The organism is Kribbella sp. NPDC050124 (assembly GCF_044460355.1).
GTDB lineage: Bacteria > Actinomycetota > Actinomycetes > Propionibacteriales > Kribbellaceae > Kribbella.
In genome coordinates this window covers 1-52,104 of sequence record NZ_JBITJU010000041.1, presented here as the reverse complement: position 1 = coordinate 52,104, position 52,104 = coordinate 1, and the positions used below count along the sequence as shown (strand labels likewise).

Annotated in this window: 50 protein-coding genes and 1 tRNA gene; 26 read left to right on the top strand and 25 right to left on the bottom strand. The window is 69.4% G+C overall.

Features of this window, described 5'->3' with window-relative positions; all coding sequences use genetic code 11:
- The first annotated feature begins 1,022 nt into the window (after window positions 1-1,022).
- The 5 genes from ACIBL3_RS45055 to ACIBL3_RS45035 are packed head-to-tail and all read left to right on the top strand — an operon-like array spanning window position 1,023 to window position 7,652.
- Window positions 1,023-1,766, top strand: a complete 744-nt coding sequence (locus ACIBL3_RS45055) for an ABC transporter ATP-binding protein (RefSeq protein ID WP_396360185.1) — start codon at window positions 1,023-1,025, stop codon at window positions 1,764-1,766.
- A complete protein-coding gene (locus ACIBL3_RS45050) occupies window positions 1,766-4,285 on the top strand; it encodes an ABC transporter permease (protein ID WP_396360184.1) in 2,520 nt (839 codons plus the stop codon). The genes ACIBL3_RS45055 and ACIBL3_RS45050 overlap by 1 nt, the downstream gene beginning before the upstream one ends.
- 34 nt (window positions 4,286-4,319) lie before the next feature.
- The gene (locus ACIBL3_RS45045) at window positions 4,320-5,078 is read left to right on the top strand and encodes an IclR family transcriptional regulator (RefSeq protein WP_396360183.1); all 759 of its coding nucleotides are present in this window, start codon (window positions 4,320-4,322) and stop codon (window positions 5,076-5,078) included.
- Window positions 5,079-5,099: 21 nt separating this feature from the next.
- Window positions 5,100-6,620 carry a glycerol kinase GlpK gene (glpK, locus tag ACIBL3_RS45040; RefSeq protein WP_396360182.1) on the top strand — a complete coding sequence of 507 codons (1,521 nt, stop codon included), beginning with the start codon at window positions 5,100-5,102 and terminating at the stop codon, window positions 6,618-6,620.
- Between the two features lie 9 nt (window positions 6,621-6,629).
- Window positions 6,630-7,652 carry a LacI family DNA-binding transcriptional regulator gene (locus ACIBL3_RS45035; RefSeq protein ID WP_396360181.1) on the top strand — a complete coding sequence of 341 codons (1,023 nt, stop codon included), beginning with the start codon at window positions 6,630-6,632 and terminating at the stop codon, window positions 7,650-7,652.
- Here the strand turns inward: ACIBL3_RS45035 and ACIBL3_RS45030 are convergent.
- Window positions 7,649-8,101: a nuclear transport factor 2 family protein gene (locus ACIBL3_RS45030; protein ID WP_396360180.1), complete on the bottom strand. Its 453-nt coding sequence runs from the start codon at window positions 8,099-8,101 to the stop codon at window positions 7,649-7,651. The genes ACIBL3_RS45035 and ACIBL3_RS45030 overlap by 4 nt on opposite strands.
- A 53-nt stretch (window positions 8,102-8,154) precedes the next feature.
- Between ACIBL3_RS45030 and ACIBL3_RS45025 the strand changes: the two genes are divergently transcribed.
- On the top strand, window positions 8,155-8,658 hold the full coding sequence (locus ACIBL3_RS45025; protein ID WP_396360179.1) for a winged helix-turn-helix transcriptional regulator: 504 nt from the start codon (window positions 8,155-8,157) through the stop codon (window positions 8,656-8,658).
- On the opposite strand, the gene ACIBL3_RS45020 is transcribed toward ACIBL3_RS45025, so the two are convergent.
- The 4 genes from ACIBL3_RS45020 to ACIBL3_RS45005 all read right to left on the bottom strand — a co-directional run bounded on the left by ACIBL3_RS45020 (window position 8,576) and on the right by ACIBL3_RS45005 (window position 13,480).
- Entirely contained in the window at window positions 8,576-9,277 is a 702-nt protein-coding gene (locus ACIBL3_RS45020) for a hypothetical protein (protein WP_396360178.1), read from the bottom strand. The genes ACIBL3_RS45025 and ACIBL3_RS45020 overlap by 83 nt on opposite strands.
- Before the next feature lie 62 nt (window positions 9,278-9,339).
- Window positions 9,340-11,052, bottom strand: a complete 1,713-nt coding sequence (locus tag ACIBL3_RS45015) for a glycerol-3-phosphate dehydrogenase/oxidase (RefSeq protein WP_396360177.1) — start codon at window positions 11,050-11,052, stop codon at window positions 9,340-9,342.
- Between the two features lie 34 nt (window positions 11,053-11,086).
- Complete coding sequence (glpK, locus tag ACIBL3_RS45010) at window positions 11,087-12,604, bottom strand: glycerol kinase GlpK (RefSeq protein ID WP_396360176.1); 1,518 nt, start codon at window positions 12,602-12,604, stop codon at window positions 11,087-11,089.
- A 39-nt stretch (window positions 12,605-12,643) separates the two neighbouring features.
- Complete coding sequence (locus tag ACIBL3_RS45005) at window positions 12,644-13,480, bottom strand: MIP/aquaporin family protein (RefSeq protein WP_396360175.1); 837 nt, start codon at window positions 13,478-13,480, stop codon at window positions 12,644-12,646.
- Between the two features lie 216 nt (window positions 13,481-13,696).
- Between ACIBL3_RS45005 and ACIBL3_RS45000 the strand changes: the two genes are divergently transcribed.
- The 7 genes from ACIBL3_RS45000 (at window position 13,697) to ACIBL3_RS44970 (ending at window position 21,112) form a co-directional block, all read left to right on the top strand.
- Complete coding sequence (locus ACIBL3_RS45000; RefSeq protein WP_396360174.1) at window positions 13,697-14,419, top strand: ABC transporter ATP-binding protein; 723 nt, start codon at window positions 13,697-13,699, stop codon at window positions 14,417-14,419.
- Window positions 14,416-15,144: a hypothetical protein gene (locus ACIBL3_RS44995; protein WP_396360173.1), complete on the top strand. Its 729-nt coding sequence runs from the start codon at window positions 14,416-14,418 to the stop codon at window positions 15,142-15,144. Before ACIBL3_RS45000 ends, ACIBL3_RS44995 begins: the two co-directional genes overlap by 4 nt.
- Window positions 15,145-15,160: 16 nt before the next feature.
- Window positions 15,161-16,288: a sensor histidine kinase gene (locus ACIBL3_RS44990; protein ID WP_396360172.1), complete on the top strand. Its 1,128-nt coding sequence runs from the start codon at window positions 15,161-15,163 to the stop codon at window positions 16,286-16,288.
- Window positions 16,285-16,941, top strand: a complete 657-nt coding sequence (locus ACIBL3_RS44985; RefSeq protein ID WP_396360171.1) for a response regulator — start codon at window positions 16,285-16,287, stop codon at window positions 16,939-16,941. The genes ACIBL3_RS44990 and ACIBL3_RS44985 overlap by 4 nt, the downstream gene beginning before the upstream one ends.
- 73 nt (window positions 16,942-17,014) lie before the next feature.
- Window positions 17,015-17,539 (top strand): SigE family RNA polymerase sigma factor, encoded by a 525-nt coding sequence (locus tag ACIBL3_RS44980; RefSeq protein WP_396360170.1) that lies wholly within the window; start codon window positions 17,015-17,017, stop codon window positions 17,537-17,539.
- Window positions 17,536-18,708, top strand: coding sequence for a hypothetical protein (locus ACIBL3_RS44975; RefSeq protein ID WP_396360169.1), 1,173 nt, complete (start codon window positions 17,536-17,538; stop codon window positions 18,706-18,708). Before ACIBL3_RS44980 ends, ACIBL3_RS44975 begins: the two co-directional genes overlap by 4 nt.
- 19 nt (window positions 18,709-18,727) lie before the next feature.
- Entirely contained in the window at window positions 18,728-21,112 is a 2,385-nt protein-coding gene (locus ACIBL3_RS44970; RefSeq protein WP_396360168.1) for a tetratricopeptide repeat protein, read from the top strand.
- A gap of 24 nt (window positions 21,113-21,136) precedes the next feature.
- Here the strand turns inward: ACIBL3_RS44970 and ACIBL3_RS44965 are convergent, their stop codons facing one another.
- From ACIBL3_RS44965 to metH, 8 genes are all read right to left on the bottom strand, one after another.
- Window positions 21,137-22,168: an ABC transporter ATP-binding protein gene (locus tag ACIBL3_RS44965; RefSeq protein ID WP_396360186.1), complete on the bottom strand. Its 1,032-nt coding sequence runs from the start codon at window positions 22,166-22,168 to the stop codon at window positions 21,137-21,139.
- A 104-nt stretch (window positions 22,169-22,272) separates the two neighbouring features.
- On the bottom strand, window positions 22,273-23,289 hold the full coding sequence (locus ACIBL3_RS44960; protein WP_396360167.1) for an ABC transporter ATP-binding protein: 1,017 nt from the start codon (window positions 23,287-23,289) through the stop codon (window positions 22,273-22,275).
- Window positions 23,290-23,365: 76 nt separating this feature from the next.
- Window positions 23,366-24,379 carry an ABC transporter permease gene (locus tag ACIBL3_RS44955; RefSeq protein WP_396360166.1) on the bottom strand — a complete coding sequence of 338 codons (1,014 nt, stop codon included), beginning with the start codon at window positions 24,377-24,379 and terminating at the stop codon, window positions 23,366-23,368.
- A 150-nt stretch (window positions 24,380-24,529) separates the two neighbouring features.
- Window positions 24,530-26,287: an ABC transporter substrate-binding protein gene (locus ACIBL3_RS44950; RefSeq protein WP_396360165.1), complete on the bottom strand. Its 1,758-nt coding sequence runs from the start codon at window positions 26,285-26,287 to the stop codon at window positions 24,530-24,532.
- A gap of 51 nt (window positions 26,288-26,338) precedes the next feature.
- Entirely contained in the window at window positions 26,339-27,334 is a 996-nt protein-coding gene (locus tag ACIBL3_RS44945; RefSeq protein WP_396360164.1) for an ABC transporter permease, read from the bottom strand.
- A gap of 229 nt (window positions 27,335-27,563) precedes the next feature.
- Complete coding sequence (locus tag ACIBL3_RS44940; RefSeq protein WP_396360163.1) at window positions 27,564-29,126, bottom strand: ABC transporter substrate-binding protein; 1,563 nt, start codon at window positions 29,124-29,126, stop codon at window positions 27,564-27,566.
- 64 nt (window positions 29,127-29,190) lie between these two features.
- Window positions 29,191-29,841 carry an HAD family hydrolase gene (locus ACIBL3_RS44935; protein WP_396360162.1) on the bottom strand — a complete coding sequence of 217 codons (651 nt, stop codon included), beginning with the start codon at window positions 29,839-29,841 and terminating at the stop codon, window positions 29,191-29,193.
- Window positions 29,842-29,914: 73 nt separating this feature from the next.
- Complete coding sequence (gene metH, locus ACIBL3_RS44930; protein WP_396360161.1) at window positions 29,915-33,388, bottom strand: methionine synthase; 3,474 nt, start codon at window positions 33,386-33,388, stop codon at window positions 29,915-29,917.
- A gap of 167 nt (window positions 33,389-33,555) precedes the next feature.
- Between metH and ACIBL3_RS44925 the strand changes: the two genes are divergently transcribed.
- Entirely contained in the window at window positions 33,556-34,401 is an 846-nt protein-coding gene (locus ACIBL3_RS44925) for a PAC2 family protein (protein WP_396360160.1), read from the top strand.
- 97 nt (window positions 34,402-34,498) lie between these two features.
- Here the strand turns inward: ACIBL3_RS44925 and ACIBL3_RS44920 are convergent, their stop codons facing one another.
- Window positions 34,499-34,861 carry a MerR family transcriptional regulator gene (locus tag ACIBL3_RS44920; protein WP_396360159.1) on the bottom strand — a complete coding sequence of 121 codons (363 nt, stop codon included), beginning with the start codon at window positions 34,859-34,861 and terminating at the stop codon, window positions 34,499-34,501.
- A 55-nt stretch (window positions 34,862-34,916) separates the two neighbouring features.
- Between ACIBL3_RS44920 and ACIBL3_RS44915 the strand changes: the two genes are divergently transcribed.
- A complete protein-coding gene (locus ACIBL3_RS44915) occupies window positions 34,917-35,774 on the top strand; it encodes a polysaccharide deacetylase family protein (protein ID WP_396360158.1) in 858 nt (285 codons plus the stop codon).
- Here ACIBL3_RS44915 and mshC read toward each other — a convergent pair.
- Both mshC and ACIBL3_RS44905 read right to left on the bottom strand, forming a co-directional pair.
- Window positions 35,732-36,958 carry a cysteine--1-D-myo-inosityl 2-amino-2-deoxy-alpha-D-glucopyranoside ligase gene (gene mshC, locus ACIBL3_RS44910; protein WP_396360157.1) on the bottom strand — a complete coding sequence of 409 codons (1,227 nt, stop codon included), beginning with the start codon at window positions 36,956-36,958 and terminating at the stop codon, window positions 35,732-35,734. The two genes, ACIBL3_RS44915 and mshC, sit on opposite strands and share 43 nt — an antisense overlap.
- Before the next feature lie 85 nt (window positions 36,959-37,043).
- Complete coding sequence (locus ACIBL3_RS44905; RefSeq protein ID WP_396360156.1) at window positions 37,044-37,850, bottom strand: NAD(P)H-binding protein; 807 nt, start codon at window positions 37,848-37,850, stop codon at window positions 37,044-37,046.
- An 85-nt stretch (window positions 37,851-37,935) separates the two neighbouring features.
- On the opposite strand from ACIBL3_RS44905, the gene ACIBL3_RS44900 reads away from it, so the two are divergent.
- Both ACIBL3_RS44900 and ACIBL3_RS44895 read left to right on the top strand, forming a co-directional pair.
- Window positions 37,936-38,553: a cupin domain-containing protein gene (locus ACIBL3_RS44900; RefSeq protein WP_396360155.1), complete on the top strand. Its 618-nt coding sequence runs from the start codon at window positions 37,936-37,938 to the stop codon at window positions 38,551-38,553.
- A gap of 21 nt (window positions 38,554-38,574) precedes the next feature.
- A complete protein-coding gene (locus tag ACIBL3_RS44895; protein ID WP_396360154.1) occupies window positions 38,575-38,850 on the top strand; it encodes a helix-turn-helix transcriptional regulator in 276 nt (91 codons plus the stop codon).
- On the opposite strand, the gene ACIBL3_RS44890 is transcribed toward ACIBL3_RS44895, so the two are convergent.
- From ACIBL3_RS44890 to ACIBL3_RS44880, 3 genes are read right to left on the bottom strand one after another with little or no spacing between them, the layout of a single operon-like run.
- Window positions 38,805-39,596, bottom strand: a complete 792-nt coding sequence (locus tag ACIBL3_RS44890) for an SCO1664 family protein (RefSeq protein ID WP_396360153.1) — start codon at window positions 39,594-39,596, stop codon at window positions 38,805-38,807. The genes ACIBL3_RS44895 and ACIBL3_RS44890 overlap by 46 nt on opposite strands.
- Window positions 39,593-40,168, bottom strand: coding sequence for a DUF3090 family protein (locus ACIBL3_RS44885; protein WP_396360152.1), 576 nt, complete (start codon window positions 40,166-40,168; stop codon window positions 39,593-39,595). The genes ACIBL3_RS44890 and ACIBL3_RS44885 overlap by 4 nt, the downstream gene beginning before the upstream one ends.
- Window positions 40,169-40,180: 12 nt before the next feature.
- Entirely contained in the window at window positions 40,181-40,879 is a 699-nt protein-coding gene (locus tag ACIBL3_RS44880; protein ID WP_396360151.1) for an MSMEG_4193 family putative phosphomutase, read from the bottom strand.
- A 48-nt stretch (window positions 40,880-40,927) separates the two neighbouring features.
- On the opposite strand from ACIBL3_RS44880, the gene corA reads away from it, so the two are divergent.
- Window positions 40,928-41,899 carry a magnesium/cobalt transporter CorA gene (gene corA, locus ACIBL3_RS44875; protein WP_396360150.1) on the top strand — a complete coding sequence of 324 codons (972 nt, stop codon included), beginning with the start codon at window positions 40,928-40,930 and terminating at the stop codon, window positions 41,897-41,899.
- Between the two features lie 100 nt (window positions 41,900-41,999).
- Here corA and ACIBL3_RS44870 read toward each other — a convergent pair whose 3' ends face one another.
- Together ACIBL3_RS44870 and ACIBL3_RS44865 are read right to left on the bottom strand one after the other, a co-directional pair.
- Window positions 42,000-42,827: an undecaprenyl-diphosphate phosphatase gene (locus ACIBL3_RS44870; RefSeq protein WP_396360149.1), complete on the bottom strand. Its 828-nt coding sequence runs from the start codon at window positions 42,825-42,827 to the stop codon at window positions 42,000-42,002.
- Window positions 42,828-43,880 carry an LLM class F420-dependent oxidoreductase gene (locus tag ACIBL3_RS44865; RefSeq protein ID WP_396360148.1) on the bottom strand — a complete coding sequence of 351 codons (1,053 nt, stop codon included), beginning with the start codon at window positions 43,878-43,880 and terminating at the stop codon, window positions 42,828-42,830.
- Window positions 43,881-43,931: 51 nt separating this feature from the next.
- Between ACIBL3_RS44865 and ACIBL3_RS44860 the strand changes: the two genes are divergently transcribed.
- Together ACIBL3_RS44860 and ACIBL3_RS44855 are read left to right on the top strand one after the other, a co-directional pair.
- On the top strand, window positions 43,932-44,873 hold the full coding sequence (locus ACIBL3_RS44860; RefSeq protein WP_396360147.1) for an aldo/keto reductase: 942 nt from the start codon (window positions 43,932-43,934) through the stop codon (window positions 44,871-44,873).
- A gap of 15 nt (window positions 44,874-44,888) precedes the next feature.
- Window positions 44,889-45,074, top strand: a complete 186-nt coding sequence (locus ACIBL3_RS44855; protein ID WP_130448421.1) for a DUF5703 family protein — start codon at window positions 44,889-44,891, stop codon at window positions 45,072-45,074.
- Between the two features lie 25 nt (window positions 45,075-45,099).
- Here the strand turns inward: ACIBL3_RS44855 and ACIBL3_RS44850 are convergent, their stop codons facing one another.
- Complete coding sequence (locus tag ACIBL3_RS44850) at window positions 45,100-46,317, bottom strand: MFS transporter (protein WP_396360146.1); 1,218 nt, start codon at window positions 46,315-46,317, stop codon at window positions 45,100-45,102.
- A 73-nt stretch (window positions 46,318-46,390) separates the two neighbouring features.
- Here ACIBL3_RS44850 and ACIBL3_RS44845 point away from each other — a divergent pair, with 73 nt between their 5' ends.
- Together ACIBL3_RS44845 and ACIBL3_RS44840 are read left to right on the top strand one after the other, a co-directional pair.
- Window positions 46,391-47,251: a LysR family transcriptional regulator gene (locus ACIBL3_RS44845; RefSeq protein ID WP_396360145.1), complete on the top strand. Its 861-nt coding sequence runs from the start codon at window positions 46,391-46,393 to the stop codon at window positions 47,249-47,251.
- A gap of 41 nt (window positions 47,252-47,292) precedes the next feature.
- A complete protein-coding gene (locus ACIBL3_RS44840; protein WP_396360144.1) occupies window positions 47,293-47,562 on the top strand; it encodes a DUF1876 domain-containing protein in 270 nt (89 codons plus the stop codon).
- A 12-nt stretch (window positions 47,563-47,574) separates the two neighbouring features.
- Here ACIBL3_RS44840 and ACIBL3_RS44835 read toward each other — a convergent pair whose 3' ends face one another.
- Window positions 47,575-48,906: a M20/M25/M40 family metallo-hydrolase gene (locus ACIBL3_RS44835; protein ID WP_396360143.1), complete on the bottom strand. Its 1,332-nt coding sequence runs from the start codon at window positions 48,904-48,906 to the stop codon at window positions 47,575-47,577.
- Between the two features lie 71 nt (window positions 48,907-48,977).
- Here ACIBL3_RS44835 and ACIBL3_RS44830 point away from each other — a divergent pair, with 71 nt between their 5' ends.
- Genes ACIBL3_RS44830 through ACIBL3_RS44820 form a run of 3 tightly spaced genes read left to right on the top strand, consistent with a single transcriptional unit; the run spans window position 48,978 to window position 50,453 of the window.
- Window positions 48,978-49,184 (top strand): hypothetical protein, encoded by a 207-nt coding sequence (locus tag ACIBL3_RS44830; protein ID WP_396360142.1) that lies wholly within the window; start codon window positions 48,978-48,980, stop codon window positions 49,182-49,184.
- Complete coding sequence (locus tag ACIBL3_RS44825; RefSeq protein WP_396360141.1) at window positions 49,181-49,804, top strand: dienelactone hydrolase family protein; 624 nt, start codon at window positions 49,181-49,183, stop codon at window positions 49,802-49,804. Before ACIBL3_RS44830 ends, ACIBL3_RS44825 begins: the two co-directional genes overlap by 4 nt.
- On the top strand, window positions 49,785-50,453 hold the full coding sequence (locus ACIBL3_RS44820; protein WP_396360140.1) for an endonuclease V: 669 nt from the start codon (window positions 49,785-49,787) through the stop codon (window positions 50,451-50,453). Before ACIBL3_RS44825 ends, ACIBL3_RS44820 begins: the two co-directional genes overlap by 20 nt.
- Here the strand turns inward: ACIBL3_RS44820 and ACIBL3_RS44815 are convergent.
- Both ACIBL3_RS44815 and ACIBL3_RS44810 read right to left on the bottom strand, forming a co-directional pair.
- Complete coding sequence (locus ACIBL3_RS44815; RefSeq protein WP_396360139.1) at window positions 50,440-50,928, bottom strand: VOC family protein; 489 nt, start codon at window positions 50,926-50,928, stop codon at window positions 50,440-50,442. The two genes, ACIBL3_RS44820 and ACIBL3_RS44815, sit on opposite strands and share 14 nt — an antisense overlap.
- Before the next feature lie 15 nt (window positions 50,929-50,943).
- Entirely contained in the window at window positions 50,944-51,756 is an 813-nt protein-coding gene (locus ACIBL3_RS44810; RefSeq protein ID WP_396360138.1) for a maleylpyruvate isomerase family mycothiol-dependent enzyme, read from the bottom strand.
- Window positions 51,757-51,899: 143 nt separating this feature from the next.
- On the opposite strand from ACIBL3_RS44810, the gene ACIBL3_RS44805 reads away from it, so the two are divergent.
- A tRNA-Leu gene (locus ACIBL3_RS44805) sits at window positions 51,900-51,988 on the top strand.
- Window positions 51,989-52,104: the final 116 nt, after the last annotated feature.

Sequence of the window (52,104 nt, the reverse complement as noted above, 5' to 3'; positions counted from 1 at the left end):
AGCCCGCGACGTCGACCGCCGCACCCACCCAACCACCATCCACATCGCGATCAGCCCCTTGCCCCACACGCCAGACGGCTAACCGAATGGCGTTGGGGTTATCCGGCTCTTGTGTTGGATGTGTGGGTGATGTGCGCGCGTCGGGTCAGCGTGCAGCTCGACAGGTAGTGCACCGCGTCACGCCGTACACCCCGCCGACGCCCACGCTCAGGTGCACTACCCAGCCCCGGACACCACCTGTCCAACTGTCCCCTTGCCCACTGCCGGCCCCAAGTGGTGCGACCGTCACCGGAGGGTTGGACAGGCGCCGGAGGGTTGGACAGTTGCCGGGAGTTGGGCAGCTGCCGGGGGCTTGGACAAGAAGCCGTGGGCGGGGACCTGCTATTTCCTGTCCCCACCCACCAGACGGTGTCCAAGCTCCCGCCTTCTCCCCCGGACCGGCCAGCATCCGGACCAGCCGGCCGCCCGGCCAGGATTCACGCGGTGCCAATCCAGCTCACACCCCCTCGGCTCGCGGCTCCAGTTGCGGCTGGTGGGTTGGGTGGTCGCTGGCGGGATGCAGAGCCTGTTGCAGAATCACCGACCGATCGAGCTCAGTGGGGACAGTGCGCCGATCGACCCCGAATTCACTGTCTGAGTGGAGCGCGGACGGCCGATCGGCGAGAATAGTCGCGGCGTGTTGGTGTGGACAGAGAGCCCCAAATCCATTTTGCAACAGGCTCTGCAGCAGGGCAGCGGTGGAACAACCCGCCAGTCAGCGGCTCCAGGACTGCTGGGGCGAGCCCACGAACCCCGCGCGGGGACAGGCGGGACTGCTGCGGTGAGCGCACCAACCCGCACGGGGACAGCAGAACTTCTGCGACCCACACATCCAACGCAAGAGCCGGTATTTCCTGTTCACGGCCACGGCACGGTGCGCACAGCCACCACTTCTTCCCCGGGCAGCCCCGGCAGGCCCGGGCTTGGTGGCGCTGCGGTGGGTGTGGATGGCTGAGGAACCCTCGGCCGATACGGTTCGTCGCATGAGCGTGGCTGTGCGGGCGGTGGGGTTGTGGAAGCGGTACGGCGGTGGCCAGACGCAGGTGGACGCGCTGGCCGACGTGAGTGCCGAGTTCGGCCAGGGCCGGTTCACCGCGATCATGGGCCCGTCGGGCTCCGGGAAGTCGACGCTGCTGCACTGCCTGGCCGGGCTGGACAAGCCGAGCGACGGGCAGGTCCTGATCGGCGACCTGGACATCACCCGGCTGCCCGAGAAGCAGCTGACCCACCTGCGCCGGGACCGGATCGGGTTCGTGTTCCAGGCCTTCAACCTGGTCCCGACCCTGACCGCGCTGGAGAACATCACCCTCCCGCTCGACCTGGCCGGCCGCAAACCCGACCGGGAGTGGCTCGACACCGTGATCGAGACGACCGGCCTGAACGACCGCCTCGGCCACAAGCCGTCCGAGCTCTCCGGCGGGCAGCAGCAGCGGGTCGCCTGTGCCCGTGCCCTGGCCTCCCGGCCGGACGTGGTGTTCGCCGACGAGCCGACCGGCAACCTCGACTCCCGGTCGTCGGCCGACGTACTCGACTTCCTGCATCGCTCCGTCCGCGACTTCGGCCAGACCGTGGTGATGGTCACGCATGACCCGACGGCGGCGTCGTACGCGGACCGGGTGCTCTTCCTCGCCGACGGCCGGCTGCGCTCCGAGCTGCTCGACCCGACCGCCGAGACCGTGCTCGACGCCATGAAGCAGCTCGACTCGACCGCCGCAGCGGCCGGCTGATGCTCAAGCTCGGCCTCCGGTCGGTCCTCGCCCACCGGCTGCGGTTCGTGCTGTGCACTGTCGCGGTGCTGCTCGGCATCTCGTTCACCAGCGGCGCGATGGTCTTCACCGACACCCTCGCGGCCGCGTTGAAGAAGAACTTCTCCGGCAGTACGGCGGCCATCACCGTGACCCCCGTCGACCCGGTCGGCATCCGATCCGGCCGGCCCGCGACGTTCACCTCCGACGTGGTCGAGCAGATCGCCGCCGTACCGGGTGTCGCCGGCGCCGACCCCGAGCTGCTCGTGCGCGACGTGCAGATCCTCGCGCCGGACGGGAAACCCACCGAGACACTCGGACTGCCGACGTACGGCGGAGCCTGGCCGCGGGACTCCCGCACGGCGCCGTTCCGGCTCCTCGAAGGCAAGCCGCCGTGGGGTGAGGCGCAGCTCGCGCTCGACCAGACCACGGCATCGCGCGCGGGCTACGTCATCGGCGACCAGGTCCGCGTCATCACCCCGAACAAGGCGATCACCGCCCAGCTCACGGCGATCACCAGTCCCACAGTCAGCGGCCCGGCGGCCGGCGCACCGCTGGTGACCTTCGACCCGGCGACCGCCCAGAAGCTCCTGCTCGGCAGCCCCGGCTGGACCTCGGTCGGAGTCGCCCTCGACGACGGCGCCGACCCGGAGACCGTCCGGCAGGCGATCGCCAAGGCCCTCGGTGACAGCGTCCAGGTCCGCACGGCGGCGCAGGTCGAGGCCGACGGCGAGAACGCCCTCGACGACACGTTCGGCGGCTACAGCACCGTGCTGATGCTGTTCGCCGGGATCGCGCTGTTCGTCGGTGCGTTCCTGATCGTCAACACGTTCGCGATGCTGGTCGCGCAGCGGTCCCGCGAGCTCGCGATGCTGCGCGCGATCGGCGCGTCCCGCGGCCAGGTCACGGCGACGGTCCTGGCCGAGGCGCTCGCGATCGGCGTGATCGGCTCGACGCTCGGCCTGCTGCTCGGCATCGGGGTGGCGGCCGGCATCCGGTTCCTCTACGACTGGGTCGATCTCGCGATCCCCGAGTCCCCGCTGCAGGTCAGCGCCGCCACGATCATCGCGTGCTACCTGATCGGCATCGGAGTCACGGCTGCTGCCGCGTTCCCGGCGGCGCGACGGGCCGGCAAGCTCCCGCCGATGGCCGCCCTGCGCGACGACGTGGCCCTTCCCGAGCGGTCCATGCTGATCCGGCTGATCATCGGCGGATTCATGCTGCTGATGGCAGTGATCCTGTACCTCATCGGCCTCCAGGCCAGTGGGCTCCCGGGCGCGGTCCTGCTCGGGTTCGCGGCCGCGATCACGCTGCTCGGGATGGTGATGACCAGTCCGCTCGTCAGCCGGTACGCCGTACGCGCTCTGCTGCTGCCGTTCGGACGCCGGGCAGCGGTCACGCTGGGGCGCCGCAACGCCGAGCGCAACCCGCGTCGTACGTCGGCCACCGCGTCCGCGCTGATGATCTCGGTCGCCTTGATCAGCGGACTGATCGTGATCGGGGCGTCGGCCAAGGCATCCATCGAGCGGAGCATCTCCGACGCGATCGGTACGTCGGACCTCGTCGTCAGCTCCGACGACCAGGACTCGTTCAGTCCTGAGGTGGCCGACCGGATCACCAAGGTCGCCGGCGTCGAGTCGGTCCACCGGGTCCGCCGCCAGCAGGCCAAGGTCGGCGACACTCCGGTCCAGGTCAGTGGGGTCAGCGACGGCACGCTGGCCGGCCCGGTCACCGTGAAGCTCGACTCCGGTTCACTCGACGGCCTCGGCAAGGGTCAGGCGCTCCTCCCCCGGACGATGGCCAAAACGCTCGAGCTCTCGGCCGGAAAATCCTTCGAGCTGATCACGACGACCGGCAAACACCGGCTCACCGTCGCCGGCATCCTCGCCCCGAACCGGCAGCTCAACGCGATCGTCCTCGCGCTGCCGACGTACGACGCCATCGGCGGCGCCCCGACCGACGAGACGCTGTACGTCGACCTCGCGCAGGGCTCGACCGCCGCGCATGTCGGCCCGGCCGTCCTCGACGGCTTGAAGGACTACCCGACGATCCGGGTCCGGGACCAGCAGGCGTACGTCGACAGCGCGCGCGGGCTGGTGAACGTCCTGCTCGGCGTGATCGGGATGCTGCTCGGGCTGGCGATCCTGATCGCGATCCTCGGCATCGTGAACACGCTGGCCCTCGGGGTGGTCGAGCGGACCCGCGAGATCGGGCTGCTGCGCGCGATCGGGATGGACCGCCCGCAGCTCAGCGGGATGCTGCGGGTGGAATCGATCGCGATCACGCTGCTCGGCGCATTGCTCGGCCTCGTGGTCGGCGTCGTCTTCGCGGTGTCGGTGCAGAAGGTGATGGTCGACGACGGCCTGAGTGCACTGGACATTCCCGTGCTGCAGTTGGCGATCGCAGTCCTTGCCGCCGGCGTGATCGGCGTACTCGCTGCAGTCTGGCCGTCACGCCGGGCAGCCCGCCTGAATGTCCTGCAGGCAATCGCCGCTGACTGAAGCCATAACCCACAATCACAGTTAACCTGCGAGTGTGCCGGGCACTGTGCAGTCCATCGAGCGGGCTGCCGCTGTGCTGCGACTACTCGCGGCTGCGCCCGACGGGCTCGGGGTCGCCGATCTCGGCAACGCACTCGGTCTCGCGAAGACCACGGTGCACGGGATCCTGCGGACCCTGCACCAGGTCGGGTTCGTCGAGCAGGACCACAGCGGGGCGCACTACCACCTGAGCGACGCCTTCGGCCGGCTCGGCGAGACCTACCTGGACCCGAACGAGCTCCGCAGCCGCGCGATCAACTGGGCCGACTCGCTGGCCGCCCGCAGTGGCGAGGTGGTCCGCGTCGGCCGCCTGGTCGAGGGCAAGGTCGTCGTCGTCCACCACGTCTTCCGCCCCGACGACAGCGACCAGGACCTCGACGTCGGTACGACGCTCCCGCCGCACGCCTGCGCCCTCGGCAAGGCCGTGCTCGCGTTCGACACCAGCGGGGCCGCCCGGCCGCGGAAGCTGGAGGCCTACACCACCCGCACGATCGTGGACCCGGTCCGGCTGGCCGAGGAGCTCGCCGCGGTCCGGGCGAAGGGGTGGGCCAGCGAGTCCGAGGAGTACATCGTGGAGATGGCCAGTATCGCGGCGCCGATCCGGGGACTCGGCGGGCTCGTGGTCGGCGCGGTGGGGATGACCGGCCGGATCGAGCGGATCTGCGACAGCCGGCTGCGACCGCGACCGGATCTGGTCAGCATGGTGCGGGCCACCGCCGAAGCCATCGGCCGTGACCTGCGAGAGGACGGCTGATGGTCCAACGGGGGTGGAGACATGGCTGAGCAGTACGTGGCGGCAGTGGACCAGGGGACGAACTCGTCCCGGTGCATCCTGTTCGACCGGCGCGGACGGCTGGTGTCGGTGGCCCAGCGCGAGCACCGGCAGTTGTTTCCGCGGCCGGGCTGGGTCGAGCACGACGCCACCGAGATCTGGCGGAACGTCACCCGGGTGGTTCCGGCCGCGGTCCGGCAGATCGGCGCGGAGCCGTCCCAGATCGTTGCCATCGGCATCACGAATCAGCGGGAGACCAGCCTGCTCTGGGACCGCCGGACCGGCCGGCCGATCGGGCACGCCGTGGTCTGGCAGGACACCCGGACCGACCGGCTGGTGACCGAACTGGCCGGCGACGAGGGCCCGGACCGGTTCGCGGATCTGTGTGGGCTTCCGCTGACGACGTACTTCTCGGCGCCGCGGATCCGCTGGATGCTCGACCACACCCCCGGTCTGCGGGACCGCGCCGAGCGCGGCGAGGTGCTGTTCGGCACGATGGAGACCTGGCTGATCTGGAATTTCACCGGCGGCGTGAACGGCGGGCTGCACGTCACCGACGTGACGAATGCCAGCCGCACGATGCTGATGAACATCGAGACCCTCCAGTGGGACGACGAGCTCTTGCAAGCGTTCGACGTACCGCGGGCGATCCTGCCGGAGATCCGGCCGTCGTCGGGGGTGTTCGCGACCGCGACCGACGTGCTCCCCGGGGTCCGGATCGGGGCCGCGCTCGGCGACCAGCAGGCCGCGTTGTTCGGGCAGACCTGCTTCAGCGCGGGCGAGGCGAAGTGCACGTACGGCACCGGTTCGTTCCTGCTGCTGCACACCGGTCACGAGATCGTCCGGTCGAAGCACGGCATGCTCACCACGGTCGCATACCGGATCGGTGACGAGCCGGCGTCGTACGCGCTCGAAGGCTCGATGGCGGTGACCGGGTCGCTGGTCCAGTGGTTCCGCGACGGCCTCGGGCTGATCCACACCGCGGCCGAGATCGAGACGCTGGCTCGCACCGTCGACGACAACGGCGGCGCGTACATCGTGCCCGCGTTCTCCGGCCTGTTCGCGCCGCACTGGCGCAGTGAGGCACGCGGCGTGATCGCCGGGCTGACCGGCTACATCACCAAGGGCCACCTGGCCCGGGCGGTACTCGAGGCGACCGGGTTCCAGACGCTCGAGGTGGTCGACGCGATGAACGCCGACTCCGGCATCGAGCTGACCGCGCTCAAGGTCGACGGCGGCATGACGGCGAACAACCTGCTGATGCAGTTCCTCGCCGACCTGCTCGACGTCCGCGTCGTCCGCCCGATGGTCACCGAGACCGTCTCGCTGGGCGCTGCCTACGCCGCCGGTCTCGCGGTCGGCTACTGGCCCGACCTCGAAGGCCTGCGCAGCAACTGGCACCGGGCCGGCCAATGGCTCCCGCACATGGATCCGGCCCGGCGCGCCACCGAGTACGAGAACTGGAAGGCCGCCGTCCAGCGCACCTTCAACTGGATCCGCCCGGAGGACGGACCCGCGCCTTAGGGTGTCCGCATGGGACGACGGCCGACCGTGTACGACGTTGCCGCGCGAGCCGGGGTGTCGACGGCCACGGTCTCGTTCGCGTTCAGCCAGCCGGATCGGGTGAAGCAGTCCACCCGCGAACACGTCCTCGCCACGGCCGCCGAGATCGGCTACGTCCCGAGTGCCAGCGCCCGCGGCCTGGCCACCGGCTCGGCCGGGGCGCTCGGCCTGTACTCCTTCGACTACCAGCTGGACGTCACGCCGACCGAGCCTGACCTCCGCCACTTCCCGATGTACGTCGACGAGGTCCAGCGCGGCGTCCAACTCGAGTGCCGCCGGCGTGGATACGCACTCATGCTCGGCGCCGGTCACAAGGAAGGCCAGTTGCCGGCCGTCATCGACATCGCCGGCCGCGTCGACGGCCTGATCGCGTTCGCCGGGTCGGCGCCGGCCGAGGCGATCATTCAGGCCTCGAAGCGGATCCCGGTCGTCGAGCTCGGCAGCAGCATCGCCGGCGAGGACGTGCACACCGGCCCGGTCGACAACCGCACCGGGATGACCGAGCTCACCAACCACCTCCTGCAGACACACGGCTTCCGCCGGTTCGTCTACCTCGGCACCACCTCGCTGCCCGAGTTCACCGCCCGGTACGACGGTTTCGCCGCCGCGCTGACCGCTGCCGGCCTACCGGTTGCCGAACGCGTCACAAGTCGCCCCGGCGACGAGGCCAGAACTGTCAGTTCGGTCCACGAGCAGCTTGACGACCTTCCTGATGTCTTCGTGTGCTCGACCGATCAGGAGGCACTGGTCGCAATCGACACGTTGGTTGCCGCGGGCATCGACGTACCGTCGCAGGTCGCGGTGACCGGCTTCGACGGCACCCTGGCCGGGCAGTTCGCGACGCCGCGCCTCACCACTGTCCGCCAGCCGATGGAGGACATCGGCCGTACCGCGGTACGCATCCTGTTCGGCCTGCTCACCGACTCCCCCATCGACCCGACCGAACCCCTGCCGGCCCCCTTCATCCTTGGCGTCAGCTGCGGCTGCCCCTAGTCGGTGATCGGTGCTGCGTGGGCTTCTTCGAAGCCTGCGGCGGCCAGGCGGTCGAGGGTCTTCTGCAGGACGGCGGTGTCCTCCAGCGTCCGCACCTCGGTGATCTTGCCCCACTTCATCCGCAGGAACTGGTGGACGACGTTGTGGTAGCGCGTGCCGTCCGCGACACCGACGTCGACCGTGACCGCGGTCGCGACCCGGGTGTCCCACGGCCAGCCCGCGACCAGCACGTCCTGGACGTCGAACCGGGTGTCGGGCAGCAGCCGGAAGCACCGCTCCCACCACCGCCGCAACGCGTCATGAGTGTGCCGTTCGCCGGACAACGCGTGGTCGCCGTAGAACCGGTAGGTGAACGACGGCGCCATCCCCGCCACCATCGCCTCCCAGTTCCCCGCGGTGATCTCCGCGAATGCCTTCCGTACCTGCTGAGCCACGAATCTGTGATACATGACGCCAGCCTACGAACAGTGAGTTCAATGCCACAACTGACTAGGATGGTGACATGCGGAACACCAGCTTCGCCTCGATGCACTGCTCACTCGCCCAGTCGCTGGAGATCATCGGCGACTGGTGGACGCCGCTCGTGCTGCGCGACCTCTACCTCGGGCTCGACCGGTTCGACCAGCTCGTGACCGACCTCGGCATCTCCCGCAACCTGCTCACCGACCGGCTCGGCACGTTGATGGACGGCGGGCTGGTCGCGCGTGCGCCGTACCAGGAGAACCCGGTGCGCTACGCCTACGAGCTGACCGAGGCCGGCCGTGAGCTGGTGCCGATCCTGCTGGCGCTGACCGCCTGGGGCGACCGGCACGCGACCCCGCCGGCGGGTCAGCCGATCCGTTTCACCCACGACACCTGCGGAAAGGTGACGACGGCAACCGTCTGCTGTTCGGAGTGCGGCGAAGCGCTCGATGCCGCCGAGGTCACTCCATCCCCCGGCCCAGGCGGTCGAACTGCCCCGGGGACGGCGCTGATCGCCACCGTCCTCGCACCAACTGGACGCTGATCACGATCGTCCAGATCCAGTAGAGCGCGTACGGGATCAGCCAGATCGAGGTGGTCCAGAACGCTCGGCCGGCCAGGAACCCGACCGCCGCGACCACTGCGACCCAGCCGAGCCAGGCCGGCAATGCGCGCGTCGAGACGATGATCCAGCCCGCGGCGAACAGGAAACTCGCCAGCGCGAGCCAGGCGTTGGCGAAGCCGAGGTTGCCGTCGTCGAACGCCAGCCGGGCCAGCTGCGGATCCAAGCCCTCGTCGACCCGGAACCCCGCCAGGTCCCACCCTGGCCGCATCACCAGGATCACGAAGGCGAGCCCCGACGCGAGGGCAGCGACCGACCGCCACGGTGGGGCGCCCTCGGCGGATCTCAGCACCGCCCAGAAGCCGGCGAAGAACCACAGCAGCGCCAAAGTCGCGAGCAGCCCGAGGAAGGAGCCGATCGGGTACAACGTGTCGTTCCGCGTCTCGAAGAAGCTAAGAATCTCCTGACCCGGCGCGTCGAACGCCGGCTCCCCGCCGCCCGCCTGGACCAGCGCCTGGCTGACGGCCACCAGCACGAAGCCGGCCAGACCGGCGATCCCGGTCGTGACGGACATCGTCCGCCATGCCCCGTTGTCCCCCATGTGTCCTCCCCAGGCTCACCCAGTTCCGAGTAAGCCACGGGGAGGACCGCACCGTCCAGAGGTCAGGCCGGAGACACGATGTCCGGGGCTTCCAGGCGGACCTTGTCGGCGGACTCGTCGTCGGGCTGGTCCTGGGAGTCGCGTTCGGACTGCACCCGGCGGAGGTAGACGGACACCTCGCGCTCGATCGTTGCCTCGTCCCAGCCGAGGATCGGGGCCACCAGCCGGGCCGCGGCCTCGGCGCCACCAACGCCCCGGTCCCAGGCCTCGATGGAGATCCGGGTCCGCCGGGCCAGGATGTCGTCGAGATGGCGGGCACCCTCGGCTTTGGCGCCGTACACGATCTCGGCCTTGAGGTAGTCCTGGGTGCCGGGCAGCGGCTCACCGAGCGCCGGGTCCTCCTCGACGAGGTCGAGCACCTCGTCGATCAGGGCGCCGTACCGGTTGAGCAGGTGCTCGATCCGGGCGACGTGCAGGCCGGACCGCTGCGCGATCAGGTGCCGCTGGTTCCACAGCGCGTGGTAGCCGTCGGCTCCGACCAGCGGGATGTTCTTCGTGGTGCACCTCGGTACCCGCCCGTCGAGCGCGTTCGCGACCGCGTCGATCGCGTCCTTGGCCATCACCCGGTACGTCGTGTACTTGCCGCCGGCAACCACAACCAGGCCCGGCGCCGCGTGCGCGACCACATGCTCGCGAGACAGCTTCGACGTACTCTCCGACTCACCGGCCAGCAGCGGCCGCAGTCCGGCGAACACGCCCTCGACGTCCTCACGGGTCAGCGGCGTGGTCAGCACCGCGTTCACGTGGTCGAGCAGGTACTCGATGTCCTTGCTGGTCGCGGCCGGGTGCGCCTTGTCCAGGTTCCAGTCGGTGTCGGTGGTGCCGATCAGCCAGTGCCGGCCCCACGGAATGATGAACAGCACCGACTTCTCGGTCCGCAGGATCATCCCGCTGCTGGACTGGATCCGGTCCTTCGGCACCACCAGGTGGATCCCCTTCGACGCGCGGACGTGGTACTGACCGCGCTCCCCGACCATCGCCTGGGTGTCGTCCATCCACACCCCGGTCGCGTTCACGACCTGCTTGGCCCGGACCTCGAACTCGCGACCGCTCTCCAGGTCCTTCGCCTGGACGCCGGTGACCCGCTCGCCCTGCCGGAGGAACCCGGTGACCTTCACCCGGTTCGCGACCAGGGCGCCGTACGACGCCGCCGTCCGGGCGAGCTCCATGGTGTGCCGGGCATCGTCGACCTGGGCGTCGTAGTACTGGATCGCGCCGACCAGGGCCGACTTCTTCAGGCTCGGCACCAGTCGCATGGCGCCGCGCCGGGTCAGGTGCCGGTGGATCGGCAGTCCGGCGCCGTGGCCGGAGCTGATCGCCATCCCGTCGTACAGGGCGACGCCGGCGCCGGCGTAGAAGCGCTCCCACCAGCGGTGCTGGAGCGGGTAGAGGAACGGCACCGGCTTCACCAGGTGCGGCGCCAGGCGTTGCAGCAGCAGCCCGCGCTCCTGCAACGCCTCGTGCACCAGCCGGAAGTCGAGCATCTCCAGATAGCGCAGGCCGCCGTGCATCAACTTGCTGGACCTGCTGGAGGTGCCGCTCGCGAAGTCGCGCGCCTCCAGCAGTCCGGTGGTCAGGCCCCGGGTCGCGGCGTCGAGGGCCGAGCCGGTGCCGACCACCCCGCCACCGATCACCAGGACGTCCAGTTCCCGTCCGTCGGCCATCGCGTCGATGGCCTCGGTCCTCGCTTGCGGTGACAGAGCCACTACACCCACTGTGATGTTCCTTCCGATTCCGTGTGGTGCCAGGTCAGTCGACGTCGACCCAGTCGAGGGTGCGCTGGACGGCCTTCTGCCAGCCGGCGTACCCCTTCGTGCGCTGTTCGTCCGACCACTGCGGCTCCCACCGCTTGTCCTCGTTCCAGTTCTGGACGAGTTCGTCCTTGTTCTTCCAGAACCCGACGGCCAGGCCGGCCGCGTACGCCGCGCCGAGCGCGGTGGTCTCCGCGACGACCGGCTTGCTCACCGGTACGCCGAGGATGTCCGCCTGCATCTGCATACACAGCTCGTTGGCGGTGATACCACCGTCCACCTTCAACACGTCCAGCGTGACCCCGGAGTCCTTTTCCATGGCGTCGGAGACGTCCTTGCTCTGGTAGCAGATCGCTTCCAGTGTTGCTCGGGCCAGGTGAGCGTTGGTGTTGAATCGCGACAGCCCGACGATCGCGCCGCGGGCGTCGGAGCGCCAGTACGGCGCGAACAGGCCGGAGAACGCGGGCACGAAGTACACTCCGCCGTTGTCCTCGACCTGCCGGGCCAAGGTCTCGGTCTCGGCCGCTCCGGAGATGATGCCGAGCTGGTCCCGCAGCCACTGGACCGCGGAGCCCGTCACCGCGATCGACCCCTCCAGCGCGTACACCGGGGCCTCGTCGCCGAACTTGTAGCACAACGTGGTGAGCAGACCCGCCTTGGAGCGGACCAGCTCGGTGCCGGTGTTCAGCAGCATGAAGTTGCCGGTGCCGTAGGTGTTCTTCGCCTCGCCGGGGTTGAAGCAGACCTGCCCGACGGTCGCCGCCTGCTGGTCGCCCAGGTCTCCGGTCAGCGGGATCACTCCGCCCAGCGGGCCGTTCGCCAGCGTCTCGCCGTACATGTTCGGGTCCGACGACGGGCGGATCTCCGGCAGCATCTGCCGCGGGATGTTGAAGAACGAGATCAGCTCGTCGTCCCAGTCGAGCGTCTCCAGGTTCATCAGCATCGTCCGGCTGGCGTTCGTCACGTCGGTGATGTGGACGCCGCCGTCGGTGCCGCCGGTGAGGTTCCACAGCACCCAGGTGTCGGTGTTGCCGAAGACCGCGTCACCTGCCTCGGCCGCTTCCCGGACGCCGTCGACGTTCTCCAGGATCCACTGGATCTTGCCGCCGGAGAAGTACGTCGCCGGCGGGAGCCCCGCCTTCTGCCGGATCACGTCGCCCTTGCCCTCGCGCTCCAGCGCGGAGGCAATCCGGTCGGTCCGGGTGTCCTGCCAGACGATCGCGTTGTAGTACGGCCGCCCGGTCCTGCGGTTCCAGACCACCGTGGTCTCGCGCTGGTTGGTGATCCCGACCGCCGCCAGGTCGCTGGCCTGCAGCCCCTTCGCGTTCATCGCGGTCCGGATCACCGAACTGGTCCGCTCCCAGATCTCGACCGGGTTGTGCTCGACCCAGCCGGCCTGCGGCAGGATCTGCTCGTGCTCCAGCTGGTGGATGCCCACCTCGTTGCCGGAGTGGTCGAAGATCATGAAGCGGGTGCTCGTGGTGCCCTGGTCGACGGCACCGACGAAGTCAGCCATGGAAAGTCCTCTCCTCACACTGCTCTGTGCTGCGCTGGATCATGCCGTCTTCTCCTCCTCGGGGATCCGGCCCGGTTCCTCGTCCTCCTCGCCGACCGGCAGATGGCGGCCGATGAGCAGGTCGTACAGGAGCGCGCCGACCAAGGCGCCGAGGATCGGTCCGACGATCGGCACCCAGAAGTACGGATCACCGAACTGGTCCTTGAACGCTCCCCCGTAGCCGGTCAGGTAGGAGGCCAGCCGCGGCCCGAAGTCACGCGCCGGGTTGATCGCGTAGCCCGCCAGGGTGCCCCACGCCATCCCGATGCCGACGACCAGCAGGCCGATGATGAACGGGCCGAGGTTCGCCGCGGGGGCGGTGTTGCGCAGGTCGACGATCGCCAGGATGACCATCATCAGAATCGCCGTACCGATGATCTGGTCGAGGAAGCCGCCCCACATCCCGACTCCGAGCTCCACGCTGCCGTTGCCCGGCAGGGTGGAGAACACGCCCTGGCTCTTGATGGTCAGGCCGGGGTCGAACTTGTCCAGCACCTTGTCGTAGTTCCAGCGGACCACCAGAGCCGCCGCGAACGCGCCGAGGAACTGGGCGCCGATGTACGGCAGCACCTTGCGCCAGGGGAACCCACGGAACGTCGCGAGCGCGATCGTCACCGCCGGATTGATGTGGCCGCCGCTCAGCCGGGCTGAGACATACACGCCCATGATCACGCCGATACCCCAGGCCCAGGAGATCGAATCGTGATCCCCGATTCCCCCGGCCACCACTTGGGCGACCACCCCGACACCGAACAGGATCAGGATGAACGTCCCCGCGAACTCCGCGGAGCACTCTCCCAGAAGGGTTCTTGCTTTGACCGTTTCAGTCGTAGCCATGCCGAACCTCCCTTCCACGCCGTGACGACCACGGCTGGCTGGAATCTAGGAGCGATCGTGAGGCGGCACAACGCCCGTCGTTCGACATTGTCGAACGCGGCCGTCCGCGCGCGCAGCTGCGACACCCACAGGTACGACTTTGGGCGTACGGCGGGCTCCAGCGGGGTGTGCTCGGGAGGGACGACCGGGCCCCAGCCGGCTTCTTAGCGTCGGGGCATGATCCAGACAAACGCACTGACCAAGCGGTACGGCGGCCGGACCGTCGTCGACGACCTGGCCCTGACGATCCGGCCCGGCCGGGTGACCGGGTTCCTCGGACCGAACGGGGCCGGCAAGACCACCACGATGAGGATCGTCATCGGCCTGGCCCACCCGACCAGCGGGACGGCCACGATCGACGGGCGCCGGTACGCCGACCTGCCGGATCCGCTCCGCCGCGTCGGCGCCGTGCTGGAGGCGACGCCGGTTCAACGCGGACGTACGGCGTACCGGCATCTGCTCGCACTCGCGCAGACGCACGGCATCGGCGCGGCCCGGGTCGAGGAGGTCTTGGGGCTGGTCGGGCTGAGTACGGCGGCCGGTCGCCGGGCGGCCGACTTCTCCCTCGGGATGCGACAGCGGCTCGGCATCGCGGCCGCGCTGCTCGGCGACCCGGCGACGCTGATCCTGGACGAGCCGACGAACGGGCTCGACCCGGCCGGGGTGCACTGGCTGCGGAATCTGCTGCGCTCCTTCGCGGCCGAGGGACGGACAGTGCTCGTGTCGTCACATCTGATCAGCGAGATGGCGTTGACCGCCGACCAACTGGTGCTGATCGGCCGGGGCCGACTGCTGGCCGACGTACCTGTGGATCAGTTGGCCAGTCCTGGTGAGTCGCTGGAGGACGCTTACCTCCGGTTGACCGGCGAGGCCGTCGAGTACGCCGGGGGTGCGCTGTGAAGGTGTTGCGCTCGGAGTGGACGAAGCTCACGTCGTTGCGGTCGAACTGGCTGGTGCTCGCCGGTGTGCCGGTCGCCTTCACCGGACTGTCTGCCCTGATCGGTGCCAACAGCCGCGGACCGGTCGACCCTACGCTCGCGGTCGGTGGCGGGTTCCTGCTTTATGCGCTGGCCGTCGGCGTACTCGGGGCGCTCATGATGACGGGTGAGCATCAGTCAGGCTTGATCCGGTCGACGCTGGCGGCCGTACCGCGGCGCCTGCCGGTCCTGTGGGCCAAGGCTGCGCTCCTTGTCATCGCGGTGGGTCCGATCCTCGTTGCCGCGTACTTCGGTGCCTTCCTGGCCAACCAGGCCTTCGTCGACGACCCACTCTCGCTGTCCGATCCAGGGATCCTGCGGTCGCTGTTCGGCGCAGCGGGCGCCACGATCGCGGCCGGGCTGATCGGACTCGCGCTCGGCACGATCCTGCGCAGCACGCCGGCGTCGATCGCGGCGTACGTCGTCGGTCTCGTCGTCCTGCCGCCCGTGTTGTTCGGTGCGCTACCGGCGGACGCACAGGACACTGTGCTGCCGTACTTCCCCACTCTGGCGCTGCAGGGCATGTTCCAAGTCGGGGAGCCGGGCGAGGCGATGTTCGGACCGGGTGTCTCCGGGTTGGTGGTCCTCGGGTGGGTCATTCTGATGCTGGCGGGGGCTACCGTCGTACTGGGGCGCCGGGACGTCTGAAGGTCGGGTGATCACGATGCGCCGGTCGGCACTGCTGCAGGACGTCTTCCTAGCGGTCGTCGTCGCGGGGATCGCGCTGCCGTCGACGCTGGGCGGTGCGGACGCGGTCGGTGTGCTCGGCTCCGGGTCCGGAGTGGTCGGGTGGGGATGGCTGCTGTACGTCGCCGTCCACGTGCCGCTGGTGTGGCGTCGCCGTACCCCTGTGGTGGTGTTCTGGGCGGTACTCGCGCTCGTCGGGCTGTGCGTGCCCACGGGGGTGACCGGGGTCTTCCTGATCTTCGCGCCGTTGTTCGCGCTCTACACGTTGGCGCGGCACGCGAACTGGCCGGCCGTCTGGCCCGGGGTGGTGGTCAGCGTGGTTGCGCTAGTCGGTGCAGGGTTGGCCAGCGGCGCGTCGTGGGAGACGTTGACCGGCATCGGCGCCGTCCTCGCGGTCGGGTGTCTGCTCGGTGTCGCCTGGCGGCTGCGGGTCGCCGCGGCGGCCGAACGAGCCCGGCATCTCGACACTCAGGCTCGGATGGCGGTCGCGGCCGAGCGGGGTCAGTTGGCGCGTGAGGTGCATGACGTGGTCGCCCACAATTTGGCCGTCATGGTCGCACTCGCCGACGGGGCGGCGGCGACGGTTGCCAGTGATCCTCGGCAGGCGGGCACGCTGATCGAGCAGACGGCGGCGACCGGGCGGTCGGCGTTGGCGGAGATGCGGCGGTTGGTCGCCGTACTGCGTGCTGAGGACGGCGCGCCGGAGCGGGCCGGGCTCGACTCGGTGCCTGCGCTCGTCGACCAGGTGCGGGAGGCCGGGTTGCAGGTCGAGCTCAGTACGTCGGGGCGCCTCGACGTACCGTCGGACGTCGGTTTCGTTGCCTACCGCATCGTCCAGGAAGCCCTCACGAACACCCTCAAGCATGCCGGGCGTACGGCGTCCGCGGACGTGCAGCTCGTGCACTCCGGCAGCAGCCTCACCATCGCCGTCACCGACACCGGCGGGCGGCCGGCCGGCAACCCGGCCGACGGCGCCACGACTCGAGGGCACGGCCTGGCGGGGCTGACTGAGCGGGTTGCGGCTCAGGGTGGGACGTTCGCGGCCGGCGCGACTGCCGAGGGCTGGCGGGTCGAGGCGGCGCTGCCGTTGGGAGACCGCGCGTGATCCGGGTGCTGCTGGCCGACGACCAATCGCTGCTGCGGTTGGGGTTCCGGGCGTTTCTCGGACAGGAGCCGGACCTCGAGATCGTCGGCGAAGCCGGCACCGGGAAGGAGGCGGTGTCGATGACGAGCGCGCTGCGGCCGGACGTCGTACTGATGGACGTCCGGATGCCCGTCCTCGACGGGATCGAGGCGACCCGGCAGATCATTGCGGGCGGCTCCGAGACACGGGTCCTGGTGCTGACCACGTTCGACCTCGACGAGTACGTGTACGCCGCCCTCCGCGCCGGCGCGTCCGGCTTCCTCCTCAAGGACGCCCTCCCCGCCGACCTGATCGCCGGCATCCGCACGGTTGCCGCCGGCAACGCCGCCGTAGCCCCCACGGTCACCCGCCGCCTGATCGAGCGCTTCACCCCACACCTCCCCCACCCCACCCGCACCGACCCGCTCGCCACCCTCACCACCCGCGAACGCGAAGTCCTCCTCCAGGTAGCCCGCGGCCACTCCAACCACGAGATCGCCACCCACCTGCACCTCACCGAATCCACCGTCAAGGTCCACGTCAGCCGCATCCTCACCAAACTCACCCTCCGCGACCGAGCCCAACTAATAGTCCACGCCTACGAACACGGCATCATCCACCCCGGACAGACCTGACCCGGGATCCAACCGTTTGAGATGGCCGCAGCGTCAGGGTGGGTGACAGGGACCGCCCGGCGAGGGGGAGTTGATGGGCGAGCGAGAGGGCTCGGCGGAGTTTGCCGCGTTTGCCGCTGGCCGGCATGGTGCGCTCTACCGGTTTGCCTATTTGCTCGTCGGGGAGCGGGGACTGGCTGAGGATCTGGTGCAGGAGGCGTTGATCAAGACGTATGTCCGGTGGGCGCGGTTGCGGGACGCGGGGAACGCCGAGGCGTACACGCGGAAGGCGATCACGACGACTGCGATCGGGTGGTGGCGGCGGAAGGCTTGGCGGGCGGAGCAGCCGCGGGACGATGTGCCGGATCGGCCGGTCGAGGGGGACGACGCCACGGCGCGGGTCTGGTTGTGGCACGAGTTGCTGCGGTTGCCGCCGCGGCAGCGGGCGGCGTTGGCGTTGCGGTACTACGAGGATCTGACCGAGGTGCAGACCGCTGAGGTTCTCGGGTGTTCCGTCGGGACGGTGAAGAGCCAGGTGTCCGCCGCGTTGACGAAGTTGCGGGCGCAGCTGGGCGGGGACGCCGTACTCATCATGGAGAAGGCGGGGATGACGGAGTGACCGATCTGCTGCGGGACATGCTGGCCGAGCGGGCGGACGTCGAGCCGCCGGCGCTCGACCTGGAGGGGATCGTCGCGACCGGGGATCGTCGGCTGCGCCGTCGCCGGGTCGCCTCGGTGGCCGGGGCCGCCCTGGTCACGCTGGCCGTCGTCGCGGGCGGCATCACCGGCGTTCGCATGGTCAGCGGGCTGGACGACCCGCCGGTCGCCACGTTCACCGAGCGCCGGGCGACGTACGCGGTCGGCTCCGAGATCCACTACGGCGCCGACGTCATCTCCGTGGCGCCGTACAAGGTCAGCGCCTTCGTCCAGGTCGACTCGGGGTTCGTGTTCACCACCGAGGAGGGCGGTGTCTTCGTCGTGAACAGGGACGGTGTCGACCGGATCGAGCCCGACAACACCACCGACCGGCTGACCGCCGACCACCGCGGCAACCTGGTCGGCTGGGTCGAGCTGCACAACGACGACGCCGACTCGGTCGTGTACGACGTCGCCGCCGGCCGCGAGCTGGTCCGTACGGCGATCGGCAACGACATCCCGCTCGGCGGCTCGATCGCGGTCGGCCCCCGGGTCGTCGCGATCGACGGCGACACCGCGTACTTCGGCACCCTCGACGGCCTCTACCGCTGGGATCTCAGAACCGACAAGGGTGTACGCATAGCCGACGTGCCGCCGAACGCGGTTCGTGCCGTCGTCAACGGCCAGATGGTCTTCCAGCAGCCGTTGATCCAGCCCGGCACGGGCATCGGCCTGAGGATCGGCACCACGCTCGAGGATTCCGGCGGCCCGAGGTTCAGCGGCCAGCAGGCGTTCCTCTCCCCCGCCGCCGAGTCCCTCGTGACCCAACCGGACGACGCCCAAATGAGCATCGAGCCCGGCTGGTCCGGCCTCCAGGCCTACGACGTCGCGACCGGGAAGCAGATGATGCCGCCGTACGCCTACTCCTCCATGGTCTTCGGTCAGTGGCTCGACGACGACACCTTCACCGCGGTCGGCAAGGTCCGCAACTCCCGGACCTACCAGGCGGATCTCCTCAGCTGCTCAGCCCAGATCTCCGCCTGCGAGGTCGTCGCGGCGAACGTCTCCACCTTCACCTTCAGCACGACACCACCCCGCACCACCCCCTTCGCCCTCCCGACCGGCAGCCGGATCATCGACCGCTACAGCTAGGGTTTCTGCGGGAGGTTAGGTGGCGGAGACGTTTGCTGGGGTGTTGCGGCGGGCTCGGGTTCGGCGTGGGTTGACGCAGGAAGGGCTGGCTGAGCTGGCTGGGCTCAGTGCGCAGGCGATCGGGTTGCTGGAGCGCGGGGTACGGCGGTTCCCGCATCTGACGACCCTCGATCGGCTGACCGGGGCGCTCGGCCTGACGGCGGGCGAGCGTGCCGAGTTTCAGCGGCTGGCGTCGCGCGGAGCGGTATCCCAACAGCCCGCCTCCACCCACCCCAGCGGCGCGGCCTGGGTCGTTGCCCATCAGTTGCCTGCCGCAACCACGTTCGTCGGTCGGCGTAGGCCGCTGGACCAACTCGCCGAGCTGCTCGCCAGGCCTGCGGCGGGGCCGGGCGCCCCGGCGATCGCCACCATCCGCGGCATGCCGGGCGTCGGAAAGACCGCCCTCGCCATCGCGGCGGGACACGCCAGCGCCGGACACTATCCGGACGGCGTGCTGATCGTTAACGCCCGCGGATTCGGATCCGGTACGCCGCTCAGCGCGCTGCAGGCACTCGGTCAGTTGCTCCGCGCAACCGGTGTGCCCGCGGACGCAGTGCCCGACAGCCTGCCCGAGGCTGCCGCGACCTTCCGGACCCGCTTGGCGAACCGGCGCGTCCTCATCCTCCTCGACAACGTCCGCGATGTCGGCCAGGTCGCAGAGCTGATCCCGGCCGCCGGCGGCAGCGCCGTACTCATCACCAGTCGCAACACACTGACCGAGCTGCCCGCGGCCCTGCATCTGCAGCTCGAGCCGATGACCGCCGAGGAATCCCTCGGCCTGCTTGACTCACTGGCCGGCGCCGGTCGAATCGGGGCAGCGGCACGCGTCGCCGAGCTGTGTGGGCACCTGCCGCTGGCGCTTTCCGTGGCCGGCGCATGGCTGATCCGGCATCCGCACAACTCGGCCGACGAGCTGGCCGAGCGGCTCGCCGACGAATCGCGCCGGCTGGACCTGCTCGGCGTCGACGACCTCGACGTACGGGCCAGCCTGTCGCTGTCGATCGACCAGCTCATCTCCAGCCCGCGCAACGACGATCCCGCAGCCGCTGACGCGTTGGCGCTGCTCAGCCTGAGCGATGCCGTCGACTTCACCGAGCAAACCGCGGCGGCGATGCTCGACACCGATCCTCCGCGGGCCGGCCGGATGCTCGACCGGCTGGCCGACCTGCACCTGCTCGAGTCGCGCAAGCCTGGGCGCTACCACTTCCACGACCTCGTGCGGACCTTCGGCCGGGAACTGGCAGCACAACACCCCGAGGACGAGCGCCGCGCCGCGCTCGACCGCACCGTCAGGTTCTATCTCGCCGTCGCCTGGCGAGCCGCCGAGCTCGCGGACCCGGGATCCGCGCGGATGGCGTGGCCCGGCCGCCCATCGGCTCCCCCGGTCCCCGCCCTCGACGGATCCCAGCAAGCGCTGAGCTGGATCGACGCCGAGCTGCCGAACTTCCTCGCGCTGATCGACCAACTCCGCGCCCTCGGCCACGACGACGAGCTCGCCGGCGGCCTGGTGATCGGCCTGTTCGACTACTTCGTGAAGCGCGGCAACCTGGCCGAATGGCTGCCCGCGATCGACCGGGTGACGAGCGGCCGCCTCGATCGCTGGACCCTCGGTCAGCTGCACGCCGACGCCGCGATCGCGCTCGCCGAGCTGGCCCGGTACGACGACTCCCTGAGCCGCTTCCGCCTCGCCCGCGACACCTTCGAGTCGATCGGGAACCTGCGCGGCGTCTCACTCGCGTCCAACAACACGGCCCGGCTGCTGATCCGGATGCGCCGGTACGACGAGGCACGCCCGCTCGCCGAACAGGCCTTGGCCGCGAACGAAGAGCTCGCTGACGACCGGGCCGTCGGATCGTCCTTGCTGACCCTCGCGGAGATTCACCTGGCGCTCGGCGAGCACGCGCGGTCCGAGGAATGTGCCGAGGCCGCCCTCGGCCACCTCATCCGCGCCGGCGACCCCGGCGGCGCCGCCAACGCCCGCGTCGAGGTGGGGTGGGCCCGGGTCGGCGCCGGCCGTCCCGGGACAGCGATCGAGCCGATCCGCACCGCCATCGGCGAACTGGACGCGCTCGGCCACCAGAAGAACGTCAGCGACGCGCGCTACGCGCTCGCCCTCACCTACCGGCAGCTCGACGATCGGGAAGCGGCGATCGAAGAACTCGAGCAGGTCGTCGAGATCGCCGCCGACGTCCGGGACCGGCGTCGGGAGGCGCGGGCGCGGCTCGAGCTCGGTGAGTTGCTCGACGAGCTCGGCGAGCACGAGGACGCCGTACCGAATCTGGAGTTCGCGCTCGCTTTCTACCGGGAGCACGACCCGGTGCCGGCGCGGCGGGCGGCGAAGTTGCTCGGAGCGGACAGCGCCTGACGGCTGGCGTCAGGCGCTGTGCACTCAGCTGTCCTGGGTGTCCGGGCTCGGCGCCGGCGCGACCGGCTTGTCGGACGGCTGGTTCTCCGGGAAGTGGCATGCGACCTGGTGGCCGGGCGCCAGCTGGAGCAGCGGCGGCTCGGTGGTCTTGCAGATCTCCTGCGCCTTCCAGCAGCGGGTGTGGAAGCGGCACGCCGACGGCGGGTTGATCGGGCTCGGCACGTCGCCGACCAACCGGATCCGCTCCTGCTTGCCCTTCCGCTTGGTGTCCGGCACCGGCACCGCGGACAGCAGCGCGACCGTGTACGGGTGCATCGGCTTCTCGTACAGGCTGACCCGATCGGCGAGCTCGACGATCTTGCCCAGGTACATCACCGCGACCCGGTCCGAGACGTGCCGTACGACGGACAGGTCGTGAGCGATCATCACGTACGTGAGGTCGAACTCTTCCTGCAGGTCCTCGAGCAGGTTCACCACCTGCGCCTGGATCGACACGTCCAGCGCGGACACCGGCTCGTCGGCGACGATCAGCTTCGGCCGCAGCGCGAGCGTCCGGGCGATCCCGATCCGCTGCCGCTGACCGCCGGAGAACTCGTGCGGGTAGCGGTTGTAGTGCTCCGGGCTCAGGCCGACCAGCTCGAGCAGTTCCTGCACGGCCTTCTTCACGCCGTGCTCGGTCTTCACGTTCTGCAGCTTGAACGGCGCGCCGACGATCTTGCCGACCGTGTGCCGCGGGTTCAGCGAGCCGTACGGGTCCTGGAAGATCATCTGCACGTCGCGGCGCAGCGGCCGCATCCTGCCCTCGGACAGGTGGCTGATGTCCCGTCCCTCGAAGATGATCTGGCCGGCGGTCGGTTCCAGCAGGCGGGTCAGCAACCGGCCGGTGGTGGTCTTGCCACAGCCGGACTCGCCGACCAGCGAGAGGGTCTCGCCCCGGCTGACGTCGAAGGTCAGGCCGTCGACCGCCTGCACCGCGCCGGTCTGGCGCTGCATCACGCCCTTGCGGATCGGGAAGTGCTTGACCAGGCCGTTGACCGACAACAACTGCTCGCCCATCTTGGGCGCCTCGACCCCCGGGATGGCGGTCGGGTCGGTGTCAGCAGTCGTCACTGCATCGGTCCCTGCATCGGTCCCTGCATCGGTCACTCTCGTCGTCCCGTTCACAGCTGCGGTTTGATGTCGGTCTCCCACGCCTTCTGGCGTTCCTGCGGGGAGAGGTGGCAGGCGACCTTGTGGCCGGACCCGATGTCGAGCAGCTCCGGCCGGTCGGTCTCACTGGCGCCACCGTTCAGGTGCGCGTAGTTGCAGCGCGGGTTGAACGGGCAGCCCGGCGGAACATTGATCAGGCTCGGCGGCGCGCCCTTGATCGGGACCAGCCGCTCCGAACGCTCCCGGTCGATCCGCGGCATCGAGCTCAGCAGACCCCAGGTGTAAGGGTGCTGCGGCCGGTCGAAGATGTCCTCCGCGGTGCCGTACTCGACCGCGCGGCCGGCGTACATCACCTGGATGTCGTCGGCCAGCTCTGCGACCACGCCGAGGTCGTGAGTGATGATGATGACAGCGGAGTTGAACTCGCGCTGCAGGTCCCGGATCAGGTCCAGGATCTGCGCCTGCACGGTCACGTCGAGCGCGGTGGTCGGCTCGTCGGCGATCAGCAGGTCCGGGTCGCAGGACAGCGCCATCGCGATCATCGCGCGCTGCCGCATACCGCCGGAGAACTGGTGCGGATAGGCGTCCACCCGCTTGTCCGGCTGCGGGATGCCGACCCGGTCGAGCATCTCGACCGCGTGCTTGCGCGCGACCCCCTTGCTCACGTCGTTGTGCACCCGGTACGCCTCGATGATCTGGTGCCCGACGGTGTAGAAGGGGTGCATCGCCGACAGCGGGTCCTGGAAGATCATCGCCATTTGCTTGCCGCGCAGCCGGCGGACCTCCTCCCGGCTGGACGAGATCAGGTCCTGCCCGTCGAGGATCACCTCGCCGGTGATGGTGGCGACGCCCGGCTTGTGCAGGCCCATGATCGACAGGCTGGTCACGCTCTTGCCGGAACCGGACTCCCCCACGATGCCGAGGGTCTTGCCGCGTTCGAGGCTGAACGACAGTCCGTCGACCGACTTCACCAGGCCGTCGTCGGTCGGGAAGTGGACCTTCAGGTCGCGTACGTCGAGGAAGCTCATCGGCGTCCTCCCTTCGGTCCGGGCGCCGATGAGGCACGAATCACGCTGTGCTTGATGGTGAGCTCGCTCCGCTCCCTCACTTGGCCCTCACCCTCGGGTCGACCACGGCGTACAGGAGATCGACGACCAGGTTCGCGATGATGATGAACGTCGACGCGACCAGGACCACCCCCAAGATCTTCGGCAGGTCGTTCTGCACGATGCCGTCCACCGCGTACTTGCCCAGGCCGTTCAGCGAGAAGGTCTTCTCGGTGAGCACGGCGCCGCCCATCAGCAGGCCGACATCGAGGCCGAAGATGGTCAGGATCGGGGTGAGCGCGGCGCGCAGCCCGTGCTGGACCACCACGTTCCCCTCGGCCAGGCCTTTCGCCCGCGCGGTTCTGATGTAGTCCTCGTTCATCGTCTCCAGCATGCCCGCGCGGGTCAGGCGCGCGTACTGCGCGGAGAACAGGAACGCCAAGGTGATCCAGGGCAGGATGAGCGCCTGCGCCCATTTGAAGGGATTCTCCGTGAACGGGACATAGGTGCCCCCTGGAACCGTCCATCCCAGCTGATAACTGAAGATGCTGAGACAGACCAGCCCGGTGAAGAAGATCGGTAGTGAGACGCCGGCCAGCGCTGTGCCCATGGCCGCCCGGTCGAAGACCGATCCACGTTTCAGCGCCGACAGGACCCCTGTCGCGACCCCGAAGATGACCCAGATCGTCGCGGCGCCGATCGCGAGCGACAATGTCACGGGGATGGCCTCGAGGAGGTCCGGCCACACCGGGCGCTTCTTGAGGAACGAGTAGCCGAGGCAGGGCGCCGGGCACTTCTCCACACCCGCGCCGTAGTTGTACTCGGCGCCGACCACGACCCCTTTGGCCCAGTTGTAGTACTGCACCGGGACGGGCTCGTAGAAGCCGAGGTTCTGCGCCGTCGTCCTCACGGTCTCCTCGGTCGCCGCGCGGCCGACGTACCGGGTGGCGAGCGTCTCGGGCGTGGCGCCGGCCATCCGCGGCACCAGGTAGAAGATCGAGAACGTGATGACGCTGACGATGAACAGCAGGCCGATGGCGGCGATCAGGCGCCGGACGATGTAACTGAGCACTGTTGTGCGGCGCCGGGGGGGGGGGGGGGGGCGCGGCGGGGGGGGGGGGGGGGGGCCGGCGCGCCCCCCCCCCCCCCCCCCCCCCCCCCCCCCCCCCCCCCCCCCTGCTGCCTTCACCTGCCTATCAGGGGGTGGGTTGATGCCGGACTATTACTTGACGCCCATGGAGAGGTAGTCGTACATGCCGTAGGCGTCACTGAAGTAGACGTTGCTCAGCCGGTCGCTGCGGATCATCAGGATCTTCGCCCAGAGCGCCGGGTAGATGACCGCCTCCTCCATCACGCGCTTGTCGATGTCGCCGTACATCTGGTCGCGCTTGGCCTTGTCGGGCTCGACCGACGCGGCGTCCAGCGCCTTGTCGACGTCCGGGATCCGCACGCTGATGTTGGACGAGCCACCGGTCTCCCGGATCACCCGGCTGTCGACGATCTGCGACAGGAACCCGAAGCCGTCGTTCCAGTCCGCGCCCCAGCTGTTGGTGGCCAGGCCCAGCCCGTTCTTCCGGGCGTACGGCGGGTTGCCCGCGTACGTCGAGAAGTAGTCGCCGGTCGGGAAGCCCTTCAGCACGACGTTGATGCCGACCCGCTTCAGGGACTGCTGGACCGACTCGGCCGCCGCCTTCTCCTTCGGCCGGTCGCTGCGGAAGGCCATGTTGACCGTGAAGCCGTTCGGCTGCCCGCAAGCCGTCAGGCTCTCCTTGGCCTTGTTCACGTCACCCTTGTGGTCGTCGCCGTTCGGGTACGTGTTCATCTCCTTGAACCCGTCGATCGACGGCGGCATCAGGCCGGTGGCGAGCTGCCCACCGGCGAACTCACCGCCGTACGCGGTCTGGTAGCCGACCTGGTCGACGCCGTACATGATCGCCTTGCGGCACTCGATGTTGTCGAGCGGCTTCACCTGCGGGTTGACCGACATGTACTGCAGCCGCGCGATCGTCGGGTTGTCGGCGCGCTTCTTCAGCTCCGGGTCGCTCAGGATCTTGCCCTGCGCGGCGGCCTGTACGCCGGTGCCCGCGATGTCGACGTCCAGGTCACCGGAGAGCAACCGGTTGTCGAGGTCGTTCGCCTCGGTCTTCAGGGTGATCTCGTAACCGTCAGGCAGTGCCTTGCGGATCGGGTCGGTGGCCTGGTCCCACTGCGGGTTGCGCTTCAGCGTGTAGGACTTGCCGGTCTCGACCTTGTCGAACATGTACGGACCGGTCGAGATCACGTGCTCGCGGTACTTGGCGCCGGTGTCCTTGGCCGCCGGGACCGGCGCGGTCTGGGACAGCGCGGCCAGGTTGTCGAACCCGGCGAACGGCTGCTTCAGGTGGAACACGACCGTGTAGTCGTCCGGAGTCGTGATCGCCGAGTCGGTGTTCACGCCCTTCGACTTGTACGGGCCCTTGTAGCCGGCCGGCAGGTTCAGCATCCCCTCGAAGTACGCCGGACCGTTCGGGAAGGTCTCCTTGTCGGTCGAGCGCAGCACGGCGTACTTGACGTCGGCCGCCTTGACCTCGGTGCCGTCCTCGTACTTGACACCCTTGCGGAGCTTGTACGTCCAGGTCTTCCCGCCGTCGCTCGACTGGCCGAGGCTCTCGGCGAGGTCGGGGACGATCTCGTTGCTCGCCTTACCGGGCGCCGGCTTGTACATCACCAGCGGACGGGCATAGGTCCGCAGGAAGTCCCAGGACATGCCGTAGTAGGTCTCACCAGGGTCGGGGGTGTCCCAGTCGTCGGAGTGCGCCATCTTGATGATGCCGCCCTTCTTGTCCGACTCGTTGAACACCTTGTCAAGGGCGGCGTTGAACTCGGCCGTCGAACCACCCGACGTGTCGGTGGTGGTGTCACCGCCACCACCGCAAGCGGACAGCCCCAGCGTGAGTGCGGCCGCGCTCGCGACCGCGAACCTCCATCGCTTCGTTCTCATCTCCCGGTACACCCTCCTCATTACGCGAACCGGCGCCGTCGCGGGTTCGGTCTATCGGGCACGGGGGTCGAGTGCGTCGCGCAGCCCGTCCCCGAACAGGTTGAAAGCCAGCACCGTGACGAAGATCGCCAGCCCAGGCCAGAGCATGAAGTGCGGCATCGTGTAGAAGGCCACCGCGTCGGACAGCATGCCGCCCCAGGTCGCGGTGGGTGGCCGGATACCCACGCCGAGGAACGACAACGCGGCCTCGAACAGGATGTTGGTCGGGATCAGCAGCGTCGCGTAGACCAGGATCGGCGCGACCAGGTTGGGCAGCAGCTCGGTCCTCAGGATGTACGCCCGGCGCGCGCCCAGGCTGCGGGCCGCGTCGACGAACTCGCGCTCGCGCAGCGACAGCGTCTGACCACGGATGATCCGGCCGATGTAGGGCCAGTTGAAGAACCCGATGATGAAGATCAGCAGCATGATCCGCAGCGAGTCGCCCTGCAGCCCGAACGCGTCGTCCGGGATGACACCGGCCAGCGCGATCGCGAACACCAGCAGCGGGAAGGCCAGGAAGATGTCCATCAGCCGGCTGATCACCGCGTCCACCCAGCCGCCGAAGTAGCCGGCGATGATGCCCATCGTGGTGCCGATGACCACCGACAGCAGGGTCGCGAAGAACGCGATCAGCAGCGAGATCCGGGACCCGTAGACGACCCGGCTGAAGATGTCCCGCCCGTTCACCGGCTCGACGCCGAACAGGTGGTCCCAGCTCATCGCCCCGAACCGGCCGATCGGCGCCAGCGTGCCGCCCTTGGTGTCGATCAGGTCCTGGTGGAAGTCGTTCGGCGGATGACCGAGCGCTTTCACGATCAGCGGCGCGAAGATCGCGACCAGAATGAGCAGCACGATGACGATGCCCCCGGCGATCGCGACCTTGTCACGCTTGAGCCTGCTCCAGGCGATCTGGGAGAGGGACCGGCCCTCGATCCGCCGCGCACCGGCCAGGACGGCTTCGGGATCCGCCGCCGACGAGCCGGGCTCGACCTCGAGTGGTGTCGTCACGCGTTACATGCCCCCTCATGGTTGTGGTCGGCGTGTCATGCCGCCGCCTTAACCTGCCGCCATTACACGCCGGAGTCAAACGCGGAAAGTGCTGCGTTGCCCGATCGTGATCGTCAGGAAATCGTCCCGTATCGTGGACATTCGGCAGTAAACCACGGTGTCGCACCCAGGGTCGCCAGAGCCTGGCGAATCGTTACTGCCATGGCATTTTTGTGTCACACCGGATTGATCACCGGCGGAGGCCGGACAGATACAGGAACGACAGCGGGTTGAGGGCACCCTCGACGTTCTCGAGGTTCTTTCCGGCGACCACTGCGAGCCGCCCCTGCCAGCTCGGGATCACCGGCGCCTCCTTGGCGAGCACTCCCTGTAGCTGACCCAGCACCTTGTCGCGCTCGAGCCCGTTCTGCTCGGTCGTCTCCTGCTCGAGCAAGGCCGCCGCGGCCGCCGAGCGGTAGCCGCTGTTGAACTCCCCGGTCGCCGCGACGAAGGGCGCGAGGTAGTCGTCGGCGTCCGGGTACTCCGGGATCCAGCCGCCTTGGTAGAGGTCGTACGCGCCGGCTCGGGTGGCCTGCTGGTACTGCGGCCATTCCGCGCTCCGCAGTGTCACCCGGAAGAGTCCGGACGCTTCAAGCTGCCGCTTGAGCTCGAGCACCTCGTTCTTGGCGCCGGAGCCGTACTGCGTAGGCGTCCAGCCGACCGTCAGCGGCACCGGCACGGCGATGCCGGCCTGCTTGAGGATCGCGGCCGCGGCTGCCTTGCTCGGCTCGTTGTACTCGGTCCGGAACGCGTCGGCCTGTCCACCGAACCCGGGTGGTACGACGGAGTACAGCGGCGTCACGTGGTCGCCGTACGCCTTCTTCACGATCGCCGGGCGGTCGATCAGCTGCGCGACGGCCCGTCGTACGGCGGGTCTGCGCGCGGTCAGCGACTTCATCTGGAAGGCGAAGAACCGGATCGCGGCGTAGTCGGACTCGACCACCTGCACCTGGTCGGACTTGCGCAGCCGGTCCAGCAGGCTCGGGCCGAAGCCGTGGAACGCCAGGTCGGCCTTGCCGGTGGTGATCGCCTCGTAGAGCGCGGTCGAGTCCTTCAGCAGGGTGAGCTCGACGCCGTCGTTCCGCGCGCCCCGCGGGCCCTTGTACCCGGCGAACTTCTCCAGCGTGACCGACTGCCCCGGGCGGTACGCCGCCAGCTGGTACGGCCCGCTGCCCATCGCCTTGGTGTCGAGCAGCTTGTTCGGCGGGTAGTACTCCTGGTCCACGATCGACCCGGCCGTCGTGGTCAGCAGGTACGGCAGCCGGGCGTCCGGGCGCTTCAGGTTGAACACCGCGGTCAGGTCGTCCGGCGTGCTCACCGAGGTCACCGAGGAGAACAGCGCGGCCGGGCCGTCCGGGGTCTTCAGCCGCACCATCCGCTCGAAGCTGAACTTCACGTCGGCGGACGTCAGCTCGTGCCCGTTCGGGAAGGTCAGGCCTTCCTTCAGGCTGCAGGTGTACGTCGTCGGCGAATCGAACTGGCAGTCCGCGGCGTCCGGCACCGGGGTCGGCTTGCCGGGCATGATCGTCAGCAGCGTCTGGTACAGGTTCGCCTGGACGGTCCGGGAGCCGACGTCGTACGGCCCGGCCGGGTCCAGCGAGCCGATCGTGTCGGTGGTGGCGACCCGCACCAGCATCGCCTTCGGGGTCTCGCTGCCCTGGTGCGGCGCGTTGTCGTCCGGCTCCCCACACGCCGCCAGCCCCAGCACGAGCGCGGCCGACACCGCGACCCGGCACCACGACACGATCACCATCTCACCCTTCCCCAGCCCACAACCCGTAACAACGCCCCCGAGGGCCACAAGTGACGGTACTGCGTCAGCGGAGCAACGTGCTCAGTGTCTCGGGGGTGATCGGTTCGAGCGAGTCGAGCACGAGGCGGCGTGGTGCCTCCGGGATCGTCACCCACTGCGGTACGGCGACGACGTAGGCGCCGGCCGCCGTACCGGCCTCGGTGCCGGTGTTGGAGTCCTCGATCACCACACACTGGGCCGGGTCCACGCCCAGCTTCGCGGCCGCGGTGAGGTACGGCTCCGGGTGCGGCTTGCCGTTCACCACCTCGTCACCGGCGACGATCACGTCGAACGGGTCCGGCGGCAGGTGCGTGAGCACCGCGTCGATCATCACCCGGTACGACGCCGACACCAGAGCGCACGGCACTTCCGCCTTACGCAGCGCCTGCAGCAACTCGAACGCGCCGGGCCGGAACTCGACCTCGACCCGCAGCGCGTCGACCACCGCGCCGAACATCCGCTCCGCGAGCTCGTCGGCCGTGATCACCCCGTCCGGGATCCGCGCCATCCAGACCTTCACCGCGTCCCGCAGGTCACTGCCCACCAGCGTCATGCAGTCCTCGACCGTCCAGACCGCCCCCAGCGAGGCGAGCAGCTCGATCTGCACCTCCGCCCAGACCTTCTCGGAGTCGACCAACGTCCCATCCATGTCCCACAACACTGCCTGAAGTGTCATGCACGTCCTCGCTTCGCTCCGGGCGCGCATGACCCGAGGGTGCTCTGCTGAACCATGAGCTCGCTTCGCTCACTCATGAGGCGTTGAAGTACTTCGCTTCGGGGTGGTGCACCACCAGGGCGTCGGTGGATTGTTCGGGGTGCAACTGCAACTCCTCCGATAGGTGAACGCCGATCCGGTCCGGCTCGAGCAACCGCACCAGTTTCTCGCGGTCCTCCAAGTCCGGACATGCCGGGTACCCGAACGAGTACCGCGACCCCCGGTACGCCTGGTCCCGGAGCATCCCGTCCAGCTCCCCGTCCTCGCCGCCGAACCCGAGCTCGGCGCGGACCCGGGCGTGCCAGTACTCGGCCAGCGCCTCGGTCAGCTGCACCGACAGCCCGTGCAGCTCCAGGTACTCGCGGTAGGCGTTCCGCCCGAACAGCTCGCCGGTCACCTCGGCCACCTTCGGCCCCATCGTGACCAGGTGGAACGCGACCACGTCCAACTCGCCGGACTCCTTCGGCCGGAAGAAGTCCGCCAGGCACAGGAACCGGTCCCGCCGCTGCCGCGGGAACTCGAACCGGTGCAGCTCGGCGTGGTCCGCCGGATCGAGCACGACGAGCGCGTTGCCTTCTGAGTAGCACGGCCAGTACCCGTACACGACGGCCGCCTCCATGATCGCGTCGGTGCGGATCCGGTCCGTCCACATCCGCAGCCGCGGCCGTCCCTCGGTCTCGACGAGCTCGTCGTACGACGGCCCCTCGGCGCCACGCGTACCCCGCAGACCCCACTGACCCAGGAACGTGGCCCGCTCGTCCAGGTAGCTGGCGTAGTCCGCGAGCGGGATCCCCTTCACGATCCGCGAGCCCCAGAACGGCGGCTCCGGTACGACGTTGTCCACGGCAACATCCGATCGGGCCGGCACCTCGTCGAGCGGCCGGTCGAGCACGTGAGTCGTGGATCGCACCCGGCGCTCGCGGCGCTCGGGCAGCGCAGCCCCCGGGACACCGCGTTTCACCGCCATGGCGGCGTCCATCAACCGCAGTCCCTCGAAGGCGTCCCGTGCGTACCGGACCTCGCCCTCGAACAGGTTGCCGAGGTCCTGCTCGACGTACGCGCGGGTGAGGGCTGCGCCGCCGAGGAGGACCGGCCAGCGCTTGGCGAGACCGCGCTGGTTCAGTTCCTCGAGGTTCTCCTTCATCACCACGGTCGACTTCACCAGGAGGCCGGACATCCCGATCACGTCGGCCTTGTGCTCCTCGGCCGCCTCCAGGATCGCGTTCACGGGCTGCTTGATGCCGAGGTTGACGACGCTGTAGCCGTTGTTGGTCAAGATGATGTCGACCAGGTTCTTGCCGATGTCGTGCACGTCGCCCTTGACCGTCGCGAGCACGATCGTGCCCTTGCCCTCGTCGTCGGTCTTCTCGATGTGCGGCTCCAGGTGGGCCACGCACGTCTTCATCACCTCGGCCGACTGCAGCACGAACGGCAGCTGCATCTGCCCGGACCCGAACAGCTCGCCGACCACCTTCATCCCGGCGAGCAGGTCGTCGTTGATGATGTCGAGCGCGGACTTGGCCGTCAGCGCCTCGTCCAGGTCGGCCTCGACGCCGTTGCGCTCACCGTCGATGATCCGCTGCCGCAGCCGCTCGGCCAACGGCAGCGCGGCCAGCTCCTCCAGCTTGCTCGCCTTGAGGTCCGACGCCTTCACGTCGGCGAACAACTCCAGCAGCCGCTGCAACGGGTCGTACCCGTCCCGCCGGCGGTCGTAGATCAGGTCCAGCGCGGCGTCGCGTTGCTCGTCCGGGATGTTCGCCACCGGCATGATCCGGCTCGCGTGCACGATCGCCGAGTCCAGGCCCGCCTGGACGCACTCGTGCAGGAACACCGAGTTCAGCACGTGCCGCGCCGCCGGGTTGAGGCCGAACGAGATGTTCGACAGCCCGAGCACGGTCTGCACCTCGGGCCGCCGCCGCTTCAACTCGCGGATCGCCTCGATCGTCTCGACGCCGTCCCGCCGCGACTCCTCCTGCCCGGTCGCCAACGTGAACGTCAGGCAGTCGATCAGTACGTCGTGCCCGGCGATCCCGTACTCGCGCTCCAGCGTGTCCAGGAGCCGCTCCGCGATCGCCACCTTGGTCTCCGCGGTCCGCGCCTGCCCCTCTTCGTCGATGGTCAGCGCGACGACGGCGGCGCCGTACTCCCGCGCCAGTCCCGCGATCCGCGCGAATCGGGACCCTTCCGCTTCACCGTCCTCGAAGTTCACCGAGTTCAGCGCGCAGCGACCGCCGAGCATGTCCAGGCCGGCCTGCAGTACGGCGGGTTCGGTCGAGTCGAGCATGATCGGCAGCGTCGACGCGGTCGCCAGCCGTCCGGCGACCTCCTTCATGTCGGCGACCCCGTCCCGGCCGACGTAGTCGACGCACAGGTCGAGCAGGTGGGCGCCGTCCCGGATCTGCGCCCGGGCGATCTCGACGCAGCCCTCCCAGTCCGCGGCCAGCATCGCCTCGCGGAACGCCTTCGACCCGTTCGCGTTCGTCCGCTCCCCGATCGACAGGTACGACGTGTCCTGCCGGAACGGCACGTGTTGGTACAGGCTCGAGACACCCGCCTCCGGCTGCGGCTCCCGCTCCCGGACCGGCCGGCCGCCGACCCGCTCGACCACGTGCCGCAGGTGCTCGGGCGTCGTACCGCAGCAGCCGCCGACCAGGGACAGTCCGTAGCTGTTGACGAAGGTCTCGTGGGCGTCGGCCAGCTCTTCCGGGGTCAGCGGGTAGAAGGCGCCGTCGGCGGTCAGTTGTGGGAGGCCTGCGTTCGGCATGCAGGTCAGTGGGATGGTCGAGTGCTTGGAGAGGTAGCGCAGGTGCTCGCTCATCTCCTTCGGGCCGGTCGCGCAGTTCAGCCCGATGAGGTCGATGCCGAGCGGCTCGAGCGCGGTCAGCGCCGCGCCGATCTCGGAGCCGAGCAGCATCGTCCCGGTGGTCTCGACTGTCACCGAGACGATCACCGGGATCGTCGAGCCGGCCGCGTCGAGGGCCTGCCGGGCGCCGATCACGCTGGCCTTGGTCTGCAGCAGGTCCTGCGTGGTCTCGACGAGGATCGCGTCCGCTCCGCCGTCGATCAGTCCGCGCGCGGTGTCGGCGTACGCGTCCCGCAGGGTTGTGAACGTGGTGTGACCGAGCGTCGGCAGCTTGGTGCCCGGCCCGACGCTGCCGAGGACGAACCGCGGGTGGTCCGGCGTCGATGCCGCGTCCGCCGCCTCCCGGGCCAGCCGGGCGCCGGCCTCGCTCAGCTCGTAGATCCGGTCGGCGATGCCGTACTCCCCCAGGTTGGCGAAGTTCGCGCCGAAGGTGTTCGTCTCGACGCAGTCGACGCCGACGCCGAAGTACGCCGCGTGGATCTCGCGGACCACGTCCGGACGGGTCAGGTTGAGGATCTCGTTGCAGCCCTCGTGACCCTCGAACTCGTCCAGCGACAGATCGTAGGACTGCAGCATCGTGCCCATCGCCCCGTCGGCCACCACCACCCGCTCGGCCAGCACCTGCCGCAGGTCGGGTCTCGACACGAGTCCTCCAAAGTTCGGTTTGGACGCGGATCTCACATCGTAGTCGGGGCCGCGACACTTTCCGCTGGGCGTGAAACGAGGCGCACTCCAGCGTCCGACCCCGTAGGCTGGCTATCCGGTTTCCGGCGACCCCGCCGGATGGCACTGAGACGACAGGGGGCCTGCGAGTGGTTGACCTCGCGAACCTGAGGGACCCGGTCGTGATTGCCGCGTTCGAGGGCTGGAACGACGCGGCGGAGGCGGCCACCGGAGCGGTCGACCACCTGATCGACGAGTGGGACGCAGAGCTCGTCACCGCGATCGACCCCGAGGACTACTACGACTTCCAGGTGAACCGGCCGCAGGTCGGCTTCGACGACGACGGCGTCCGGCGGATCACCTGGCCGACCACGCGCGTGTACCTGGCCCGGCCCGACGACACCGGCCGGGACGTGCTGCTGATCCGGGGGATCGAGCCAAACATGCGCTGGCGCGGGTTCTGCCAGGAGCTGCTCGAGGTCGTCGACGAGTCGAACTCGCAGCTCGTGGTCGTGCTCGGCGCGCTGCTCGCCGACTCCCCGCACACCCGGCCGATTCCGGTCTCGGCGACGTCCAGCGACCCGGACCTGGCCGCGTCCTGGAGCCTGGAGCCGTCGACGTACGAGGGCCCGACCGGCATCACCGGGGTGTTCGCCGACCTCTGCGGCAGCCTCGGCGTACCGGCGGTGTCGATCTGGTCGGCGATCCCGCACTACATCGCCGGCAGCCCGTGCCCGAAGGCGTCGCTGGCGCTGCTGAGCAAGGTCGAGGCGCTGCTGGACCTGCAGATCCCGGAGGGCGAGCTGCCCGAGCTGGCCCGGGCCTGGCAGCGCGGCGCCGACGAGCTCAGCGAGGAGGACCCCGAGGTCGCGGAGTACGTGCACTCCCTGGAGGAGCAGCGCGACACCGCCGACCTGCCGGAGGCCTCCGGCGAGGCGATCGCCGCCGAGTTCGAGCGCTACCTCAAGCGGCGGAACAAGAACCACCCCGAGTAATCCGGCAGCTCACCCGCAACCTCGTCCACCTTCTGGGGACCTCGTACATCCGACCAGATGTCCGAGGTCCCCAGGAGGTGTCACCGGCTGACTGCGGTCACAGCTCCCGGGCGGCGGTCGTGATCACGTCGTCCAGGACCGCCCGGGATCTGGACAGGTCGGCGATCATCCGGTCGATCCGGTCCCGCTCGGCGGTCAACTCGGTGACGAGCTCCGGGGTGGCGCGCTCGTTCGGGCCGCCGTCGGGGTCGCGCATGCACGGGAGCAGCTCGCCGATCTTCTTGCTGTGCAGGCCGGCCGCGTACAGCTCCTGGATCAGGATCACCCGGTCGACGGCGCGCTCGGCGTACTCCCGCTGGCCTCCCGGCGTCCGCTCCGACACGAGTAGCCCCTGCTGCTCGTAGTACCGCAGCGACCGCTCGCTCACCCCGGTGCGCCGGGCCAGCTCGCCGATCCGCACGATCGATCCTCCAGGGCTTGAACCTGACATTGATGTCAGATTTTACCGTGCCGGTATGACGCTCTTCGACTACAGCCCGATCACCGACCGCCCGTCGCTCACCTGGCCCGGCGGCAAGCGGGTCGCCTTCTACGTCGGCCTCAACATCGAGCACTTCGTGCCCGACCGGCCGTCGACCAGCATCTGGCCGCTCGAGCTCACTCCGGATCCGCTGAACCACGGCTGGCGCGACTACGGCGCCCGGGTCGGGATCTGGCGGACCATGGACATCCTCGACCGGTACGGCGTCCGCGCCAGCGTGCTCCTCAACTCCGACGTCGCCGAGCACAACCCGCAGATCATCCAGGCAGGCGTCGACCGCGACTGGGCCTGGCTCGCGCACGGCAAGACCAACTCGACCCTGCACACCGGCCTGGAGCCGGACGAGGAACGCAAGGTCCTCGCCGAGATCGTCGGCGCCATCGAAACCGCGACCGGCCGCCGTCCGCAGGGCTGGATGGGCCCTGGCCTGACCGAGACGCACAACACCCCGGAGCTGCTCGCCGAGCTCGGCCTGAGCTACGTCCTCGACTGGACGAACGACGACCAGCCGTACCAGCTCAACGTCCCCGGCATGCTCAGCGTCCCGTACACGGTCGAGCTCAACGATCTGCTCATCTTCCCGCGCGGCATCACCGGCCCCGAGTTCGTCCAGATGATCAAGGACCAGTACGACGTACTCCGGGCCGAGGGTGGACGCGTCTTCCCGCTCGCTTTGCACCCGTTCGTCATCGGGCAGGCGTTCCGGGCCAAGTACCTCGACCAGGCGCTCGAGTTCCTCGCCTCACAGCCGGACGTCTGGCTGACCACGAGCGACGAGATCGCCGCCCACTACACCGCCAGCTTGACCCCGAGCAGCGCGTCGACGGCCTGAGCGACCAGCGCCGGCGCCTCCACGTCGTCGCCGTTCGTCTCGGCCCACGTGTCGATCGCGGACAGCGCGGCGACGGTGTCGAGGTCGTTGGTGAGCGCAGCCCGTACGGCGTCGACCGCAGCGGCACCGTCCGGACCCGAGGCGCGGGTGACGGCGCCACGCCAGACGTCCAGGCGCTCCTGGGCGTCGAGCAGCTCCGACGACGTCCAGAACCAGTCCGTGCGGTAGTGGTGCGCGAGGAGCGCCAGCCGGATCGCCATCGGGTCGGATCCGGCCAGGCGTTCCTTCGACACCAGCACCAGGTTGCCCTTGGACTTCGACATCTTCTCGCCGTCCAGGCCGACCATCGCCTGGTGGACGTACGCCCGGGCGAACGGGTACTTCCCGGTCGCCACCTGCGCGCCGCTGGCCGACATCTCGTGGTGCGGGAAGATCAGGTCCGACCCGCCGCCCTGGACGTCGAACGTCATCCCGAGGTGCTCCAGCGCGATCGCCGAACACTCCACGTGCCAGCCCGGACGACCGCGGCCGAGAGCCGAGTCCCAGGCCGGTTCGCCGGGCCGCTCGTGCCGCCACAGCAGGCTGTCGAGCGGGTCCTGCTTGCCCTCGCGGTCCGGGTCCCCGCCGCGCTCGGCGAACAGGGCGCGCATGGTCTCGCGGTCGTACCCGGACACGCTCCCGAAGGCCGGATCCGCCTTGACCGCGAAGTACAGGTCGCCGTCCACCGAGTAGACCGCCCCGGCCCGCTGCAGGTCCTCGACCGCGTTCGCGACCAGGTCGATCGACTCGACCACGCCGACATAGTTCTGCGGCGGGATCACCCGCAGCGCGGTCATGTCGTCGCGGAACAGCTGGATCTCCTGCGCGGCCAGGTCGGTCCAGTCGACCCCGGTCGCCGCCGCCCGCTCGAGCAGCGGGTCGTCGACGTCGGTGATGTTCTGCGTGTAGTGGACGTCGTACCCGGCGTCCCGCCAGAGCCGGTTGATCAGGTCGAACGTCACGTACGTCGCCGCGTGGCCCATGTGGGTGGCGTCGTACGGCGTGATCCCGCACACGTACATCCGCGCCGGGCCGCCGTCGGCCGGTGGCACCTCGACGGGTCCGCCGGACGCGGTGTCGTAGAGGCGCAGCCGCCGTGCCGGGCCCGGCACGACCGGGATATCTGGTTTCGTCCACGCCTGCATGCCCTGGAGCTTATGTCAGCCCGGATTTCCCCGGCGCGACACGGTTCCAATCTCCGGTACCGGTATTCTCGCGCTGGGTCGTCGGCTACCCTGCCCAGACCCTTTCGGCGTACGCCGTGAAGCTCGCCGGCGGCCGGCCGAGCAGCCGCTGGACATCGCCGGTCGGGATCGTCAGATGGCCTTCTCGCATGATCTCGAACAGGGCGTTCAGCTCGTCCGCGACCTCGCCCGGCAGGCCCGCGGCGAGCAACTCCTCGCGGTACCCCGCAGGGGTCAGGGCGACGTACTCCATCGGCCGTCCGGAGACCTTCGCGATCGTCTCCACCGCCTCGGCGAAGGTGATCGCCTCCGGCCCGGACAGTTCGTAAGCCTGGCCGTCGTGATCGGCCGACGTCAGTACCGTCGCGGCCACCTCGGCCACGTCCTCGACGTCCACGAACGGCTCCCGCAATTGGCCGGCCGGGAGCGCCAGCCGGCCCGCCAACAGCGGCTCGTACCAGAGGTCCTCGTCGAAGTTCTGGGCGAAGTTGTTCGACCCCAGGATCGTCCACCCCACGCCGGAGGCCCGGACCGCGCGCTCCGCCTCGGCCATCCCGGCGCCGAACCGGCCCATGACCTTGTCCATGCCCCGGCCCGACAGCGCGACGAAGCGCCGTACCCCGGCCGCCACCGCCTGCGCGACGAACGGCTCGATCGGCGCCGGATCCTCTGGTGCGACCAAGTACACCGCTTCGATCCCGCGTACGGCGGCCGCCCACGTGCTCTGGTCCGCCCAGTCGAAGCGGGTCTCGCTCGACCGCGACGCGGCCCGTACGTCGACGCCCTGCTCCCGCAACCGCGCGACTACCTGGCGGCCGGTCTTACCTGTTGCCCCTAGCACCAAAATCGTCATTCCCCGAGTCAATCCGGACATGCCCGCCGAACCCATGGGCGACCGGACCGCGGGCATGTCCGTGCGGCCCACCTATCGTGGCTGCGTGGATCCTCTCGACGACCTACTGCGCGGCCTGCGCGCCGAGGGCGCTGTCCTCGGTACGTCGGTCCTCGCCCCGCCGTACGCGCTCCGCTTCGTCGACGGCGCGGCCCTGACCCTGTGCGCACCGCTGCTCGGCGACGGCTGGCTCGTCGTCGACGGCGCCGAACCACGCCGGATCCGGCCGGGCGAGATCGCGGTCGTGCGTGGGCCGGCTTCGTTCCTCTTCACTGACGATCCGACCCGATCGGGGCCGGCGCTGGACGTGTACTGCGACGGACGGGTCGACTCACCCGGCCCGGTCGACGCCGGCACCGTGCTGCTCGCCGGCGCGTACCACGTCCGCCAGGAACTCCCCCGCCGGCTGCTCGAGGAGCTCCCGCCGCTGGTCGTCATCACCGAGGACCACGACTGCGCACCGCTGCGCGACTACCTGCAGGAGCGCATCGCCGCCGGCGCCCTCGGCCGGCACGTCGTACTCGACCGACTCATCGACTGGCTGATGGTCTGCACCCTGCGCGACTGGTTCGAGGGTAACCGGCCGCCCTGGTACGACGCCCTCGGCGACGACGTGGTCGGTCCGGTCCTGCACGCGATGCACGGCTCCCCCGCGGCCGGGTAGACGCTCGCAGGGCTGGCCGAGGTGGCGACCGTGTCCCGGACCACCTTGGTACGACGCTTCACCGAGCTGACCGGTCAGGCGCCGCTCGCCTACCTGACCGAGCTGCGGATGACCCTCGCGGCCGATCTCCTGACCGAGCCTGGTGCGACCGTCGCCACGGTCGCTCGCCGGGTCGGGTACGCCGATGCCTTCAGCTTCAGCGCCGCCTTCAAACGCGAACGTGGCGCGAGCCCCAGCACCTTTCTGCGCGGTCAGAAAGCCGGCCAGGGAATGGCCGGCCAGTCGTCGCTCGGGTAGGGGTAGACGCCGGTCTTCAGCAGCGTCGCGCAGCGCTCACGGGTCGCGGTCAGCTCGACCGCGGTGATCAGCTCGCACAACTGCTGCCCGAGCCCGCCGGCGAGTTGGTCGGCCAGCTTGCGTACGTCGTCCAGCAGCGCGGCCGGGATCGGTTCGCCGGCCCAGCCCCACAGGACCGTCCGCAGCTTGTCGTCGGCGTTGAAGGTGACACCGTGGTCGACGCCGAACACCCGGCCGTCACCCGGGTTCAGCACGTGGCCGCCCTTGCGGTCGGCATTGTTGACCACGGCATCGAACACGGCCATCTTCCGCAGCGCGTCGGTGTCGGCGTGCACCAGCGTCACCGGGTTGTGCCGGCCGTCGAGCGCGTCGAGCACACCGAGCCAGCCGGCCGGCACGCGTCCCTGCGGCACGATGTCGACCAGCTCGGTCTCCCCCGGTCCGAGCTCGGCCTCGTCGATCCACAGCTGGACCATGCCCTCGCCGAGCGGTCCGTCCCGCAGCAACGTCGGCGGCACGACCGACCAGCCCAGGGCTTCGGACACGACGTACGACGCGTACTCGCGCTGCGCCAGCGTGCCGTCGGGAAAGTCCCACAGCGGCCGCTCACCCTGGACCGGTTTGTAGACCACCGTCGCGGACTGCTCGCCCAGGCTGACCGAGCCCTGGAACGTCCCGTTCGACGCTGCCACCAGCCGGCCGTGCAAAGACAGCTCCCCAGTGGCGAGCAGGTCCAGGTCGGTCATTCCGGCAGGTGCCTGCGGTAGCCGTTGGCGCGCGGGCAGATGTGCCCGTCGGGATCGATCGGCCGCCCGCAGAACGGGCAGCTCGGGCGCCCGGACGCGACCAGCGCGACGGCCCGCCGGGCGAACGCCCGGGCCTGCTCCTCGCTGATCCGGACGACGAACACCTCGGCGTCCTCGGAGTCCATCGCGGCCTGCACCGGGTCGGTCTCCTCGAGCTCGACCTGCTCGCCGGTGACCACCGAGAACACCTCGATCACGACCCGCTCGGCGTCGGCCTCCCAAGCCAGCGTCATGGTGCCGGCCCGGAACTCCTCCTCGATCGGCTGCTCGAGCGGATCGGTGTCGTCGATCCCCACCGGGGTCACCGGGTCCCGGTCGAACCGCCGGGCCACCTCGTCCAGCATCACGTCCAGCCGCTCCGCGAGCGCCATCACCTGTTCCTTCTCACAGGCCACCGAGGTCAGCCGGGTCCCGGCCCGGGCCTGCAGGAAGAACGTCCTCGCACCGGGTTCGCCCACGGTGCCCGCGACGAACCGGTCCGGGTCGTCGTAGGAATGCACAACTCGCGCCATAGCTAGACCCTATTACCGTCCGCCGACCACTGCGTCCGAGGTCTGCTTCTTCGCCCGGCGCGACTTCGGCTGCGGCTTCGGGACCAGGCTCGCGAGCTCACTGCCGGAGTCGTTCAGGCGGACCAGGAACGGGCGTGTCTTGGTGTAGGTGATGATCGTGGTCGTCGCGGTGTCCACCACGATCCGCTGGAACGTGTCCAGGTGCTGAGCGAGCGCGTCCGCGACGATCGCCTTGATCACGTCGCCGTGCGACACCGCGACCCACAGCGCGCCGTCCCCGTGGCTGTTCGCCAGCGCCGCGTCATGCGCCCGTACGGCGTCCACCGCACGCTGCTGCATTGCCCGCATCGACTCGCCGTTCGGGAAGGTCACAGCTGACGGGTGCTGCTGCACGACGGGCCACAACGGGTCCTTCATCAGCGTGGACAGCTGCTGACCGGTCCAGTCGCCGTACCCGCACTCGGTCAGCCGGCGATCCGTTGCCGGACGCAACTCCGGATGGTGTTTCGCGATCGCCGCCGCGGTCTGCTTGCACCGGTCCAGCGGCGACGTGACGATCGCCGCCAACGGCAGCTCGGCCAGCCGCTGCGCGACCACCTCGGCCTGCTGCCGCCCGATCTCGTCCAGCTTCACCCCCGGCGTGCGGCCGGCCAGCGTGCCGGACGTGTTCGCCGCGCTACGACCGTGCCGAACCAAAATCACCGTGGGCATGCAGTGCACGTTATCCGGTCGAGCAAGTCACAGTGGGATGATGGGTGCGTGATCGTGGACTGCGGCGTTTACGCCGAGGGGGAACGGCAGGATCTGCCCAGGGATCCGGAGACCGTTGCGCAGGCCATCGACGACGACGGCCGGTGCTTCGGGTGGGTCGGGCTGCACGAGCCGTCGGACGCGGAGATGCGCCGGGTCCAGCGGCTGTTCGACCTGCACGAGCTCGCCGTCGAGGACGCGCTCAAGGCCCACCAGCGCCCCAAGGTCGAGCGGTTCGGCGACGCGATCGTCGTCGTACTGCGCACCCTCTGGTACGTCGACGAGGGCGACGCGGTCGAGACCGGCCAGCTCAGCGTGTTCATCGGTCCCCGGTACGTCGTCACCGTCCGGCACGGCGAAGGCGGAGAGCTGGCCACGGCGCGGCAGGAGCTGGAGGAGCGCGCGTCCATGCTCGGCCACGGTCCGGCCGCCGTACTGTGGGCGATCTGCGACTCGGTCGTCGACGCGTACGAGGAAGTCGCCGAGCAGGTCGAGATCGACGTCGATGAGGTCGAGAGCTCGGTGTTCTCCCCCGAGCGCACCAGCGACGCGGAGCGGATCTACAAGCTCAAGCGTGAGGTGCTCGAGATGCGCCGCGCGATCCAGCCGCTGCGGGACCCGATGGAGCAGTTCGCGCACGGCGTACCCGGGATCAGCCCGAAGGCCGCGCCGTTCTTCCGCGACGTCGCCGACCACGTCAACCGCGTCTCCGACCAGACCGAAGCCTTGGATGTCCTGCTCAGCTCGGCCCTCAACGCCCACCTGGCCCGCGTCTCGGTCCAGCAGAACGACGACATGAGACGCATCTCGGCATGGGTCGCCATCGCCGCGGTGCCGACCATGGTGGCGGGGATCTACGGCATGAACTTCGACAACATGCCCGAACTCCGCTGGCACTACGGCTACTACGCCATCCTCCTGCTGATGGCCACCGTCTGCTTCACCATGTACCGCTTCTTCCGCAAAGTCGGCTGGCTGTAAACCCCACGGCCGTCGCACCACGGACACCCTCTCGGGACCGCGGACATCTGGTCAGATGTCCGCGGTCCCGATTTCCTGGCCGAGGTTCAACGAGCCCGCGTCAGGTGGCGGTGATGGTGCTGGTGGCCAGGAGGATGACGATGACGATGCCCACCAGGATTCGGTAGAAGGCGAAGACCTCGATGGTGTGTTTGGCGACGAACTTGAGGAGCCAGGCGACGGACGCGTAGGCGACCACGAAGCTGACCACGGTGCCGACTAGGACCGGGACGAGGCCTACGCTGCCGTCCAAGGCGTGCGGGAGCTCGAAGATCGCGGCGCCGACGAGGGCGGGGATGCCTAGCAGGAACGCCATCCGGGTGGCCGCGACTCGGTCCAGGCCGCAGAAGAGGCCGGCCGAGATGGTGGCGCCCGAACGGGAGACACCGGGGATCAGCGCGAGGCACTGGAGGACGCCCATCACGATCGCGTCGATCAGCGTGATCCGGGTCAGCGGCCGGGACTTCTTGCCGAACCGCTCGGCCGCGACCATCACGAACGACCAGCCGATCAGCGACGCCGCCACCCACCACAGGCTGCGCAGCGGACCCGAGATGATGTCGCGGCCGAGGTACCCGACGATGCAGATCGGCAGCGAGCCGACGATCACGAACCAGCCCATCCGGTGGTCGAACTCGCCGCGGTACTCGGGGTGCCGCAGTCCCTTGAACCACGCGACGGCGTACGTCCGGATGTCCTTCCACATGAACAGCACCACGGCCGCGATCGCGCCGAACTGGATCACCGCGGTGAACGCGGTGATCGCCGGGTCGTCGATCTGCTGGCCGAGCATCTTCGAGGCGATGGTGAGGTGCCCGGTGCTCGACACCGGGAGGAACTCGGTGAGCCCCTCCACGATGCCCAGGATGATGGCTTCCCAGATGGACACTTACTCACCGATCCCGGCGAGCTCGAGGGCCTCGGCGACGGTGCGCAGGTCGGCGATCCGCTGGTCGACCGTCGGCGCGAACGGGGTCAGGGCGACCGTGGTCGCCCCGGCCTCGGCGTACGCGGTGAGCTTCTCGGCCATCCGCTCCTTGCCGCCGAGCAGCGAGATCGAGTCGATGAATCCGTGCGGTACGGCGGCCATCGCGTCGCGGTGCTGCTTGGCCAGGTACAGGTCCTGGATCCGCTTGGCCTCCTCGGCGTACCCCATCCGGACCGCGAGGGCGTTGTAGAAGTTCTTCTCCCGGCTGCCCATCCCGCCGATGTAGAGAGCGGCGTATCCACGGATCGGGTCGGCCGCGGCCTGCAGGTCGGCACCGGTCATCACCGGCACGGACGCGACGACGTCGAAACCGTCGAGTCCTTCCTGACGGATCTCGCGACCCGTCGCGATGTGCTTCAACTGCTCTCCCAGATAGGCGGGGTCGTTCAGGATGCCGAGCCAGCCGTCGGCGATCTCGCCGGCCAGTTCGAGGTTCTTCGGGCCGACCGCGGCAAGGTACACCGGCACGTGGTCGCGGAGCGGGTGGATGGACAGCTTGAGCGGCTTGCCCGGGCCATCGGGCAACGGCAGGGTGAAGTGCTCGCCCTCGAATGCCACGGTCTCACGCCGCATCGCCGCGTTCACAATCGCCACGTACTCCCGGGTCCGGGCCAGCGGCTTGTCGAACCGGACGCCGTGCCAGCCCTCGGACACCTGCGGGCCGGACACGCCGAGGCCGAGCCGGAACCGGCCGCCGGACAGCCGGTCCAGGGTGGCCGCGGTCATCGCGGTCATCGCCGGGGTCCGGGCCGGAATCTGGAACACCGCGGCGCCGACGTCGATGGTCGAGGTCTGGGCGGCGATCCAGGTCAGCAGCGTGGCGGCGTCCGAGCCGTACGCCTCCGCGGCCCAGGTGACCGAGAAACCGAGCCGCTCGGCCTCCTTCACCAGCCTCAGATGATCCAGATGGTCGTCGCCACCGAAGACGAAGCCGATGTTGAGTCCGAGTCGCATGACAGGCGAGCCTAACGAGCCGTTGTCGGTGGCGGCCAATAGGCTCGGCACATGCAGCAGCGCTATCTCGGTCACAGTGGACTGGCGGTGAGCCGGCTCGGCCTCGGCACCATGTCCTGGGGGCGGGACACCGACGAGCACGAGGCGCGCGAGCAGCTCGCCGCGTTCGTGGCAGCCGGTGGCACCCTGATCGACACCGCGGCGGCGTACGGCGACGGTGACAGTGAGCGACTGATCGGCTCGCTGCTCGGCGACGTGGTGGACCGCGACGACCTGGTGATCGCGACCAAGGCCGGGTTCAGCGTCCGCCGCGGCGAGCGGATCACCGACACCTCCCGCGGCGCCCTGCTGCGCGACCTGGAGGGCTCGCTGCGCCGGCTGAACGTCGACCACATCGACCTGTGGCAGCTGCACACCTGGTCGGACGACGTACCGCTCGAGGAGACGCTGTCAGCGCTCGACCACGCGGTGAACTCGGGCAAGGTCCGATACGTCGGAGTCTCGAACTACGCAGGCTGGAAGTCGGCCCGGGCGGTCACCTGGCAGCAAGCCTGGCCCGGTCGCGCGGTCCCGGTGTCGAACCAGGTGGAGTACTCACTGCTCGCCCGGGACGCCGAGGCGGACGCGATTCGGGCGGCCGGCGGGCTCGGGATCGGCATCCTGGCGTGGTCGCCGCTTGGCCGTGGTGTGTTGACTGGGAAGTACCGCACCGGGATCCCGGCGGACTCGCGGGCGGCATCTCAGCATCTGTCCAGATTCGTCGACCCCTACCTCGACGGCCGCGGTTCGGGCATCGTGGAGGCAGTCGCACGAGCCGCCGACGGGCTCGGCTGGACACCGCTCGAGGTGGCGCTCACCTGGGTGCGGGACCGGCCGGGCGTGTCGGCGGCGATCGTCGGGGCCCGGACGGCGATGCAACTCAAGTCGATCCTGGGTGTCGAGGAGCTCAACCTCCCACCCGCGATCGTCGCAGCGCTGGAGGATGTGTCGTAGCAGGTGGAGGTGCGGATGGCCGAATACGAACTACAGCAGTTCGAGGTGTCCAGGACGGAGTCGCGCGGCGCCGTCCGCCGGTTGCTGACCGAGCACGCCGAGTACGGCGGCTGGGAGCTGGCCCGCCTCCGCCGCTACCCCGACGGCACCCGCCGAGTCTGGCTCCGCCGCCGCATCATCCGCGTCATGCGAACCCTCTGAGCAACCCCGTCGGCCAGCCGGGGTTTCAGAGGTCGTGCGGAACCCAGAGATTGGGTTCCGGGGCGGTTCTCGAGCGGGAACGCGGCCGTGCTGCTTTCACCAGGATTGCCGACGCGATCAGCGTGGTGAGCAGGCCCGCGCCGATCAGCGTGTGCTCGGCGCCGGCGGCCGCGATGATCGGCCCGCCGGCCAGCATCCCGGCCGAACTGCCCGCGTTCACGACGACCGTCTGCCCCGACAGCAGCGCCCGTCGCTCCGCCCCTGCCGAGGTCCGCGTGATCACGACCGAGATGGCGGCGATCCCGAGGACCACACTGATGCCCGAAAGTGCGCCCATCAGGGCAATGAACGGCGGCTGCGTCCACAGGCCCATCCCGGCCCAGCAGAACCCCATGAAGCCCCAGGCCCCGGCGGCGAGCGGTACCGGCGGCAATCGCCGGACGACGGCCAACGAAATCGCCGTCCCGATCACCGACCCCACGCCGTACCCGGTCATGCCGGCCGCGAGATAAACACCGGGCTCACCGCGCTGCGCGCCGATCACCGACAGCCCCAGCGTGAACGCGAACCACGTCACGCACCCGGTCCCCCGAACGATCCAGCCGTAGAGCACGTCCGGACGCGTCTTGAGACTGGCCCGGATTGACGGAGTCGCAGTGCGCTCAGGAGCGCGCTCTGCCTTCACAGTGCACGCCAGAAGTCCTGCTGCCAGCACACCGACTGCCTCCACCCACAGCAGCCCGTTGGTGAGGCCTGTCGACACCGCAAAGGCTCCAATGACCGGTCCGACCATCATGCCGACCCTGCGCAGTCCGTCCTGCCAGGTCAGCAGTACGACGGCCTTGCCCTCGCCCCACCGGTCTCCGGTGTCAGCCAGCAGTGCCGACCGCCCTGGTGTGGACAGGGCCTCGCCGCAGCCGAGCAGTAGACCACTCACGACCAGCAACCCGGGTGTCAGGAGCCCGAGCATGGCGGTAGCCGGCACACTGGCCAGCGCCAACGCCTGGATGGCCGCAACCACTGCAAGCCGTGGACCCGAGTCCACCCATTGCCGCGCCCTCCTGGCCCACCACGGCGACAGCAGCACCGGTACGCCGGACGCGCCGCCGACCAGCCCGGTCGCAGCGACCGATCCTGTCTCATGAAGGACCACCAGCGGCAAAGCAACCTGCGTGAACCGGAGCGCCAGGTCCGCCACACCACCGCCGACCAACAGCGCGAGTGCTTCGTTCCGGGCCCTCATGCCTTTGATTCTTGGAGTTTTCCGCTCCTGTCGGTAGCAGGCGAAGGCTTCGTGATTGCCATAGGCTGGACCTATGGCCTCATTACCATCGGTCGAGGATCTACGGCTGGTGCAGGCGATCAGGCGGACCGGGGCGGTCGGCACCGCGGCCCGCGAGCTGCGCATCTCGCAGCCGTCCGCGTCACAGCGCCTGGCCCGGCTCGAGCGCATGTGCGACACGAAGCTTTTCGAACGCGACACCCGCGGCGCCCGCCCGACTCCGGCAGGGGCCGAGCTCTGCCGCCGAGCCGACCACATCCTCGGCCACCTCGAGGAGGTGTACGCCGCCACCCGGTCGGCCGCCGCCGGACACCGGCTCGTGATCGGCACCTTCGCCAGCATCGCGCCGATCCTGTTCCCGGTCCTGGACGCGGACCTGCCCGACCTCGACATCGAGCAACAGGTCGACCACGGCCACTTCCTGGTCGAACGGATCGCGGAGGGCACGATGGACGCCGCGTTCATCGCGATCGCCGACCAGATGACGCTGCCCCGCGGCACCACCGCCCGTCGCGTCGGCCGCGACGAGCTCGTCCTGTTCGTCCCTCCCGGTGCGAGCCCACCCGGTCGCGGCAAACAGCCGCTGAAGGACCGCCCGATCCCCTTCTCCACCTACGACCGCGGCGCCGAGGACATCCACACCCGCCTGGTCGCGCTCGGCGCGATCCCCCGCCGCGGCGTGACGCTGAGCACCACAGTCGCCATGGCGCGGCGTCGTACCCAACTCGCTCTCGTCCCCCGCAGCGCGCTCGCCACCGAGCTCCGCCCCGGCGAGCGCCTCGTTCCCGCGCCCTTCCGCTACCGGCTCACGCTGTCCCTCGTCACGACGCCCACTCCCCCGCAACCCCTGATCCGGTACCTCCCGAGCCTTCGCACCACCCTCAACCTCTTGTGAGCGATCGCCGGTGGGACGACGCTAGAAACGAGGTGGGTGCCATGACACAGCGGCAATGGACAGTTGACATCGTGATCGACGAGGTCGAGGACGAGCGGACGACGCACGCCGAGGCCCGGCTGCGGACCGACGGGGAACAGCTGGCCGGACGAGGTACGGCGTACCGGCACCCGAACGACGTCGAGGTGCCACAGATCGGCGACGAGCTGGCGGCCGCGCGGGCGCTGTCCGAGCTGTCCCACCGCCTGGTGCTCGCGGCGGCGCAGGACATCGAGGAGATCACCCACCGGCCGACCCGGCTGCGTAGCTGACGGCAGCTGACCTCAGGCCTCGTCGAGGAACCGGTCCAGCACCCGGGAGCCGAACTCCAGGGCGCTGGTCGGGACGCGCTCGTCGATGCCGTGGAACATGCCCATGAAGTCCAGGTCCGGCGGCAGCTGCAAGGGCACGAACCCGAAGCACCGGACGCCGAGCCGGCTCCAGGACTTGGCGTCGGTGCCGCCCGACATCAGCAGCGGCGCGGTCCGGCTCTGCGGGTCCTCGGCAGCCAGGCACGCCTTCATCGCCTCGACCAGGCCGCCGCTGAACTCGGTCTCCAGCGCGATGTCCTCGACCACCACCTCGCGCCGTACCTTGTCGCCGATGAGCTCGTCGATGGTGGCGAAGAACTCGTCCTCGTAGCCGGGCAGGAACCGGCCGTCGATGTGCGCCTCGGCGTCGCCGGGGATCACGTTCACCTTGTAGCCGGCGTTCAGCATCGTCGGGTTGGCGGTGTTGCGGATCGTCGCGCCGAACATCCGGCTGAAGCTGCCGAGCTTCGCCAGCGTCTCGGTCATGTCGTCCGGGTCCAGTTCGACCTCGAGCACGTCCTCCAGCGTCTTCAGGAACTCCCGGACCGTCGGAGTGACCCGCAGCGGCCACTCGTGCGCGCCGATCCGGGTCACCGCATCGACGAGGTGGCTGACCGCGTTGTCGTGATTCACCATCGACCCGTGGCCTGCCGTACCGCGGGCCTTGAGCCGCATCCAGCTCATCCCCTTCTCCGCGGTCTCGATCAGGTACAGCCGCAGGTCGTCCTTCACGGTGACCGAGAACCCGCCGACCTCGCCGATCCCCTCGGCGCAGTCCGCGACCGTGTCCGGGTGGTTGCTGATCAGCCACTGCGCGCCGTACACGCCGCCGGCCTCCTCGTCCGCGGTGAACACCAGCCGGACCGGCCGCCGCGGCTTCACCCCGGCCCGCTGCCGGGCCCGGACCACCGACAGCACCATCGCGTCGAAGTCCTTCATGTCGACCGCACCCCGGCCCCACACGCACCCGTCGAAGATCTCGCCGGCGAACGGGTCCACCTTCCAGTCCTTCGGATCGGCCGGTACGACGTCCAGGTGTCCGTGCACGAGCAGCGGGTCCGCCGACTGGTCCTCGCCCTCCCAGTGCGCGACCAGGGTCGCCCGGCCCGGCTCCGACTCGTAGATCGTGGACTCGATCCCGACCTCGTCCAGCTTCGCCGCGACGTACTCCGCCGCGACCCGCTCACCGTTGCTCTTCCCATTGCCGTAGTTCGTGGTGTCGATCCGGATCAGCTCACTGCAGAGCTCCACCACCTCGGCGTCAGGTGTGGACGACGTACGCTCGCTGGTCCCCGGAGAAGTCATGGCCCCATCCTCCCCCACCTGGGCATGACACCCGTCGTCCCGGGTATCTGAACGGTGTGAAGGGTGACTGGGTGGAAGTCGTCATCGACACCGGCAACGGGGTGTCGACGTACTCGATCGCCGCCACCAAGGCCGGTCGGCGGGTCGAGATCAACACCACCCGCAACCTGACCGAGGTCGTCGAGGTCACCCGCACCGGCAAACCGATCCGTACCGCCCGGTTCATCACCACCCGCGTGATCGCCCTGGTCGAACATCCAGCGCCGGACTCGCAATGACCACCGGCCCGGTGACGATCGAGTCGTCCGGGGCCTCGCTCCCTGGCGATCTGGCCGTGCCCGCGGAGGCGAGCGGCCTGGTGGTCTTCGCCCATGGCAGCGACAGCAGCCGGCACAGTCCCCGCAACCAGTACGTCGCCCAGGTCCTCAACCGGGCCGGTCTCGCTACCCTGCTCTTCGACCTGCTGACGCCGCCGGAGGCCGCTGACCGCCGCAACGTCTTCGACATCCCGCTCCTGGCTGACCGCTTGAGCGGCGCGTATGAATGGGCCGGCGACCGATTCGGCCCCATCGCCTACTTCGGCGCCAGCACCGGCGGAGCCGCCGCGTTGTGGTCTGCCGCCGACATCGCCTCTGTCGCGGCGGTGGTGTCCCGCGGCGGCCGAGTCGACCTGGCGGGCCCACGCCTGGCCGCCGTGTCGGCGCCCACCTTGCTCATCGTCGGCGAACTCGACACCACAGTCCTCGAGTACAACCGCGCCGCCCAGCGGCAACTGCAGTGCGTCAACGACCTCCAGGTGGTGGCGGGCGCCACCCATCTCTTCGCCGAACCGGGCACGCTCGAGCACGTCGCCGTACTGGCCCGCGACTGGTTCCTCCATGCCCTGGCCAACCACTGAGCCAGACCTGATCGCAGCCCAGGAGGCGCTCGCGCGGGCGACGCCTCCACCGTGGACACCCGAGACCTCGTATCTCATCGGCGGCGCGTGGGTCTGCTTTGCCCGCGGGTTGTCCGGCACCGGGTCGGCGGGCGACCGGGCTTGGGGTGCGGCAGTCGTCATGGACCAGGGCGACGTCGTCGGGCGATGCCTGGTTCCGGGACATGCTTCAGCGTCGTACGTGCCCGGCTTGCTGGCGCTCCGCCTCGGTCCGCTCCTGGAGGACGTCGTACGGCGGCTTGCCCCGGGACCCGACGTACTCCTGCTGGATGCGACTGGGCGTGATCATCCGCGGGGATGCGGGCTGGCGGTGCAGCTGGGCGCCGTACTGGATCTGCCGACGGTCGGCGTGACTCACCGCCCGCTGACCGCGTCAGGCGACTGGCCGGATGACGCGACGGGCGCGACGGCGCCTCTGTTCATCGGCCGCGATCACGTCGCGACCTGGCTGCGCACCCGGCGTTGCACTCGGCCGTTGGTCGTGCACTCCGGCTGGCGGACCGACCTCACCACCGCGGTCGCGGTGGTGACTCGGTCGGTCGCCGGACGCCGTACTCCTGAGCCGTTGCGGAGGGCGCGCCAGGCCGCGCGGGTGCTCAGAGGACCTTGAGGCCGTACATCTCCCCCAGCGGGTCGGCGATCAGCTCGACGCGGGCGCCGTCGGGGTCGCGGAAGTAGATCGACGTGCCGCTCTCCTCCAGGTACTCCACACCGGCCTCGTCCAGGTTCTTCTTCAGTCGCGCCCACTTCTCCGGCTCGACCGAGATGGCCAGGTGATGCAGTCCGCCGAGCACCTCGGCGTACGGACCGAGGTCGAGACCCGGGAAGTCGAAGAACGCGAGCAGGTTGCCGTTGCCGATGTCGAAGAAGAAGTGGTTCGAGCCCTCGTAGTCCCGGTTGCCGACGATCTCGGTGAGCGGGAACTCGAGCACGCCCTGGTAGAACCGCACCGTCCGCTCGACGTCCGCGCACAGCACCGCGACGTGATGCAGGCCGCGTGCTGAGCTCGTCTGCCCCTCCTTCAGGTACGTCGTTCTGATCCGCTCGCGCTCGGCCTCGATCGCCGGCAGGTCGATGTCGGTCATCCCTTTTGGGCCCCCTCAGATCCGGAAGAACAGGTTGAGATAGCGGTCGGCGACGGCCCGCTCACCGCGGATCGTGCCGGAGTTGCTCCGCCCGAACGCGGTCAGCACGAAGCTGCCCGGGTCGAACTCGAGAACCGTGGACAGGTCGCCGACGTCCGCCGGCTGCTCGTACGTCATCCCGTCCGGGCCCACGCGGACCCGGGTGTCGCCGGCGTTCGGACCGGAGGTGATGCGGATGCCGAGCTCGGCGGGCTCCGTCGTACCCGCGGTCCCCTGCCACACCACGAACATGAACGGCACCAGCAGGTCGGCCGCCTCGCCGGTCAGCCCGTGCGCCCGGCCCGTCCCCTGCCGGACGTCCCAGGAATGGACGCCGTAGTCCATCAGCTGGAAGGCCGGGTAGAAGAACGACGGCACCGGACCCATGTAGAAGTGCGCCACGTTCAGGCCGGTCCAGTCCTCCGGACCGAGCGCCTCGAAGGTCTCCATCATCTTGTCGAAGTCAGTCCGGAGCCGCTCGACCAGCTCGGCCCGCGGTACGTCGCGAAGAGCCAGCGCCTGCTTGTCGACCCGCTCAGCCATCCCCGGCAGCCCGTACGCCGCCGGCAGCTCGGTGTGCGACCGGGCCGCGTCGAAGGCGACGAAGTACGCCTCGGTGGTGTCCACGATGTGCGCCACCACGTCCCGCACCTGCCAGTGCCCGGCCCCGGTCGGCGCCTCCCACACCCCGTCGCTGTCGACCAGCTCGAAGAACTCCGCCGCCTCCCGGCGAACCACCCCCAGGATGGTCTCCTTGCCCTCGAACGTCATCGCGTTCCACGCGTTCATCGGACTCTCCTCCCAGCCGCCCCTTGAATTTCAAACTACCCCTAGAAGCCACCGCCGTCAGCCCGCTGAGCCCCGATGTGAATTCCACCCGTGGAGTTTGCTACTGTTCTCCGGTCAGCGTCGCTACGGCGACCAGACCACTCGTCCGGGTGGCGGAATAGGCAGACGCGCTAGCTTGAGGTGCTAGTGCCCTTCGCGGGGCGTGGGGGTTCAAGTCCCCCCTCGGACACCAACGCTAAAGCCACGCAGAGCGGGGCTGATATGTAGGACCTGTTTGTCAAGTGGGCGTGGCGAATCGGTCCTGATGTCGGGTCAGGACTAGGAGAGGGTTCCCCGCCGTGGGGTGCC

What these genes read in the sequence shown, in the direction of transcription:
- ACIBL3_RS45055 (WP_396360185.1), top strand. Translation starts at nt 1,023, where the DNA reads ATGAGCGTGGCTGTGCGGGCGGTGGGGTTGTGGAAGCGGTACGGCGGT.
- ACIBL3_RS45050 (WP_396360184.1), top strand. Translation starts at nt 1,766, where the DNA reads ATGCTCAAGCTCGGCCTCCGGTCGGTCCTCGCCCACCGGCTGCGGTTC.
- glpK (WP_396360182.1), top strand. Translation starts at nt 5,100, where the DNA reads ATGGCTGAGCAGTACGTGGCGGCAGTGGACCAGGGGACGAACTCGTCC.
- ACIBL3_RS45035 (WP_396360181.1), top strand. Translation starts at nt 6,630, where the DNA reads ATGGGACGACGGCCGACCGTGTACGACGTTGCCGCGCGAGCCGGGGTG.
- ACIBL3_RS45030 (WP_396360180.1), bottom strand. Translation starts at nt 8,101, where the DNA reads ATGTATCACAGATTCGTGGCTCAGCAGGTACGGAAGGCATTCGCGGAG.
- ACIBL3_RS45025 (WP_396360179.1), top strand. Translation starts at nt 8,155, where the DNA reads ATGCGGAACACCAGCTTCGCCTCGATGCACTGCTCACTCGCCCAGTCG.
- ACIBL3_RS45020 (WP_396360178.1), bottom strand. Translation starts at nt 9,277, where the DNA reads ATGGGGGACAACGGGGCATGGCGGACGATGTCCGTCACGACCGGGATC.
- glpK (WP_396360176.1), bottom strand. Translation starts at nt 12,604, where the DNA reads ATGGCTGACTTCGTCGGTGCCGTCGACCAGGGCACCACGAGCACCCGC.
- ACIBL3_RS45005 (WP_396360175.1), bottom strand. Translation starts at nt 13,480, where the DNA reads ATGGCTACGACTGAAACGGTCAAAGCAAGAACCCTTCTGGGAGAGTGC.
- ACIBL3_RS45000 (WP_396360174.1), top strand. Translation starts at nt 13,697, where the DNA reads ATGATCCAGACAAACGCACTGACCAAGCGGTACGGCGGCCGGACCGTC.
- ACIBL3_RS44990 (WP_396360172.1), top strand. Translation starts at nt 15,161, where the DNA reads ATGCGCCGGTCGGCACTGCTGCAGGACGTCTTCCTAGCGGTCGTCGTC.
- ACIBL3_RS44980 (WP_396360170.1), top strand. Translation starts at nt 17,015, where the DNA reads ATGGGCGAGCGAGAGGGCTCGGCGGAGTTTGCCGCGTTTGCCGCTGGC.
- ACIBL3_RS44965 (WP_396360186.1), bottom strand. Translation starts at nt 22,168, where the DNA reads ATGGGCGAGCAGTTGTTGTCGGTCAACGGCCTGGTCAAGCACTTCCCG.
- ACIBL3_RS44960 (WP_396360167.1), bottom strand. Translation starts at nt 23,289, where the DNA reads ATGAGCTTCCTCGACGTACGCGACCTGAAGGTCCACTTCCCGACCGAC.
- ACIBL3_RS44950 (WP_396360165.1), bottom strand. Translation starts at nt 26,287, where the DNA reads ATGAGAACGAAGCGATGGAGGTTCGCGGTCGCGAGCGCGGCCGCACTC.
- ACIBL3_RS44940 (WP_396360163.1), bottom strand. Translation starts at nt 29,126, where the DNA reads ATGGTGATCGTGTCGTGGTGCCGGGTCGCGGTGTCGGCCGCGCTCGTG.
- ACIBL3_RS44935 (WP_396360162.1), bottom strand. Translation starts at nt 29,841, where the DNA reads ATGACACTTCAGGCAGTGTTGTGGGACATGGATGGGACGTTGGTCGAC.
- ACIBL3_RS44915 (WP_396360158.1), top strand. Translation starts at nt 34,917, where the DNA reads ATGACGCTCTTCGACTACAGCCCGATCACCGACCGCCCGTCGCTCACC.
- mshC (WP_396360157.1), bottom strand. Translation starts at nt 36,958, where the DNA reads ATGCAGGCGTGGACGAAACCAGATATCCCGGTCGTGCCGGGCCCGGCA.
- ACIBL3_RS44905 (WP_396360156.1), bottom strand. Translation starts at nt 37,850, where the DNA reads ATGACGATTTTGGTGCTAGGGGCAACAGGTAAGACCGGCCGCCAGGTA.
- ACIBL3_RS44890 (WP_396360153.1), bottom strand. Translation starts at nt 39,596, where the DNA reads ATGACCGACCTGGACCTGCTCGCCACTGGGGAGCTGTCTTTGCACGGC.
- ACIBL3_RS44885 (WP_396360152.1), bottom strand. Translation starts at nt 40,168, where the DNA reads ATGGCGCGAGTTGTGCATTCCTACGACGACCCGGACCGGTTCGTCGCG.
- ACIBL3_RS44880 (WP_396360151.1), bottom strand. Translation starts at nt 40,879, where the DNA reads ATGCCCACGGTGATTTTGGTTCGGCACGGTCGTAGCGCGGCGAACACG.
- ACIBL3_RS44865 (WP_396360148.1), bottom strand. Translation starts at nt 43,880, where the DNA reads ATGCGACTCGGACTCAACATCGGCTTCGTCTTCGGTGGCGACGACCAT.
- ACIBL3_RS44860 (WP_396360147.1), top strand. Translation starts at nt 43,932, where the DNA reads ATGCAGCAGCGCTATCTCGGTCACAGTGGACTGGCGGTGAGCCGGCTC.
- ACIBL3_RS44855 (WP_130448421.1), top strand. Translation starts at nt 44,889, where the DNA reads ATGGCCGAATACGAACTACAGCAGTTCGAGGTGTCCAGGACGGAGTCG.
- ACIBL3_RS44850 (WP_396360146.1), bottom strand. Translation starts at nt 46,317, where the DNA reads ATGAGGGCCCGGAACGAAGCACTCGCGCTGTTGGTCGGCGGTGGTGTG.
- ACIBL3_RS44845 (WP_396360145.1), top strand. Translation starts at nt 46,391, where the DNA reads ATGGCCTCATTACCATCGGTCGAGGATCTACGGCTGGTGCAGGCGATC.
- ACIBL3_RS44840 (WP_396360144.1), top strand. Translation starts at nt 47,293, where the DNA reads ATGACACAGCGGCAATGGACAGTTGACATCGTGATCGACGAGGTCGAG.
- ACIBL3_RS44835 (WP_396360143.1), bottom strand. Translation starts at nt 48,906, where the DNA reads ATGACTTCTCCGGGGACCAGCGAGCGTACGTCGTCCACACCTGACGCC.
- ACIBL3_RS44825 (WP_396360141.1), top strand. Translation starts at nt 49,181, where the DNA reads ATGACCACCGGCCCGGTGACGATCGAGTCGTCCGGGGCCTCGCTCCCT.
- ACIBL3_RS44820 (WP_396360140.1), top strand. Translation starts at nt 49,785, where the DNA reads ATGCCCTGGCCAACCACTGAGCCAGACCTGATCGCAGCCCAGGAGGCG.
- ACIBL3_RS44815 (WP_396360139.1), bottom strand. Translation starts at nt 50,928, where the DNA reads ATGACCGACATCGACCTGCCGGCGATCGAGGCCGAGCGCGAGCGGATC.
- ACIBL3_RS44810 (WP_396360138.1), bottom strand. Translation starts at nt 51,756, where the DNA reads ATGAACGCGTGGAACGCGATGACGTTCGAGGGCAAGGAGACCATCCTG.